45 protein-coding genes and 1 pseudogene (2 of these 46 only partly in view) are annotated in these 57,671 nt (G+C 64.0%); 24 read left to right on the top strand and 22 right to left on the bottom strand.

The features are described from left to right. The 4 genes from DXT88_RS23125 to DXT88_RS23110 form a co-directional block, all read left to right on the top strand. Positions 1 to 565: the 3' portion of a TetR/AcrR family transcriptional regulator gene (locus tag DXT88_RS23125; protein ID WP_265216206.1), read on the top strand. Its footprint begins 44 nt before the window's first position; the window shows 565 of its 609 coding nt (coding positions 45–609); its start codon lies off the left edge, out of view; it ends in the stop codon at positions 563 to 565. A 106-nt stretch (positions 566 to 671) separates the two neighbouring features. Continuing rightward, on the top strand, positions 672 to 1,469 hold the full coding sequence (locus DXT88_RS23120) for an SDR family NAD(P)-dependent oxidoreductase (RefSeq protein WP_265216205.1): 798 nt from the start codon (positions 672 to 674) through the stop codon (positions 1,467 to 1,469). 184 nt (positions 1,470 to 1,653) lie between these two features. After that, entirely contained in the window at positions 1,654 to 2,658 is a 1,005-nt protein-coding gene (locus tag DXT88_RS23115) for an NADP-dependent oxidoreductase (protein WP_265216204.1), read from the top strand. 59 nt (positions 2,659 to 2,717) lie between these two features. Next, on the top strand, positions 2,718 to 3,524 hold the full coding sequence (locus DXT88_RS23110) for an oxidoreductase (protein WP_265216203.1): 807 nt from the start codon (positions 2,718 to 2,720) through the stop codon (positions 3,522 to 3,524). 30 nt (positions 3,525 to 3,554) lie between these two features. Here the strand turns inward: DXT88_RS23110 and DXT88_RS23105 are convergent, their stop codons facing one another. Together DXT88_RS23105 and DXT88_RS23100 are read right to left on the bottom strand one after the other, a co-directional pair. Further along, entirely contained in the window at positions 3,555 to 4,454 is a 900-nt protein-coding gene (locus DXT88_RS23105; RefSeq protein WP_265216202.1) for a polysaccharide deacetylase family protein, read from the bottom strand. Positions 4,455 to 4,545: 91 nt separating this feature from the next. Beyond that, positions 4,546 to 5,793 carry an MFS transporter gene (locus tag DXT88_RS23100; RefSeq protein WP_321161133.1) on the bottom strand — a complete coding sequence of 416 codons (1,248 nt, stop codon included), beginning with the start codon at positions 5,791 to 5,793 and terminating at the stop codon, positions 4,546 to 4,548. 161 nt (positions 5,794 to 5,954) lie between these two features. Between DXT88_RS23100 and DXT88_RS23095 the strand changes: the two genes are divergently transcribed. Together DXT88_RS23095 and DXT88_RS23090 are read left to right on the top strand one after the other, a co-directional pair. Continuing rightward, positions 5,955 to 6,845: a LysR family transcriptional regulator gene (locus DXT88_RS23095; protein WP_265216201.1), complete on the top strand. Its 891-nt coding sequence runs from the start codon at positions 5,955 to 5,957 to the stop codon at positions 6,843 to 6,845. A 223-nt stretch (positions 6,846 to 7,068) separates the two neighbouring features. Beyond that, positions 7,069 to 7,815, top strand: a pseudogene (locus tag DXT88_RS23090) (YoaK family protein); the annotation flags it as partial. A gap of 111 nt (positions 7,816 to 7,926) precedes the next feature. Here the strand turns inward: DXT88_RS23090 and DXT88_RS23085 are convergent. The 4 genes from DXT88_RS23085 to DXT88_RS23070 form a co-directional block, all read right to left on the bottom strand. Further along, a complete protein-coding gene (locus DXT88_RS23085; protein WP_265216200.1) occupies positions 7,927 to 8,598 on the bottom strand; it encodes a DUF1120 domain-containing protein in 672 nt (223 codons plus the stop codon). A gap of 158 nt (positions 8,599 to 8,756) precedes the next feature. Beyond that, on the bottom strand, positions 8,757 to 11,252 hold the full coding sequence (locus tag DXT88_RS23080; RefSeq protein ID WP_265216199.1) for a hypothetical protein: 2,496 nt from the start codon (positions 11,250 to 11,252) through the stop codon (positions 8,757 to 8,759). Position 11,253: 1 nt separating this feature from the next. Next, on the bottom strand, positions 11,254 to 12,429 hold the full coding sequence (locus DXT88_RS23075) for a DUF3142 domain-containing protein (protein ID WP_265216220.1): 1,176 nt from the start codon (positions 12,427 to 12,429) through the stop codon (positions 11,254 to 11,256). A gap of 331 nt (positions 12,430 to 12,760) precedes the next feature. Next, the gene (locus DXT88_RS23070) at positions 12,761 to 13,831 is read right to left on the bottom strand and encodes an SMP-30/gluconolactonase/LRE family protein (protein WP_265216198.1); all 1,071 of its coding nucleotides are present in this window, start codon (positions 13,829 to 13,831) and stop codon (positions 12,761 to 12,763) included. Between the two features lie 438 nt (positions 13,832 to 14,269). On the opposite strand from DXT88_RS23070, the gene DXT88_RS23065 reads away from it, so the two are divergent. Further along, positions 14,270 to 15,025 carry an SDR family oxidoreductase gene (locus DXT88_RS23065; RefSeq protein WP_265216197.1) on the top strand — a complete coding sequence of 252 codons (756 nt, stop codon included), beginning with the start codon at positions 14,270 to 14,272 and terminating at the stop codon, positions 15,023 to 15,025. A 65-nt stretch (positions 15,026 to 15,090) separates the two neighbouring features. Here DXT88_RS23065 and DXT88_RS23060 read toward each other — a convergent pair whose 3' ends face one another. Together DXT88_RS23060 and DXT88_RS23055 are read right to left on the bottom strand one after the other, a co-directional pair. Further along, positions 15,091 to 17,229 carry a TonB-dependent siderophore receptor gene (locus tag DXT88_RS23060; RefSeq protein WP_265216195.1) on the bottom strand — a complete coding sequence of 713 codons (2,139 nt, stop codon included), beginning with the start codon at positions 17,227 to 17,229 and terminating at the stop codon, positions 15,091 to 15,093. 285 nt (positions 17,230 to 17,514) lie between these two features. After that, entirely contained in the window at positions 17,515 to 18,258 is a 744-nt protein-coding gene (locus tag DXT88_RS23055) for an AraC family transcriptional regulator (protein WP_265216194.1), read from the bottom strand. A gap of 326 nt (positions 18,259 to 18,584) precedes the next feature. Between DXT88_RS23055 and DXT88_RS23050 the strand changes: the two genes are divergently transcribed. The 3 genes from DXT88_RS23050 (at position 18,585) to DXT88_RS23040 (ending at position 22,958) form a co-directional block, all read left to right on the top strand. Continuing rightward, positions 18,585 to 20,738, top strand: a complete 2,154-nt coding sequence (locus tag DXT88_RS23050; protein WP_265216192.1) for a TonB-dependent siderophore receptor — start codon at positions 18,585 to 18,587, stop codon at positions 20,736 to 20,738. 15 nt (positions 20,739 to 20,753) lie between these two features. Continuing rightward, a complete protein-coding gene (locus DXT88_RS23045; protein WP_265216191.1) occupies positions 20,754 to 21,896 on the top strand; it encodes a PepSY-associated TM helix domain-containing protein in 1,143 nt (380 codons plus the stop codon). A 171-nt stretch (positions 21,897 to 22,067) separates the two neighbouring features. Then, positions 22,068 to 22,958: an EamA family transporter gene (locus DXT88_RS23040; RefSeq protein WP_456152239.1), complete on the top strand. Its 891-nt coding sequence runs from the start codon at positions 22,068 to 22,070 to the stop codon at positions 22,956 to 22,958. A 47-nt stretch (positions 22,959 to 23,005) separates the two neighbouring features. Here DXT88_RS23040 and DXT88_RS23035 read toward each other — a convergent pair whose 3' ends face one another. Both DXT88_RS23035 and DXT88_RS23030 read right to left on the bottom strand, forming a co-directional pair. After that, positions 23,006 to 24,613 carry an EAL domain-containing protein gene (locus DXT88_RS23035; protein WP_265216189.1) on the bottom strand — a complete coding sequence of 536 codons (1,608 nt, stop codon included), beginning with the start codon at positions 24,611 to 24,613 and terminating at the stop codon, positions 23,006 to 23,008. Between the two features lie 224 nt (positions 24,614 to 24,837). Continuing rightward, on the bottom strand, positions 24,838 to 25,788 hold the full coding sequence (locus tag DXT88_RS23030) for a DMT family transporter (protein ID WP_265216188.1): 951 nt from the start codon (positions 25,786 to 25,788) through the stop codon (positions 24,838 to 24,840). Between the two features lie 147 nt (positions 25,789 to 25,935). Between DXT88_RS23030 and DXT88_RS23025 the strand changes: the two genes are divergently transcribed. Further along, entirely contained in the window at positions 25,936 to 26,841 is a 906-nt protein-coding gene (locus DXT88_RS23025) for a LysR family transcriptional regulator (RefSeq protein ID WP_265216187.1), read from the top strand. A gap of 17 nt (positions 26,842 to 26,858) precedes the next feature. Here DXT88_RS23025 and DXT88_RS23020 read toward each other — a convergent pair whose 3' ends face one another. From DXT88_RS23020 to DXT88_RS23005, 4 genes are all read right to left on the bottom strand, one after another. Continuing rightward, the gene (locus DXT88_RS23020) at positions 26,859 to 27,257 is read right to left on the bottom strand and encodes an OsmC family protein (RefSeq protein WP_265216186.1); all 399 of its coding nucleotides are present in this window, start codon (positions 27,255 to 27,257) and stop codon (positions 26,859 to 26,861) included. 65 nt (positions 27,258 to 27,322) lie between these two features. Next, on the bottom strand, positions 27,323 to 29,584 hold the full coding sequence (locus DXT88_RS23015; protein WP_265216185.1) for a xanthine dehydrogenase family protein molybdopterin-binding subunit: 2,262 nt from the start codon (positions 29,582 to 29,584) through the stop codon (positions 27,323 to 27,325). Continuing rightward, complete coding sequence (locus DXT88_RS23010) at positions 29,581 to 30,600, bottom strand: FAD binding domain-containing protein (RefSeq protein ID WP_265216184.1); 1,020 nt, start codon at positions 30,598 to 30,600, stop codon at positions 29,581 to 29,583. Before DXT88_RS23010 ends, DXT88_RS23015 begins: the two co-directional genes overlap by 4 nt. A 28-nt stretch (positions 30,601 to 30,628) precedes the next feature. Then, positions 30,629 to 31,189 carry a (2Fe-2S)-binding protein gene (locus DXT88_RS23005; protein ID WP_407649395.1) on the bottom strand — a complete coding sequence of 187 codons (561 nt, stop codon included), beginning with the start codon at positions 31,187 to 31,189 and terminating at the stop codon, positions 30,629 to 30,631. Positions 31,190 to 31,615: 426 nt separating this feature from the next. On the opposite strand from DXT88_RS23005, the gene DXT88_RS23000 reads away from it, so the two are divergent. Further along, positions 31,616 to 31,804, top strand: a complete 189-nt coding sequence (locus DXT88_RS23000; protein ID WP_265216183.1) for a hypothetical protein — start codon at positions 31,616 to 31,618, stop codon at positions 31,802 to 31,804. Between the two features lie 7 nt (positions 31,805 to 31,811). Here the strand turns inward: DXT88_RS23000 and DXT88_RS22995 are convergent, their stop codons facing one another. Continuing rightward, entirely contained in the window at positions 31,812 to 32,408 is a 597-nt protein-coding gene (locus tag DXT88_RS22995) for an NADPH-dependent F420 reductase (RefSeq protein WP_016836130.1), read from the bottom strand. A gap of 124 nt (positions 32,409 to 32,532) precedes the next feature. Here DXT88_RS22995 and DXT88_RS22990 point away from each other — a divergent pair, with 124 nt between their 5' ends. The 3 genes from DXT88_RS22990 (at position 32,533) to DXT88_RS22980 (ending at position 38,739) form a co-directional block, all read left to right on the top strand. Beyond that, positions 32,533 to 33,468 carry a LysR family transcriptional regulator gene (locus DXT88_RS22990; RefSeq protein ID WP_265216181.1) on the top strand — a complete coding sequence of 312 codons (936 nt, stop codon included), beginning with the start codon at positions 32,533 to 32,535 and terminating at the stop codon, positions 33,466 to 33,468. A gap of 244 nt (positions 33,469 to 33,712) precedes the next feature. Further along, positions 33,713 to 37,360 carry a response regulator gene (locus DXT88_RS22985; protein WP_265216180.1) on the top strand — a complete coding sequence of 1,216 codons (3,648 nt, stop codon included), beginning with the start codon at positions 33,713 to 33,715 and terminating at the stop codon, positions 37,358 to 37,360. 161 nt (positions 37,361 to 37,521) lie between these two features. Continuing rightward, positions 37,522 to 38,739 carry a serine hydrolase domain-containing protein gene (locus tag DXT88_RS22980; protein WP_265216179.1) on the top strand — a complete coding sequence of 406 codons (1,218 nt, stop codon included), beginning with the start codon at positions 37,522 to 37,524 and terminating at the stop codon, positions 38,737 to 38,739. Between the two features lie 7 nt (positions 38,740 to 38,746). On the opposite strand, the gene DXT88_RS22975 is transcribed toward DXT88_RS22980, so the two are convergent. Then, positions 38,747 to 39,388 carry an HD domain-containing protein gene (locus DXT88_RS22975; RefSeq protein WP_265216178.1) on the bottom strand — a complete coding sequence of 214 codons (642 nt, stop codon included), beginning with the start codon at positions 39,386 to 39,388 and terminating at the stop codon, positions 38,747 to 38,749. Positions 39,389 to 39,956: 568 nt separating this feature from the next. On the opposite strand from DXT88_RS22975, the gene DXT88_RS22970 reads away from it, so the two are divergent. Then, a complete protein-coding gene (locus DXT88_RS22970; RefSeq protein WP_265216177.1) occupies positions 39,957 to 42,191 on the top strand; it encodes an NADP-dependent isocitrate dehydrogenase in 2,235 nt (744 codons plus the stop codon). 187 nt (positions 42,192 to 42,378) lie between these two features. Here DXT88_RS22970 and DXT88_RS22965 read toward each other — a convergent pair whose 3' ends face one another. Continuing rightward, positions 42,379 to 42,801 (bottom strand): DUF4148 domain-containing protein, encoded by a 423-nt coding sequence (locus DXT88_RS22965; protein WP_265216176.1) that lies wholly within the window; start codon positions 42,799 to 42,801, stop codon positions 42,379 to 42,381. A 267-nt stretch (positions 42,802 to 43,068) separates the two neighbouring features. Between DXT88_RS22965 and DXT88_RS22960 the strand changes: the two genes are divergently transcribed. After that, a complete protein-coding gene (locus DXT88_RS22960) occupies positions 43,069 to 43,737 on the top strand; it encodes a hypothetical protein (RefSeq protein ID WP_265216175.1) in 669 nt (222 codons plus the stop codon). Positions 43,738 to 43,742: 5 nt separating this feature from the next. Next, the gene (locus tag DXT88_RS22955; protein ID WP_265216218.1) at positions 43,743 to 44,783 is read left to right on the top strand and encodes an Lnb N-terminal periplasmic domain-containing protein; all 1,041 of its coding nucleotides are present in this window, start codon (positions 43,743 to 43,745) and stop codon (positions 44,781 to 44,783) included. Here the strand turns inward: DXT88_RS22955 and DXT88_RS22950 are convergent, their stop codons facing one another. Continuing rightward, positions 44,784 to 45,758, bottom strand: a complete 975-nt coding sequence (locus DXT88_RS22950) for a LysR family transcriptional regulator (protein WP_265216174.1) — start codon at positions 45,756 to 45,758, stop codon at positions 44,784 to 44,786. It abuts the gene before it with no gap. 98 nt (positions 45,759 to 45,856) lie between these two features. Here DXT88_RS22950 and DXT88_RS22945 point away from each other — a divergent pair, with 98 nt between their 5' ends. From DXT88_RS22945 to DXT88_RS22935, 3 genes are all read left to right on the top strand, one after another. Next, positions 45,857 to 47,116 carry an MFS transporter gene (locus tag DXT88_RS22945; protein ID WP_265216173.1) on the top strand — a complete coding sequence of 420 codons (1,260 nt, stop codon included), beginning with the start codon at positions 45,857 to 45,859 and terminating at the stop codon, positions 47,114 to 47,116. Between the two features lie 191 nt (positions 47,117 to 47,307). Further along, positions 47,308 to 47,955 (top strand): GTP cyclohydrolase II, encoded by a 648-nt coding sequence (gene ribA, locus DXT88_RS22940; protein ID WP_265216172.1) that lies wholly within the window; start codon positions 47,308 to 47,310, stop codon positions 47,953 to 47,955. Positions 47,956 to 47,968: 13 nt separating this feature from the next. Further along, on the top strand, positions 47,969 to 49,120 hold the full coding sequence (locus tag DXT88_RS22935; RefSeq protein WP_265216171.1) for a CobW family GTP-binding protein: 1,152 nt from the start codon (positions 47,969 to 47,971) through the stop codon (positions 49,118 to 49,120). A gap of 158 nt (positions 49,121 to 49,278) precedes the next feature. Here DXT88_RS22935 and DXT88_RS22930 read toward each other — a convergent pair whose 3' ends face one another. The 4 genes from DXT88_RS22930 to DXT88_RS22915 all read right to left on the bottom strand — a co-directional run bounded on the left by DXT88_RS22930 (position 49,279) and on the right by DXT88_RS22915 (position 53,473). Next, a complete protein-coding gene (locus DXT88_RS22930) occupies positions 49,279 to 50,088 on the bottom strand; it encodes a metallophosphoesterase (RefSeq protein ID WP_265216170.1) in 810 nt (269 codons plus the stop codon). A gap of 13 nt (positions 50,089 to 50,101) precedes the next feature. Continuing rightward, a complete protein-coding gene (locus tag DXT88_RS22925; RefSeq protein ID WP_265216169.1) occupies positions 50,102 to 51,034 on the bottom strand; it encodes an AEC family transporter in 933 nt (310 codons plus the stop codon). Positions 51,035 to 51,150: 116 nt separating this feature from the next. Next, positions 51,151 to 52,437 (bottom strand): MFS transporter, encoded by a 1,287-nt coding sequence (locus DXT88_RS22920; RefSeq protein WP_265216168.1) that lies wholly within the window; start codon positions 52,435 to 52,437, stop codon positions 51,151 to 51,153. A 124-nt stretch (positions 52,438 to 52,561) separates the two neighbouring features. Further along, the gene (locus tag DXT88_RS22915) at positions 52,562 to 53,473 is read right to left on the bottom strand and encodes a LysR substrate-binding domain-containing protein (protein ID WP_265216167.1); all 912 of its coding nucleotides are present in this window, start codon (positions 53,471 to 53,473) and stop codon (positions 52,562 to 52,564) included. A gap of 137 nt (positions 53,474 to 53,610) precedes the next feature. Here DXT88_RS22915 and mnmC point away from each other — a divergent pair, with 137 nt between their 5' ends. The 3 genes from mnmC to DXT88_RS22900 form a co-directional block, all read left to right on the top strand. Next, the gene (mnmC, locus tag DXT88_RS22910; RefSeq protein WP_265216166.1) at positions 53,611 to 55,395 is read left to right on the top strand and encodes an FAD-dependent 5-carboxymethylaminomethyl-2-thiouridine(34) oxidoreductase MnmC; all 1,785 of its coding nucleotides are present in this window, start codon (positions 53,611 to 53,613) and stop codon (positions 55,393 to 55,395) included. A gap of 202 nt (positions 55,396 to 55,597) precedes the next feature. Further along, complete coding sequence (locus DXT88_RS22905) at positions 55,598 to 56,806, top strand: low temperature requirement protein A (protein WP_265216165.1); 1,209 nt, start codon at positions 55,598 to 55,600, stop codon at positions 56,804 to 56,806. Between the two features lie 123 nt (positions 56,807 to 56,929). Further along, a protein-coding gene (locus DXT88_RS22900) for an NAD(P)/FAD-dependent oxidoreductase (RefSeq protein WP_265216164.1) crosses the window boundary here: on the top strand, positions 56,930 to 57,671 show its 5' portion. It continues 881 nt past the right edge of the window; 742 of the gene's 1,623 nt are visible here — the first part of the coding sequence; it begins with the start codon at positions 56,930 to 56,932; its stop codon lies beyond the right edge, outside the window.

Genomic DNA, 57,671 nt, shown 5'->3' with positions numbered 1-57,671 from the left:
GAAACGTAAGGAAATCTCGCACGATCGTATCGTGGAGGTGGCGGCGCGCGCCATCCGTCGTAGTGGCTATGCGGGTACCGGCCTGGCTGACATCATGAAGGAAGCCGGCCTGACGCACGGCGGTTTTTACGCGCACTTCAAGTCGCGCGACGCCTTGCTGGCCGAGGCTTGGAGACATGCGGGGGCCGAATCGGCTGCTCTGGCGGCTCGGGTGACCTCCGCTGCGCCGCCAGGGCAGGCAATACAGGCAATGATGCAGGCGTATTTATCGTCCGAGCATATCAGTGCTATTGAGACTGGGTGCCCGGTGTCGGCGCTGGGCTCGGAAATGCCGCGCCAGTCTCCCGAGGTGCGGCGTGCCGCAACGATACATATCAAGGAGATGATCGATTTGATTGCCCGCCAGCTACCGGACTGGGGGCAGCCGCAGGCGCACCAGCAGGCGATGGCGCTGCTGTGCGCCTTGATCGGCACCACCGTGATTGCGCGGGCGGTTGATGACCCTGCGCTGTCCGAGGCGCTGCGCGCGGCCACGATGAAGCACTTCAACCCCGCTACCGATTGAGTTTTCCGGTAGTTTTTTTTTGATCATAAATATGATGATTATCATATTTATGCCTTTTGTTCGCTGGAAATCCAGCACAGCAGTGCTAACTCTTTAAGGATCTACGATGTCAACATCCACACGAAAAATCGCCGTGATCACCGGCGCCTCGTCGGGAATCGGCGCAGTCTATGCCGACCGTTTCGCCAAACGCGGTTACGACCTGGTATTGGTCGCCCGGCGCGCCGACCGGCTGCAAGCGCTGGCAACAACGATTTCCACGACGCATGGTGTCAGCGTCGAGACGCTGGTCGCCGATCTGGCCACGGATGACGGCCAGGCCAGCGTAGCGCAAGTCCTGACGACGAACCCGGCAGTCAGTGTCCTGGTGAACAACGCCGGCATTGCACGGCTCGCGCCCATCGCCGGCGGCGCTCTGGAAGATTCCACGTCGCAAATTGCGCTGAACATCACCGCGCTGACGCGCCTGACGCACGCGGCCTTGCCTGGCATGAAGGCGCGTAACGAAGGCTTGATCATCAATATCTCCTCCGCGCTGGCGCTGCATTCTTTACCGATCAGCTCGGTGTACAGCGGCACAAAAGCATTTGTCCTGAGTTTCAGCCGCGGTCTGCAGCAGGAGCTGGCCGACACGGCGGTCAAGGTGCAGGTCGTACTCCCGGCCGCCACAGCCACGGAGGTCTGGGACCAATCCGGCGTACCGCTCTCTGCCCTGAATCCCGATACGGTCATGCCGACAGAAGCGATGGTCGATGCGGCCCTGGCCGCGCTGGACCAAGGTGAAAGCATCACATTGCCCGCAGTGGCTGACGCGGGTGCCATCGAGCGTTTTGAATCGGCGCGCGCTGCGCTCTTTGCGGGTACCCAAACCGGCAAGGTCGCACCCCGATTGCTGCCGGCCTGAGCTACGCCCATAGCCGCGCCGGGTATCCTGGCAGCGGTTGTCATTGAAGTCATGTTCACGCTGGCGTTGCTGCATGTCGGCCGGCAATCATCACCGACCCGGGGGCGGTGAGGACAGGGTTAACCCCGCGCGGCAGGTCGATGCAAGGACCGTCGCCGTACATAGAAAGAAAAAGAGGGAAAGCATGAAAGCACTCGTTCTGAAAAGCTATGGCGGACTCGACAAGGTCGGCTTCGCCGAAATCCCGCGACCAGTGATCAAACCAGATGAAATCCTTGTTCAGGTGCTCGCTGCCGGGTTGAATCCTATCGACTACATGATCGCGAAGGGCACGTTCAAGCCCATCTTGCCGTTGCGACTGCCCCACACAGTCGGCAGTGACCTGGCAGGGATCGTGATCGAAGCGGGAAGCAAGATAACGCGCTTCAAGCCGGGCGACGCCGTGTTCGCCAGCATCTTTGACCTTCCGGGCGGCAGCCTCGCCGAATTCGCTGCCGTGCCTGAATATGCAGCCGCGCTCAAGCCGGCCAATCTGGACTTTGTACAGGCGGCCTCGATCCCGATGGTTGGCCTTACATCGTGGCAGGCGTTGCATGAGCGCGCGCAACTTAAACCAGGGCAGAAGGTATTCATCCCGGCGGGTTCGGGCGGTATAGGCACTTTCGCTATCCAACTGGCCAAACATTTTGGTGCGACGGTGGGTACCACGACCAGCAGCGTCAATGTGAACCTGGTGCGTAGCCTCGGCGCGGACGAAGTAGTGGACTACAAAAAGCAGGACGTGGAGAACGTGCTGCGGGGCTACGATGCCGTGCTGGGCACCGTCAGGGGCGACGCGCTGGAAAAGTCCCTGGCGATCCTGAAACCCGGCAGCAAGGTAGTTTCGTTGATAGGGCCGCCGGACGCCGCCTTCGCCCGCGCGCGCGGGATGAACTTTCTCATGAAGGTGGTGTTCAGCCTGTTGAGCGCGAAGATCATTCGCCGCGCAAAAAGGCGCGACGCCAGCTATTCCTTCCTGTTCGTCCGCCCAGACGGCGGCCAGCTTGCCGAAATCGGTGATTTGCTTGCGAGCGGGCGAATCCGCCCCGTGATCGATAGGGTGTTTGCGTTTGATCAGGCGAAGGATGGGCTCGTCCATCTTGAACAAGGCCGTGCCAAAGGCAAGGTGGTAGTGCAGATGAAGCAATAGCGCGGCCGCGTGCTTGCGTGCAGCGCAACGGATTTCAAATTAAATCAAAAGGAAAAATGATGGCGACTTCAAAAGTTGTTTTGGTAACCGGTGTCTCATCCGGTATCGGTCGGGCGGCGGCCGAGCAATTTGCACGGCAGGGATGCGAGGTATTCGGCACCGTCCGCAATATCTCCACGGCGGCGCCATTGCCCGGCGTCACCCTGATTGAGATGGATGTCCGCAACGACGACTCAGTGCGCCATGCCATTGCCGAGATCGTGGGCGCCGCCGGACGCATCGATGTACTCGTCAACAACGCCGGGGTGAATATGATCGGCGCGGTGGAGGAGACCAACATGACCGAGGCGATGAGTCTATTCGAGACCAATGTCTTCGGCATCATGCGTACCTTGCAAGCCGTTTTGCCGCACATGCGGAAACAGCGCTCGGGAAGAATCGTGAACGTGAGTTCCGTGCTTGGATTCCTTCCTGCGCCCTACATGGGGCTCTATTCGGCATCGAAGCATGCGATCGAGGGGCTGTCGGAAACACTGGATCACGAAGTACGACAGTTTGGCATTCGTGTCACGCTGGTGGAGCCGGCCTACACCAGAACCAGCCTGGAGACCAATTCACCGCAGGCCAAGTCCACTCTTGCTGCCTACGACCGGGAGCGCAATATTGTGGCCGCCGCGGTTGCCCGCGCTACCAACGAGGCGCCTGAGCCCTATGCCGTTGCCACGACAATCGTTGACGCAGCGCTTGGCAAATGGCGCATGCGCCGCACGCCTGCCGGCCAGGCCTCGCTGTTGGGTACATTACGCCGATTCTTGCCGGCAGGGCCGGTGGACGCCAGCTTGAGAAAACAATTCGGGCTTTCCTGAAATCTGCCTGCGAGAGCGTGATCAATGCGCTCAGTGAGAATTGCCATCCCACATCCAGGCCCACAGCGGCGGCAAATGCAGAGGCCTGGAACGGTCCGTGACCGTGCGCGCCATCACTGCGCGCTGCAATGCCGCGCTGTCGTCGTAGAACGGCTTGGCGGCCACTCTCAGGCCGGTTTCCTGCGCGCTGTCGAGCAGGATCTGCATGTACTCCAGCATATGGCGCGAGGTGTAGCGGTTGAGATCGTGGAACGTGACTTCCACCGGGATCACGCCATCCACGGTCGGCAGTTCGCCGTCGGCGATGCGCTCGCGCACTTCCGACAATTGCCGCAGGATATTCGAACGGCGGCGCAGGCTGAAGTTGTAGCCCCAGATCTTGCCGTCGTTCAGGCTGACATCGGTCATCAGCACATGAAGACCGTGCTGCTGATAGGCGGCGAAGGTGCGCTGATCGAAGTTCCAGAACGGCGGACGCAAAAAAGTCGGTGCGGCGCCGGTGATGGCGGCAATATCGGCACTGCCATCGGTGAGCGACTGTTCCAGCGCCTGCGGGCTCAGGTCGCGATGATTGGTATGTCCCGGAGTACTGGTGTGGAAGCCAAGAATATGTCCTTCCGCATGCTCGCGCCGCATGATCGCGCGACCAAGTTCGCTACCGCCTGCACCGCTGGCGCGCGTCTGGACAAAGAACACCGCCTTGACGCCGGGCACGTGCGGGTTGTTGGCGAGATCGTCCAGAATCGACAGCGTCGGATTGGCAAAGCCAGATGCACTCGGACCGTCGTCGAAGGTCAGCAGGAAACGAATCGGCGCCAGCACATTGAGGCGCTGCTCGGTCAGCGGCGTCAGCGCAATGGGCGGGGCAATGCAGCCGCTCAGGCCAAGCGCCAAGGTGACTGCCGATAAAGTGGAGAAGATGGTTTTCAAGCTGCGGACCGGTCATGTGTTGCAGTGTCGACAAATCCACGGAAGAGCCGCACAGAAGCGGCCCGATTATACCTGAGCGCGTGCCGTCAAATTAAAGGAACGCGGCGGCCGGAAAGCCTTTGCGCCGGGCCAGCCACGCCACTGCCAGCGTCGGCGCCAGCAGCGCCAGCAAGGCCCACGGAAACGATGCCACCCCGACGGTATCGAGCAGCACGCCGCCGACAATTCCGCCGCCGGCAATGGCCAGGTTCCACACCGTCACGATCATCGCCTGTGCGAGGTCAGCCGCGTCGCCGGCATTCTTGGCCGACGCCGTCTGGAACAGGGTTGGCACGCCGCCATACGCCAATCCCCACGCCGCTACGCCGGCATACACCATCGCCGGGGCGCTGCCCCATATTCCCAGTGTCGCTGCAGCGAGGCCGAACAGCACGATGCTGATCAGCACCAGCGTGCGCAGCCGGCGATCAATCAGGGCGCCGGTGACCCAGATCGAGGCCAGTGCGCTCACGCCGAAGATCAGCAGGATCGCACCGACCTTGTCCGCCATGCCGGCCCGCGCAAGGAAAGGCGCGATGTAGGTGTACAGGATGTTGTGCGCCAGCACGAACGCCAGCGTCACAAACAACACGGAACGCACGCCGGGCAGCATGAACACCCCGGCGATCGACAAACGGCTGTCGCTTTTCTGGCCAGGAAAATCCGGCACCCGGGCGATCGTCCAGACGATCAGGATCAGCGTCATCGCGCTCATGATGCCGAAGCTCAGGCGCCAGCCCACGCTCGCGCCGAGAAACGTCGCCGCAGGGATGCCCAGCGACAGCGCAATCGGGATGCCGGCCATCGTGACGGCGATGGCGCGGCCCTGCAAATGTGACGGCGCCATACGCGCCGCATAGCCCGCGATCAGCGCCCACACCACGCCTGCGAACACGCCGGCGAAGAAGCGCGCCGCCAGCGTCAGCGCATAGCTGGTCGATACTGCGGTGATCGTGTTGACGATCACGAAGCCGACGATGGCCGTCATCAGCAAGGGTTTGCGGCGCCAGCTCTGGGTAGTTGCCGTGAGCGGAATGGCGGTAATCATCGAGCCGATCGCATACAGGGTCACGAGCTGCCCGATCAGGGATTCGGACACGCCCAGGTCGGCGCTCATCTGCGGCAGCAAACCAGCCGGCATGGCCTCGGTGAGGACGGTAATGAACGCCGCCATGGCCAGCGCCAGCAAACCTGCAAGCGGAAGTTTGCCGGCGGTTTGGCTGATCGTGCTGTTTGCCGGGTGAGGCCGCGCAGATGCCGGCGCAGGGGTGTCGGGGTTGGAGCAGGTCGAAGAAGTCATTTTGGAGGTCCGGTCGTTGTCGAGTGAAGCAGCGGCAAACGCCATTGCGTGAACAACCAAGATAAGGCTTTCAGCGACTGCGGACAATTGGGCTATAGTTCCAAACACATTGGATCAATATGTCCGCAATTGAAACCGGACACGACGCGCGAAGGAGCGCCATGGATAGCCTCAACTCGCTCAACGCCTTCGTCCAGGCGGCGGAAGCGCGCAGTTTTACCGCCGCCGGGCATCAGCTCGGCGTGTCGTCCTCGGCCGTCGGCAAGTCGATTGCGCGCCTGGAAGAACGGCTCGGCGTGCGACTGTTCCACCGTTCCACGCGTTCGGTGACGCTGACGCCGGAAGGCGCCGCCTTCCTCGAGCGCTGTCGCCGCATCTTCGCCGAAGTCGAAGCGGCCGAGCAGGAATTCGCACACAGCCTGGGCGCGCCGCGCGGCAAGCTGCGCGTGAGCATGCCCATCGTCGGCATGCTGATGATGCCGGCGCTGAGCGCCTTCATGCGCGTGCATCCCGAGATTGAACTGGAACTGGATTTCACCGACAGACTGGTTGACGTCATCGCCGAAGGCTTCGACGCCGTAGTGCGTTCCGGCGACGCGGTCGATTCGCGCCTGGTGGCGCGACCGCTCGGCAAGTTCAGGTTCCGGCTGGCGGCGTCGCCGGCTTACCTCAAACGCGCCGGCGTGCCGCGCACGCCCGACGATCTGCTGCAGCACGCCTGCCTGCATCACCGCTTCGCCACCAACGGCAAGCTGGAGCGCTGGCCCCTGCGCGGCGGCCGAGGCCGCAAGGACCTCACGCTGGACTTGCCGACCACCGCCGTGGTCAACACCATCGAGCCGCTGATCCACATGGCCGAGGCCGGGCTGGGCATTGCTTGCCTGCCGGATTTCTCGATTCGCGAACAGGAGCGCAAAGGCACGCTGGTGAGCGTGCTCGACAACTACATCCATCACTCGGGCACCTTCCGCATGCTGTGGCCGTCCAGTCCCTATCTCTCGCCCAAGTTGCGTGCATTCGTGGATTTCATGGCGGCGCATTTGTTCGCGTGACGGACATATGAAATTCAGGTGAAATTCGCGCCCCTCCGGTCTTCCTGCAGCCGCTTCTTTCCAGGCGTCTTTTTACCGGATCATGCGGCATCGCTGGCGCACAAGAGAACGTAGCCGGCAGCATCAGCGAGGCGGGAGCGCTATACTTTGGGGGCCATACCGGAGACCTGCATGCACGGTGGTCTCCTTCCTGTTCAGCGCTGTATTGCCTCGGAAAACCGCTATGCCCGTCTCCTATCTCCGCAGTCTCGCCGGCAAGAACCGCACCCTGGCCGCCAACCGGCATCTGGCCTTTGTGTTGTCCGCGATTGCGGGCGCGATCAATGCCGGCGGTTTCCTGGTGGTCGGGCAATTCACTTCGCACATGTCCGGCATCCTGTCGATGATGGCCGAGGATGTCGCCATCGGTGCGATCGGCTTGTTGTTGTCGGGCGCGGCCAGCATGCTGTTCTTCATTGCCGGCGCGGCCAGTTCGGCGGTGCTGATCAACTGGGCGCGCAAGCGTCGCCTTGAAGCCGAATACGCCATGCCGCTGATCGCCGAAGCGCTGCTGCTGTTGTGCTTCGCGCTGCTGGGCGGCAACATCACCGGCATCGAGTGGCTGTTCGTGCCGGTCACGGTGCTGTTGCTGTGTTTCATCATGGGCTTGCAGAACGCCATGATCACCAAGCTTTCGCGCGCGGAAATTCGCACCACCCACGTCACCGGCATGGTCACCGACATCGGCATCGAACTGGGCAAGGCGCTTTATTGGAACAGCAACCGCCATCCCGACATGCATGTGCGCGCGGACGTCGCCAAACTTCGCACGCTGACCACGCTGGTGGCGCTGTTCTTCACCGGCGGCGTGGTCGGTGCGCTGGGATTCAGGCACATCGGCTTCATATTCACCTTGCCGCTTGCCGCCACGCTGATCTTCGTCGCGCTGGTGCCGGTGCTGGATGACGTACGGCGCGCGCTGAGTCGGCGGCCGTAACGCAGCAATAGCGCAGCAACGACGACGCGCCATGAAAAAGCCCGCCACCGCGCAATGCAGGGACGGGCTTTGCGCCAACCACAGCGCCTCCTCAAGTCAATTCAATTACAGGTACTGCACTTCAATCGTGGCCGAGCCGTCGAGGTCGATGTTCTGCGTCAGCGGCAGGTTGTCGCCCTTGTCCAGCACGGCGGTCACGCCGAGGTTGCCGGAGATGGTCTTGTACGAACCCGGCACGGTCGCGCCGGTGGCGGCGAACGACTGGCGCGCGCTGCCGTCGGCGTGGAAGCGGCCGTAGGTCGACTTGGCCCAGGTGTTGTTGTTGGCGGCGTCGGCCACCACGTCGGGAGTAGCGCCATCGGCCGTGAACGAACCGACGATGGTGCGCACGCTGTAGGCGCCGATGTTCTTGCCGTCCGCTGCGCCCAGGCCGTAGGCATGCTTGTCGGCCAGGTTGGAGTTGATTGCGGTCATCAGGCCGGGGACGACGGTCGAGGCCTTGTTGTCGATGGCGCGCACGGCGACCTTGGTTGCTGCATCGCAAGTCACGGTGAAGGCGATGGTCTTTTCAGGCAGCGGATTCGCGGCTGTTTTCTTCAGGCCGGCGCCGGAGATGGTGCCGTAGTCGACCACGTTGGTGCCGGTGAAGGCCGGGGTGCAGGCCGACGGACGAATCACGCCCTTGACCTTCAGTTCGGCGGTCTCGGCGGCTTGCGCGGCGAAGGACACCAGCAGAGAAGCAGCCAGGGCGGAGAAGAGGGCGATTTGCTTGCTCATGATCGTTTCCTTAAGTAGTCAGAATGAGTTGAAGTTCGTTTGAATTCGTTTTGCTTCAGCACCTTGTGTTTGCTTAAGCAGTGAAGCCATTCTGACGATTTAAGGATCGGATTTATATGAGAAAACTCTCAAAAACAAAGTTATAAAAATAACAATGATTACAACTTCGCCGCGCGCATATTACGTCGCCGGCGTCGCACCAGCCCGCTGACAACGGCCGCTGCCGCAATCAGCGCCAGCGCCGCGGCGACGATGGCCGCGTTGCGATGCGTCGCCACCCAATGGCGCGTCTTCTTCCACGCCTGCACATACGGGAAGCGGCCCGCCGCCTTGAAATCCGGCTCCGCGCAGTTCTGGCCGAAGTCCGCCGAAAATGGCACGGCTGCACCTTCCTTCACGTAGCGGCGATACGGCACGGGGGCCAGCGCCGCATCGTAGTAGACGAAGCCGGTGCCCTGGCACAGCACCGCGGCGAAAGCCTGCGAGCGCGCCGGCAGTTCGTCGGCCGACTTCATGATGTAGTCGACGGCGATGTTGCGGTAGTGATAGCGCTGGTTGGGTTTGCTCTCGCTGGCGGCATAGCGCTTGCGCTCCTCGTCGGTGACGAAGGGACCGGGCAGGTCGACGGCCGCGCGCTGCCCGGGTGTTTTGGCGAGGGGCGCCTTGCTGGCGTCGTCGCGCGGATCTTCCCGGACTTCCATGCGGCCCATGCCGAACGCCAGCATGCCGCCGAGTCCGGCGTAGTCGGGCGCTTCTTCGTATCCCATGATGTCCATGCCGCGCCGGCGCGCCAGTATTGCCGCCTTGTACCAGGCTTCGGCGCGCGTCACGGCGCGCCATGCATGTTTGGCGTCATTGAGCGCGTCGCCATATTCCTTGGCCGTGGCGCGATAGCGCCAGGCGGCCAGGGTCCGCTTGCCGTCGGTGTAGTAATTCTCGTCGACGTCGACGTAGCGCAAATCCTGGTCGTCGGGAAAATAGGGCAGCGCATCGGCGACGCGTCCCTCGCGCACCAGGCGTCGTGCCAGCAGCCGGCGCAGGTAGTCGGACAGTTGCGCAGGATGCGCGCTCAACCAGTCGTAATAGGACTGGTCGGGGGTGACCGGGAGGATCGGCGGCGGCGCCGGTACCGGTGTTGCCGGGACATGCGCATCGACGTAGGTCTTGAGTTCATCGACCGTCAACACGCGCTCGGCCAGGTACCAGGTGTCGCCGCTGTAATCGCTGTAGAGCGGATGGCCGAGGCTGTCGTTCTTGCCGCGCGCCTGGCTGGCCGTGGTGACCTTGTACAGCTGATCGAAGGCGTCGACGTATTGTCCGCGCGACAGCGTCAGCACGCTCTGTTCTGCCTTGATCAGGCCGAGCGAGGCGGGCTCGACGCTGGCGTCATTTTGCGGGAAATCTTTGGCGGCCTCGGCATAGGCTTGCGCCGCTGCCGCCACGTCGCCCTTGCGCAAGGCCAGCTTGGCGCGCACCCAGCTGGCCAACGCGCTGCGCTGCTTGTCCGCCAGCGTCTGCGCCAGTTCGTACATCCCGCTGCGATAAGCGAGCGCCGCCACGCGATCGGCGTCGGCAATGTTGGCGATGCCGCGTTTTTGCAACGCTGCAACCAGCGACGGCAGCACCGGATTGACCTTGACGTCTTTGCCGCCTCTGCCGGCATCGACGTAACCGTAGCCGCCCCACGAGGCGTCGTATTCGGCCGGCTGGCTGGCGTCGGCGCCGCTCATGTCGCCCACGCGCGCCAGGGCATAGCCGACCAGCAGGCGTTGTGCGATCGGATCGTCAATCAGCTTCTGCGCACGCCCGGCATCGCTCAGCGCCCATTCCGCGATGATGCGCAGCGATTGCACGCCGCTGTTGGAATTGCGCGCGGCCTGTTCGGCGTACAGCCGAACGGCCTGCTTCAGGTCGGCGGCCGGGACGTCGTCGGCGCAGGGCATGGCGTTGACGAAATCGAGATAGCCGCACATGGTCGTGCTGTTGATCGCGCTACCGACCAGAAATACGCGCGCCTGTTCGCCGTAGCTCGCCACCGCCAGTCCCTTGGGATCGGGCGCACCGGAAATCGCGCGCGAACGCGCCAGTGCATACGCCTGGATGGCTTTGGCGCGTTCTTCGCCGGGCTCGTTGCCGGCGGCCGTGATGGCGCCGGCGTGGCTCTGCCCGAGCATGTAGGCAGCCCACACGGCGCGTTTGTCGCCGTCGGTTTTGGGTAAATCAAGCACGGCCTGGAAGCGTTTCCGTGCGCGTGTTCCGGCGTCAGCGGCAGCAAGATAATCCACCGCGCCGGCCGCATACAACCGTACCGCCGGCGGCAGGTCAGGGCCTTGCGCATACGCGGCGTCGCCGTCCTTGAGCGCGCGCACGGCCTTGAGCTGGGCAAGCTGGACGGGCGTCATGAAGGCGGCATCGGCGGCGTCCGGCTTGCCGGACGGATCGGGCGTGCTGTCGCTTTCATTGGCCAGCAATGCGTCGCCGGGTTTGACCAGATGCGCAGCTTCGTAGGCGAAGGAATTGGTTGGCGTCGCCTTGAGCGTGCCGGCGCGATCGTCGAGCACCTGCAGCGGGAAGTCGGGACCGCAGGCGATCACGACGGCAGCGCTGAAAGGGATCGCCAATGCGACCGCGATGCGGAGATGTTTGATGTTCATGTCAGTGTTCCACATGGAGTTGGATGTGTGCTTGCCCGCAATGGACCCAGCCGATGTTGCGCTGGTAGCCGGCGCGCAGCAAACCGTCGCGCGTGCGTCGCAGATATTTGCCTTGGGCGTCGGCCTCCAGGGCGTAGCCGTTGATGCCGTCGGCGGCGTCGCAGGCCGATGCCGCATCGATGCGCACGATCAGCGGCAGCGCGCTGTCGGCGTTGCCGTTATTGCGCAGCATGAGGTCGTGCAGGCCGGCTTGCGCATTGCCGCGGGCTTCCACCGTCACGGCGGAGACTACGGAGACTAGCGGCTGACGCGCCAGCACCGCTTGCCAGGTCGGCAGGCTCCAGTTGCGCACGTCGTCTTCGGTCGGCAGGCGGAACCAGACCACGCCGATCAGGCCCGGCGCCGGATTCTTGTCCAGCTGCGCGAGGAAGGCGCTCACCACCGCCGGTGATGCCGTCAGCTCCTGCGCGGCGTTGCCGGACGCCAGCAGGGGACGTTCGCTTTCGACTGCGCTGATGCGGCCGTTGTCGTCCCAGCTCACGCGCGTGCCGTACGACGGCAATGCAATGCGCCATGAATGCGCGCTCTGTTTTGCATAGGCCTTCAGCCACGCCTGCGCGCGCTCGGCGTCGAACAGGCCCTGGCGTGGATTCATCACCGCATGCACCTGCAACACCGATTCGTCGGTAATCGCCAGCAGCTTGCTCAGTTCGGGACTGTTGAGCCAGGTCGGCAGCGCCGTGATCGACAGCGTGGTGTCGCGGTCCAGGCTTTGCCGCATCCCGGCCAGGAAATTGCGATACGCCGGCAATTGCGAAGTCGGGCAGTCGTAATCGATTTCCACGCCCGCTATCGGCACGCCTTGTTGCCGCCAGCGCGCCAGCAGATCGTTGACGCGCGCATGCGTGGCGGTATCAAGCGATCCGGTCTGGCCGTCCAGCCGCACCACCATCACGATGGCGTGCTGCGTCGTCTTCAGCGCCTGCCAGTCGGGATTGACGATCTTCCACTGGCGCTGCGCATTGAGCTCCGCCGCGAGCACGCGCCAGCCGCCGACCAGCTGATCGCTGGCCTGCATGGCGGCGCCGACGGCAGGACTCCATTGCCGCTGCCAGATGTAAGCCTGCTGCGGCAAGACCTGCGGCGCGCGCTGGCAAGCGGCGAGCAAGCCGCACATTGATAAAAGGAACAGAAGGGAAATCGAACGCAGGCGCCGGGGGCGGGATTGCAAGCCGAATGAGAGGCAGCGCAGCATGTGTGGTGTGGGGCAATACGGGTTGGGAGTCGGATCAACCGGATCAAACCGGATCGTAGGAAGGCATGGCCGCAAGAGACGACACAGGCATTCTAGTTTATCCGTCTGACGCTGCGCTGAGGCGTCGAGGATTTATTCGCGCGAATGGTGACTGGTGACTGGTGAATCGGGGAAGGAAAAAAGAAAGAGGCGCCACCCGATCAATCGATCAGGCGGCGCAGCACAAGCGGCGATAGCTGGCTTGGGTTCAGACCTACACCGCGCCGCGCGTATCGACATACACCGCATACAGCGAATGGCTGCTGGCCATGAACAGGCGGTTCTTCTTTGCTCCGCCGAACACCAGGTTCGGGCAGCGTTCCGGCAGGTGGATGTGGCCGATGGCCTTGCCTTGCGGCGTGAACACGCGCACGCCGTCGAGCTCGGCCGGTTTGGCGTCGAGTGCGCCGTTGCTGCCCCAGCCGCACCACAGGTTGCCGTCGACGTCGACCTTGAAGCCGTCGATCGCGCCCGGACCGGCGGCGTCGACCGCCAGCGTGCGAGAACCGAGTTTGGTCCCGTTATCCGTCAGCTGATAGGCCCAGATCAGGCGGTTCGGCGTGGCGCGCGACTCGACGATGTAGATGACTTTTTCATCGGGCGAGAAGGCCAGGCCGTTGGGGCCGGCCAGTGCGTCGGTGATCAGGCTCAGCTTGCCGCTCTGGCCGTCGATGCGATACACCGCGTGCGGCAGTTCCGAGGCTTGCTTGTCGCCTTCCCATTCGCCGGCGATGCCGAACGGCGGATCGGTGAACCAGATCGAACCGTCCGATTTGCAGATGATGTCGTTGGGCGAGTTGAAGCGCTTGCCGTTGTAATTGTCGGCCAGCACCGTGATGCGGCCGTCGTATTCGGTGCGCGTGATGCGGCGGGTCAGATGCTCGCAGGCGATCAGGCGGCCCTGGCGATCGCGCGCCAGGCCGTTGGTGAAGTTGGCCGGGTTGCGGAATACCGAGGTCGTCCCGGTGACTTCATCCCAGCGCATGATGCGGTTGTTGGGGATGTCGCTGAACAGCAGATAGCGGCCGTCGCCGAACCAGACCGGCCCCTCGACCCAACGGAAACCGGTGGCCAGCTGCTCGACCGTCGAGCTGTACAGCCGGTATTTGAGGAAGCTGTTGTCCAGCACCTGCACGTTGGGATCGGGATAGCGCTGGCTGGCCTTGAAGTCGAAACTCTGGGCTTTGGCGGTCAGGGCAGTGGTGGCCATTGCCAGGCCGCCGAGCAATGTTGTACGACGAGTTATGTTGAAACCAGAGGGTTTTTTCTTGTCTTCTTGATTCATCGTTGTCTCCAGATTGGGGTGGAATTCCGACGCCGCCGACCGGCGGAGCACGTCCGCAGCAGGCGAAGAAATCGGGTTTGGTCCATATAGGCATGCGCTGCGACGGGAAATGCCGGTGCGGCATGTCGCAAAGAGTGGTGAGGCTGTCTCCTGAGGTGGCAGGCTGAGTGGGGTAGCCGGCCTCCTCATACTTATATGTTGTCGTACATCTTATAAGCAGAATTGAGGATTGGCAATGTGATTTTTTTCAGGGGAATGGGCCTCTATTATTGGCGTTTTTCGAATAGTGATAGCAGATCAAGCCTGTTTATACAATCCAGGCCAAGGTCCACAATAGCTTCATCGATTGGCGAACGCGCAAACGCGACACAACACACGCACCTCATCGCCGGCTTACGCGACCCCTTCATCCCCCATTCCATTCATCAGGAGCACATCATGGAACAAGCAAGCACCGCTACAGCACAACAAGTCGCCATCGTCACCGGCGCCTCGCGCGGCATCGGCGCCGAAATCGCCAGACAGCTTGGCAAGCAAGGCTACGCCGTGGTCGTCAACTACGCCGGCAGCGCTGCCGAGGCGCACACCGTGGTCGACGCCATCGTTGCAGGCCAGGGCAAAGCCATTGCCGTACAGGCTGACGTCGCCGACCCGAAGGCCGTCAACGCCTTGTTCGAACAAACCGTCGCCGCCTTCGGTCGCGTCGACGTGTTGATCAACAATGCCGGCATCATGCCGCCGAATCTGCCGATGCTGGCCGATACCGACGACGCCACCTTCGACCGCCTGATCGCGGTCAACCTCAAGGGCAGTTTCAACACGATGCGCGCCGCCGCCGCCCACCTGCAACAAGGCGGCCGCATCGTCAATTTTTCGACCAGCGTGATCGGCCTGGCGCTGCCCGGCTACGCGGTGTACGCCGCCACCAAGGGCGCCATCGAAGTGATGACCAACATCTTCGCCAAGGAATTGCGCGGCAAGCAGATCACCGTCAACGCCGTCGCACCGGGACCGACCGCGACCGCGCTGTTCCTGAACGGCAAGACCCCGGACGTCGTCGAGCGCATGTCCAAGGCTGCGCCGCTGGAACGCCTGGGTACGCCGGAAGACATCGCCAAGGCAGTGACGTATCTGGCTGCGCCGGATGGTTGGGTCAACGGCCAGACGCTGCGCGCCAATGGTGGTCTGGTGTAAAGCCCGGGCGAATCTCAGGAAGAGATTCCGGGCACATCAGCGGAGGGGTTGGCGTCGGATCATGTTCAGAACCTGATGTTCAGGCCGAGCATGGCCGCGCGTGCGTCGCCGGGCGCAATCCAGACGTTGCTGTAGGAACTGGCGTAGTAGCGCTTGTTGAACAGGTTGGCGACATCCAGCGACAAGCGCATGGATGGCGTGAATTGCCAGTAAGCCAGCGCCTTCGCCGTCACGTAAGCCGGCAGCATGAAGCTGCTTCCGGCATCGCCGGTGCGTGCGCCGACATAGCTGGCGCCGCCGCCCACGCCATAGGCGCCGCCGCGCACGTCGACGTCTTCATATACCGCCAGCACGCTGCCCGAGGTGCGCGGCACGTTGATCAGGCGTGCGCCGACCGCCAGCGTGTTGTCCCTGGTCACGGCGGCGTCGGTGTAGGCCAGGTTGCCGGTGACGCGCCAGTGTCGCGCGAACTTGCCGTTGAAATCGAGTTCGACGCCGCGGCTGCGTACTTCGCCGGCGGCGATGCTGTAGGAAGTGTTGGCCGGATCGACCGTCAGCACATTGCGCTTGGTGATGTTGAACACTGCCAGCGTGGCGCCGGCCAGCTGGTCGCTGCTCTCGTATTTAAGGCCGGCTTCGGCGGCGCGCGCGGTCTCCGGGCTGAAGGCATTGCCGCCGGCATCGCTGCCGCTGTTCGGACGGAACGACTTGCCGATGCTGGCGTACAGCGACACCGATGGCGTCGCCAGGTAAGTCAGGCCAAGGCGCGGCGAGCTGGCGCTCTTGTCCTGGCGCGCGCTGGTGCCAAGGCGACGGTTGTCCAGCGTCGAGCGGAAGCTGTCGAAGCGCACGCCCGCCAGCAAGCGCCAGCGTTGCGCCAGGCTGATCTGGTCTTGCAGGAACAGCGCCGTGCTGGTCTGGCGTTCGGCGGTGTCGGTGTTGGCCGGCGGCGTCGGCTGGGGCTGACCGTAGACCGGATTATTGACGTCGATCGCATACGGTGCGCCGGCGCTCGGGTTGATGCGCAGCAGGCGCTGGTCGAGCGTCATGCGGTCGGCTTCGACGCCGGTCAGGATCTCGTGGCCGATGCCGCCGGTATCGAACTTGCCGCCGATCTCCGCCTGCAGCGACGTGTCGTGCCACGAGAAATCGCGATAGCGGCGCTGGCGCCACAGCGTGGCATTGTCGGCGCGCAGCGACGAGGCTTCGGTCGAGTAGCCGTCCAGCGTGCCTTGCTTGTGGAACACGCCGGTGCGCAGATGCCATTGCTCGCTGATCTGGTGCTCCAGCGTGAGCTGATGGTTCTGGTTGTCCATCTTGAGATTGCCGTCGTTCGGCTCGCCGAGGAAGCGCGACGCCGGCAGTGCATCGAGACGGCCGTTGACGGCGACGATGCCGCGATCCATCGGCGCGATCTGGCGCAAGAACTCGGCCTCGTAGTTGAGCGTGGTGTGGTTGCCGAGCAGCCAGGTGAATGCCGGCGCCACGAATTCCCGTTTGCTGCGCACGTTGTCGCGGCTGCCGCCCTTGCTCTCGGCGGCGGCATTGAGGCGGTAGGCCGCGTTGTTGCTGAGCGCGCCGGTCGAGTCGATCGCGCTACGATAAAAGTCATTGCTGCCGATCGACAGGTCGAGAGCGTTGGCGGCCTTGAACTGCGGCTTCTTGGTCACGACGTTGAGCGTGCCGCCGGGCTCGCTGCTGCCGTACAGCGCGGCCGAAGGGCCTTTCAGGAAATCGATGCGCTCCACGTTGGCGACGTCGCGCGGCGGTGAGTAGCCGCGATTGGAGGCGAAGCCGTTCCACAGGATATTCAAGCCGCCGTTTTCATTGCCGGAAAAACCGCGCACCGAATAGTTGTCCCACAGTCCGCCGAAATTGTTCTGGCGCGCGACGCCGCTGACGTATGGCAGCACGTCGTCCAGGCGGGTGGCGTGCAGGTCGTCCATCAATTGGCGCGACACCACCTGCACCGACTGCGGCAGTTCCTGCAAGGGAGTATCGGTGCGCGTGGCGCTGCTGCTGCGTGACTGGCGATATTGTTCCTTGTCGCTGCCTTCGGTGACGGTGATGGTTTGCAGCACCGAGGACGGCGGGTTGGCGGAACCGGCCGGAGCAGTGGCGGAGGCGGATTGCGCTTGCGCGTGACTGGTCTGCGCACAGGCGATCAGGCTCAATACCGCAAAGCGGATGGCGTTATTTTTCATGGAACGATGATTTCCCCGGGAACGATGTTGGTGATTTTTCCGACGTCATGTTCGTGGCCCGTGCGGCTGGCGGCAGCAGCTGGCGCGGTAATACAAGCCTGATCGACGTGACGGAGAGGTTTGTGAATTGTGTCGGTCGCATTGTAATGCAACTAAGTTGCAAATAATAGTTGCGTGCGCACGCTATTTTTGAAAACTCTGATTTTTGAAATCAGACAGACGAATAGATTTGAGAGCCGATGCGAAGTTATGTGCAACGCCCCAGGTTACTGAGTGGCGGGCGACTTATCCCAGCGACGTCAGATAACGTTGCGGCGTGGTGCCCATGGATTTGCGGAACATGGTGATGAACGCCGACTGCGAGGCGTAGCCCAGCGTCTCGGCGACGCGCGCCAGCGGCTCCTTGAGGATCAGGCGGTACACCGCCTCGCTCACGCGCATCTGCTGGCGCCACTGGCCGAAGCTGAGTCCTGTCTCGTCGCGGAAGTGGCGCGCCAGCGTGCGCGTGCTGAGGCCGAATTGTTCGCCCCAGACTTCCAGCGTGTTGTTGTTGCCGGGATCGTGCATCAGCTTTTCGCAGATCTGCCGCAGCCGCGCGTCGGTGGGCAAGGGCAGCAGGCCGCCGTGCGCGGCCGGTGCATCCTGCAAGGCGCGCAGCAACAGCGGCGCGATCAATGCGGCGCGGCTGTCGGGCGCGTATTCGAGCGGGTCGCCCAGCATGCCGACGATCAGCTCATGCAGCAGGCCGGAGACTTCGATCATGCTGCAATCGGCGCTCAGCCACGACACCGCGTCCGGTTCGAAGTAGACGCTGCGCAGCGCCACCGCGCCCACCGCATGCAGCTCGTGATCGACGCCCGGCACGATCCACATGGCGCGCGAGGGCGGCAACAGCCAGCTGCCGGCCGGCGTCAGGATGCGCACCACGCCGCTGGTGGCATAGACCAGTTGGGCTTGCTCGTGGCTGTGCCAGATCTCGCGATAGCCGTCCTGGTAATCGAAGGCCCGGACCACCACGGGACGCGGCATGCGCCGGTAGCCTGAGCCATAAGTGTTACGCCAGATTTTGTCCATTTTGCAAAAAAATGATTAAATATCGTGTAATCAAGCCAGATTATGGCGTATTTGCGCACTTTGTTGGCATTACAAAAATTTTCGGACACCATAAAATATCGTAGTCGACACGGGCAGACGTAGCCGCCGCCAAATTTCCTGATCGACCGATGCGGCAGCTTTCTGCTCACGGACTTCTCTTTCGACCATCTTCGCTGCTCCCGCCTGCTGGCCGGCGCAGCCATGCCGAAACCTTTCCTGCATCGTCGTTAAAACAACATCCACATCGATAGGGAACAGGTATGTCCAGGCAGAACATGGTTTTCGGCTTCTCAGCAATTCAACTTGCGACGATGACGCTGTGCCTCGGCGCGCCGCTGATCAGCCAGGCGCAGAGCGCGGAGCCGGCAGGCGGGCCGGCGTTGCCGGCGGTCACGGTATCGGCCGTGCGCGACGCCGATTCGCCCACCGGTCCGGGCAACGGCTATGTCGCCAAACGCAGCCTGGCCGGCACCAAGACCGATACTCCGCTGGTCGAAACGCCGCAGTCGATTTCGGTCGTCACGCGCGAGCAGATGGATGCGCAGGCGGCGCAGACACTGGATGCGGCATTGCGCTACACGCCGGGCGTGTATTCGCAGGACAACGACCTGCGCTTCGACCAGTTGTCGGCGCGCGGCTTCGACCTGGACTCCTACCTGGATGGCCTCAAACTGGTCAAGACCGCGACCTGGTTCGTCACGCCGCGCATCGACACGTCTCTGCTCGACCGCGTCGAAGTGCTGCACGGTCCGGCATCGGTACTGTACGGCCAGGCCGCGCCGGGCGGCGTGGTCAACATGGTCAGCAAGCGACCGACCGAAGAAGCCTTCCATCGCATCGATTTCCAGGCCGGCAACAATGACCGCTACCAGGTCGGCTTCGACATGGGCGGTCCGGTCGACGCCGACGGCAAGGTGCTGTATCGCGTCACCGGCCTCGGCCGTTACGCCGGCACCCAGACCGACCACGTGCGCGAAGAGCGCTACGCCATCGCGCCCTCGGTCACCATCAAGCCGGGCGCCGACACCACGCTGACCATCCTCACCAGCCTGCAGCACGATCCCGCCGGCGGGCTGTTCAATCCGGTGCCGCTGGCGGCCGCCTCGGGCATCAATCCGAACGGCCGCATCTCGTCGAAGAGCTATTTCGGCGATCCCCAGCGCGACCACATGGAGCGCACCCAGGGCACGCTGGCCTATATCTTCGAACATCGCTTCAGCGACGCGCTGACGGTGCGCCAGAACGTACGCTACCTGCATGACGACATCGACTACTACCAGACCTCGATCACCGGTCCGCTGGCGGCCGACAACCGCACCGTGCCGATCTGGTCCAACATCAACCGCGAGCACCTGACCAACTTTGCGGTCGACAACCAGGCGCAGATCAAATTCAACACCGGCGCGCTGGCGCACACCACGCTGGTCGGCATCGACTACCAGCGCACGCTCGGCGGCGTCAACCGCGGCGGCGCCGTGACCGGCAGCATCAACATCTACAATCCGAATTTCGCCGCGCTGAGCACCGCGCAGATCACCACCTTCGAAGACTATTCGCTGACCCAGGTCGGCGCCTACCTGCAAGACCAGGTCAAGCTCGGCAACTGGTCGCTGCAACTGGGCGGCCGCAAGGACTGGACCACCAGCAACGACGTCCAGCGCACCGGCGCCGTCACCACCGTAGCGCGCCAGAACGACAGCGCCTTCACCTGGCGCGGCGGCCTGACGTATCAGTTCGACTCCGGCCTGGCGCCGTACGTCAGCTACGCCAAATCGTTCCAGCCGACCATCGGCAGCAATACCGGCGCAGCGCCATTCGTGCCGACCACCGGCAAGCAATATGAAGCGGGTGTGAAATTCCAGCCGAAGAACACGGACGCGCTGTTCACGCTGGCGGTCTACGACCTGCGCCAGCAAAACGTGCTGACGCCGGATCCGGTGTTCCCGACGCGCTCGGTCCAGACCGGCGAGATTCGTTCGCGCGGCATCGAATTCGAAGCCCACGCCAACCTCACCGAGAACCTCAAGGCGATCGCCTCGATCAACAAGATGGTGCAGGACATCACCCGGTCGAATACCGCCACCAGGGGCAAGCGTCCGGTGGCGCAACCGGGCCAGATGGCGTCGGCATGGCTGGACTACACCATCCACGGCGGTTCGCTCGACAAGCTCGGCTTCGCCGGCGGCGTGCGCTATGTCGGCAGCAGCTACGGCACGGCCGACAACCTGACGACCGTCGGCGGTCGCACCCTGTTCGATGCGGCGATTCATTACGACTACGACCAGCACTGGAAATTCGCGCTCAACGCGGCCAACCTGTTCAACAAGGAATACCTGGCCTATTGCAGCAACGGCTTCCTGTGCTACTGGGGCGCGACCCGCACCGTGCTGGCCACCGCGCGCTACCAATGGTGATGACGGAGCGCTGAGGTGGGCGGCATTCCGATGACGACCTGGTATCGCGTGCACAAGTGGACCAGCCTGGTCAGCACGGTGTTCCTGCTGTTGCTGTGCCTGACCGGGCTGCCGCTGATTTTCGGCGACGAGATCGACGCCGTCTTCGATCCCGAGGTGGCGATTTCGGCGGTCGCAGCGGGTACGCCCGACGCCAGCCTCGACCGCATCATCGCGGCCGCGCATGCACGCTATCCGGGCCAGCACTTGCGCTTCATGGTATGGGACAAGGAAGAGCCGCGCCGGCTGTCGCTGAACATGGCGGCGAGCGCCGACGCCACAGCGGCGCAAGGCCATGTGCTGATCTACGACACCCGCACGGCGGCGCTGCTCAGCGAGACGCCGGCGCTGCACGGCTTCATGCACGTGATGCTGCAGCTGCACCAGAATCTCTTCATCGGCCTGACGGGCGATTTACTGCTGGGCGTGGTGGGTTTGCTATTCCTGGCGGCGCTGGTGTCGGGCGTGGTGCTGTACGGGCCGTACATGCGCAAGCTGGATTTCGGTGCAGTACGGTTCGCGCGCGGCAGACGCTTGCGCTGGCTCGACCTGCACAACCTGATCGGCGTCGCCGTGCTGGCATGGATGTGCGCGGTCGGACTCACCGGTTTCATCAATACCTTGTCCAAGCCCTTGTTCGGTTTGTGGAGCGCGCAAGAGATGCCGCGCTTATTGGCGCAGGCGGCACAAGCGGCGAAAGACCCGAAAGAACCGCAGTGCTCAAGCACGCTGTCGGTCGACGCTATTGTTGCTGCTGCGCGCCGCGCCTTGCCCGACAAGCGCATCAGCAGCGTGGTGTTTCCCGGCGCGCGCTTCGGCAGCGCGCAGCATTACACCTTATGGACGGTGGGGAACACGCCGCTGACCTCGCGCATGTTCACGCCGATCCTGCTCGACGCCTGCAGCGGCAGGATCGTCTCGACCTCGACGCTGCCGTGGTACCTCAAGGCGCTGGAGCTGTCGCGGCCGCTGCATTTCGGCGACTACGGCGGCCTGCCGCTGAAGATCATCTGGGCGCTGCTCGACCTGCTCGCCATCGCGGTTCTGGTCAGCGGCATCTACCTCTGGATCGCGCGCAACTATCCCGGCATGTTGCGCCCGGCCGACGAAAAATCCTGAGCCGTCGCGCGCATGGCGGATTCGGTCCGCCGCTTGTCCGGCGAAGGCCATGACGGCATCGGCCGCGATGCCGTGATGGCGATCCTTATCGCCGCCAAGCGATAAAATGTCCGGCTGTCACCGCTCATCAAAGCTCAACTCACAGGTCATCAAGCCATGCTCGCTCAACCCATGCGTCCCGCCCACGTCGCGCTCGTCCTGCTGGTCATCCTGGTCTGGGGCGTCAACTTCGCCATCATCAAGGTCGGCCTGAACGGCGTGCCGCCGCTGTTGCTGGGGACCTTGCGCTTCCTGCTGGCGGCGTTCCCGGCGCTGCTGTTCGTGCGCCCGCCGAAGCTGCCGCTGCGTCTTTACCTGGCGTTCGGACTGACCATGTCGGTCGGCCAGTTCGCCTTCCTGTTCAGCGCCATTCACGTCGGCATGCCCTCTGGACTGGCTTCGCTGGTGCTGCAGTCGCAGTCCTTTTTCACCTTGTTGCTGACGGTGCTCTGGCTGCGCGAAAAATGGCAGGCCAACCAGCTGGCCGGCCTCGCGCTGGCCGCTGCCGGGCTGATATTGATCGGCAGCGCGCACGGCGCGAACATGCCGCTCAACGGTTTCCTGCTGACGATTGCAGCGGCGGCCATGTGGGCATGCGGCAATATCGTCAGCCGGGCGGTCGGCCGCCACGGCCCGATCAACCAGGTGGCGTTCGTGGTGTGGGCCAGCCTGGTGCCGCCGCTGCCGCTGTTGCTGCTGTCGTGGCTGATCGAAGGACCGGCCGCCATCGGCTCGGCGCTGCAGCATTTCAGCCTGCAATCGTTTGCCGCGGTGGCCTACATCGCCTGGGCCTCGACATTGTTCGGCTACGCGGTGTGGAATTTCCTGATGTCGCGCTACGCCGTCAACCGCATCGCGCCGTTCACGCTGCTGGTGCCGCTGGTCGGCCTGACTACCGGCTGGCTGGCTTTCGGCGAAGCGCTGCAGGCGGTGCACCTGATCGGCGGCGCCTTGCTGATGGTGGGGCTGATCGTGAACCTGTTCGGAGCGCCGTTGCTGGCGAAGCTCAGATTGAAAACCTGAATTTCAGAGGGGAAAATCGACGGCGTGAATAAAAATTCCGCCGCTGATCACGCGCGGGCAGATGGAGCAACCCGGTCATTCTGCGCCGCCTGCGCCATCACCTCCTGCGCACTTCGGTTCTGCCGGTGATAGGCGATGAAAGCCGTCGCCGGCATCGGCATCGCATACAGCCAGCCCTGCGCGTAATCGACTTTTTGCCGGCGCAGGTAGTCGGCCTGGGCCTCGGTCTCCACGCCTTCGGCAATGATCTTGAGGAATAGCGTGCGCGCCATGCCGATGATGTGTGGCGTGACGCTGCTAATGGCGGAGTCGGTGCCGATGGTGTCGATGAAGGATTTGTCGATCTTGAGCGCGTCCAGCGGCAGGCTCTGCAGGTGCGACAGGCTGGAATAGCCGGTGCCGAAATCGTCGATCACCACGGCGTGGCCGAGCGCGCGGGCATTGCCCAGCGTGAGGCGCGCCGGCAGCACGTTGATGAAGCCGCGTTCGGTGGCTTCCAGCCAGATCTGCTGCGCTTCGACGCCGCTGCGCGCAAGCGCGTGCTGCAGCACGTCGATGACGCGGCCGCTGCGGATGTCGTCGGCGCCGATGTTGATGGCGATGTGCACGCTGCGGTCGTTGATCAACAATTCGCCGAGATCTTCCATGACCTCGTCGATGACCTGGTCGGTGATCGCCATGATCAGGCCGCTGTCTTCGGCCAGCGGAATGAACAGGTCGGGCTGCACCAGGCTGCCGTCCGGACGCAGCCAGCGCACCAGCGCCTCGGCGCCGACGCAGTTGCCGCCGGCCAGCTCGATGATGGGTTGGTAGTGGACGATGAATTCGCGTTTCTTCACGGCGATTTCCAGTTCTCCCAGCGGCGACAGCCGCCGCCGCAGGCTCCACATCACCAGGCCGACCATCAGCACGCTGAGCAGCACGCCAATGGGCACCAGCCGCAGTTCTTCTTCACGCATGCGTTCAAACAGGAAGCTGCGCGGCTCCATCGCCACCGCGACCATGTTGTCGCCGCGCGCGACCGCGATCAGGCGTTCGTCGTCGATGCCGTTGGCCGGATTGGCGACCACGCGGCGCACCACATCAGGGTCAGGCGCATTGAGGTCGCCCAGGATGTGACCGCTGCCGGTGGCGACGGCCAGGCGCATGCCGGGGTCGAGGATCACGTCGGAGAACCGTGACGGCACGGTCAGTACGTTGTGCGAGCGGTATTGCAGCGCCATCATGGCGTTGCCCTGCGTGATCAGCGGCTGCATGCGCAGCGTGACTTCGAGGCCGTCTTCGGTGACGAAGTCGGCCGGCGTCTGTTCGACGCGCTCGTTCACCAGGCCCCAGGAAGTGCATTTGAGCAGGCCGTTTTCGAAGTAGCCGATTTCGTCGACCGTGCGCGTGTTGACGGTGAGGCGGCGCATGCGAGCGATGTGGTCGGACGAGCAGGGCAGCAGGTTGAGCGGTTCGACCGCGTAGAGCGCGGAGCGGATCTCGCGCAACGAGATATTGGCGCGCTGTATGGCGCGCCGGGCGAACAGTTCGAGGCGGGCCTGCTCCTCGTTGACGGCGCGGGTCCAGGCCAGATACATCATGCTGCCCAGCGGGGCGGCGATGGAAACGATGACGAGCACGGTGGCGATGACGATGGCGCGAGAGCGGTCCAAGATGGGCTCCTTCCATGGACGTGACGGGGACGAATGATCCCTGCTGTCTGCCAGTGTAGGCACAAACCACGGAGGTTGTCTGTTTGGCAATGCCGCGTGTTGCTAAACAACCGACTGCGAGGAAAGCCGGGATGATCAGGGCCGCGCCAGGCCGTCGTCCTCGTCATCCCCGATGTGCACGCCCGCGCAGGCCGATCGGTCTTCTTCCCGACCTCTGCTTGAGGTCAGCGCGCGCTGCGCTGGCCCCAGATGACTCCCGCCAGCACCAGCGCACCGGCCAGCGCATGATAGGCGTGCAGCTGTTCGCCCAGCAGCGCCCATGCCGCCAGCGCCACCAGCAACGGCAGCAGGTTGGCGAACAAGGCGCTGCGCGGTGCGCCCAGATGCTTGATGGCGTTCATCCACAGGAACGGTGCGCCGATCGACGCCAGCAGGCCGGCATACAACACCATCGGCAGGTTCTGCGCGGTCAGCGGCGAAGCCGGCGCCGCCAGCCAGAACGGCAACAGGATCAGGCTGCCGAACATGGCCTGTACATACAGCTGCGTCCACGTCGTCAACGGCAGCGACCAGCGTTTCAGCAACACGCCGTAGAGCGCATTGGAGGCCACCGCGATCAGCATCAGCGCGTCGCCGGTGTGCAGGCCGCCGCTGAACAGTTTGCCCGGCGCGCCATGCGTGCTCAGCACGATCAGACCCAGCAGCGACACCAGGCCGCCTGCGATGCGCGCCGTCGACAGCCGCTCGCCCGACAGCATGCTGCTCAGGCATGCCGAAATCAGCGGCATCAGCGCCACCGTCACGCCCATGTTGACGGCCGAGGTGCTGTGCGCCGCCTCATACGCCAGTCCCTGGTACATGGCCATGCCCAGCGCGCCGAGCAGCAGCAGGCGCGCCCAGTTCCAGTCGGCGGCAATCGCCGCGCGCTGCCGCCATGCTGCGCGGCCGAGGAAGGGCGTCATCACCAGCACTGCCAGCACCCAGCGATAGAAAGCGATGGCGGCCGGCTCGATCGCCGTCGACGCGGCCTTGGTGACGATGGTGTTGCCGGACCAGATGCAGACGGCCAGCAAGGGCAGCAGGTAGAACTTGCCGCCGCTCTTTGCAAGTGCGCCGGATGCGGCAGCAGAGGTGTTTTGCGCAGGCGCGGCCAGCGCGGAAGTACGATTCGGCATGATGGCTCCTTGAAGTGTTGCACCATCGTGCGCGTTTTCCATGCATGCATAAAGTGATATTGTTGCAGTTCATCAGTGCAACCGATGCAGCAATAACCCGGCGCCATTCAGTCCGGCATCATTCACTTTTTACGGGAGCAATTCCTCATGCGCGTTCTCGACTTCAACATGGTGCTCGACCTGGAAGCCTTGCTGCGCGAAGGCAGCGTGGTCGGCGCGGCCAAGCGACTGCATTTAAGCGCGCCGGCCATGAGCCGCCGCCTGGCCAACCTGCGCAATGCCGTCGGCGACCCCTTGTTCGTCCCGGCCGGACGCGGCCTGGTGCCGACCCAGCGCGCGCTGGAATTGCGCGACAAGGTGGATGCCCTGGCGCAGGAAATGCGCAAGGTCTTCATGACCGATCAGGTCGATCTGTCGACGGTGGAACGCACGATGGTATTGCGCACCAATGACGGCTTTGCCGGCGCCTGGGCGGCCAGACTGGCACAACGCGTGGCGCAGGAAGCGCCCGGCATTTCACTGCGATTCTTACCGCGCGCCGACAAGCACGTGGCCGGCCTGCGCGACGGCCTCATCGATCTGGAAGTGGGTGCTTTGCATGAAGGTGACGACACCTCGGAAGAGCTGCACACGCAGCTGTTGTTCCGCACGCCGTTCGTCGGCGTGGTGCGCGCCGATCATCCGCTGGCGCGCAAGAAAATCAGTCTCGCCAACTTCACCGCCTGGCCGCACATCTCGGCCTCGCGCCACGGCCACAACAGCGGTCCGATTGACGATGCGCTGGAAGCGCGCGGACTGCAACGCAAGGTCCGGCTGGTGGCGCCGGGATTTCAATCGGCGATGGTGATGGCGGCGTCGTCCGACATGGTCGCCGCTGCGCCGGAACTGTTCGCGCGCTGGGCCATGCAGCATCTGCGGCTGCATATTTTTCGCCTGCCGCTGGCGACGCCGGAAGTGGAAGTGTCGCAAAGCTGGCATCCGCGCCGCCACGCCGACCCGGTGCATAAATGGCTGCGCGGGTTGGTGCGGGAGTTGTGCAGCGATGGCGCCTGATCGCCTGGGCGGATGGTTCAGGCCAGCGTGGTGGTGACTTCCGTCCTGACGCTGGTCATGAGTTTCTGCACCGGGCATTTCTCGGCCACGGCCAGCAATTCCTGACGCTGCGCTTCGCTGAGATCGCCGCTCAGGCTGATGGATGCGGACAGGCGATAGACGCCCTGGCGTTCTTCGCTGTTGTCGCGGTCGATGCTGATCCGGATGTCTTCCACCGGGATGTTCTTGCGCTTGGCGTACCACACCAGCGTCAGCGCCTTGCAGGCGCCGAGCGCGGCGTCGTACAGGTCATGCGGATTGGGACCGGCATCGACGCCGCCTTCTTCCACCGCGCCATCGACCGAAATCACGTGGTTGCGCACGTGGACGATGTGGCGCATGGCGAGCGACTGGTCGCGCTTGATCTGGATGGACATGGACGTTCCTTGCAATGAATTGGGAACGCACAATGTAGCGCAAATTTACTGCGGCGACTTCAGGCTTACGCGCGATAGCGGAACGGCGCCTTCAACAGATCCTCGATCTTCACCGGCAAATCGCGCACGCGCACGCCGGTGGCGTGATACACCGCCGCCGTCACGGCCGGGGCCAGGCCGGCGATGCCGATCTCGCCGATGCCGCGCGCGCCGAGTTCGTCGAGCGCCTTGTCCGGATAGTCGAGGAACACCACGTCCATGTCGGGCGAATCGGCATTGGTCGCCATCACGTAATCGGCGAGGTTATTATTCACCGGCTTGCCGTTGCGCTGGTCGTAGCGGGTTTCTTCAAACAGCGCCATGCCCAGCCCCATCACCACCGCGCCCTCGATCTGGTTGCGCCCGGTGCGCGGATTGATGATGCGGCCGGCGTCGATCACCGTCACCACGCGGCTCACGCGCAGGCGCGCGATGTCCGGTTGCCAGCGCACCTCGACGAAATGCGCGCCGTAGGAGTGGATGGAAATCTTGTCGGCGCCCGGATCGCTGCTGCTGGCGCCGGATTTGCCCTTGCCTTCGACGCCGCTCAATTGCGCCGCGCGCAACACCTCGGCAAACGCCACGCCGCTTTGCGGCGACTGACTGCGGCGGTGGATGCGGCCGCCTGAGAAGCTCAGTTCTTCTGCACGGGTTCCGCGCAAGGGCGAAGACGGATGCTCCGCCGCCACCGCGACCGCCTGCTGCATGGCTGCGCGTGCGGCCTGCAGCACGGCCGGCACCATCGACGCAGTGGCCATTGAACCGCCCGACATCGGTCCCGGCGGCAGCTTGGTGTCGCCGATCGCAACGATGATGTTGGACATCGGAATGCCGGTGGTTTCGGCCACCATCTGCGACACCACGGTATAGGTGCCGGTGCCGAGGTCCTGCACAGCCGACGATACGCGCGCGTTGCCGTCGCTGCCCAGCGTCACCGACGCTTCCGCGCCGACCCGCTTGGCCATCCATGAGCATGCCGCCATGCCCCAGCCGAGGATTTCGCCGTCTTGCTGCATGCTGCCCACGGCCGGATTGCGGCGCTCCCAGCCGAAACGCTCGGCGCCGGTCTGTAAAGCTTCGCGCAGATGGCGGGAAGAAAACGGCGCGTTGATGCTCTGGTCGGCGGCCGGTTCGTTGAGCAGGCGCAGTTGCACCGGATCGATGTTGAGCGCAATCGCCAGCTCGTCCATTGCCGACTCGGTGGCGAACAGGCCGGGCACCGCTCCCGGGCCGCGCATCGAAGTGTTCGGTGCGATGTGGCGTTTGACCGGTGCGCCGGTGACGCGCAGGTTGTCGGTGCCGTACAGATAGGCGGTGGCTTCGCCGCAATGTTCGACGCTGGCGTCGACCTGCGCCACTTGGAACAAATAGTCCTGCTGCAGCGAGGTCAGCTTGCCGCCCGCCGTGGCCGACAGGCGCACGCGTTGCTGGGTATTGGCGCGGTGGCCGACGTTGTGAAACATCATGTCGCGCGACACCACCAGCTTGACCGGGCGGCGCAGGTTGCGCGCCGCCTGCGCCGCCAGCAGGCTGTGTCCCCACGGCCACAGTTTGCCGCCGAAACCGGAGCCCAGGTATTCGGTGATGATGCGCATGTTTTCCGGCGGCACGCCCAGCATCTGGCTCATCACGCCGCGATGGTTGACGATGGCCTGCGAGGTTTCGTACAGCGTGAACGATTGCGCCAGGCTGTCGTACAACGCCACCGAGGCATGCAGTTCGATGGGATTGTGCGTCTCCACCGGCGTGGTGTAGGTCTGGTCGATGCGCACCGCAGCGTTGGCAAATGCCGCATCGGGACTGCCGCGCTCGCTGTCGACTTTGGGTTTGCCCTCGGCGGCAAGCTCCTTGCGCACGTCATGCGCTTCCTTGCGATAGTCGACGCGCACCGCCGCTGCGGCGGCAGTCGCCTGCTCGAAGGTATCGGCCAGCACCAGCGCAACGTACTGACCGTAATAGCGCACCGTCGCGTCTTCCAACGGCGGACGCTTCTCGTCGGTCTTGACGCCGGAGGACGGATTGATGCGGAAGAAGCGGCCGATGTTTTCATGTGTATAAATCATGCGCACGCCGGGCATCCTGGCCGCCGTCGCGGTGTCGATGGCGCGGATGTCGCCGTGTGCGATGGTGGCGCATACCGGCACCGCGATCAGCATGTCGGGATAGCGACGATCGGAGGTATAGCGCGCGCGGCCGGTGACCTTGAGCGGACCGTCGATGCGCGGCAGCGCTGCGCCGACGCCGGTCTGAAGCGAGGGGTTCCGGGGCTGGACGGGAGATGGCATCATGCGCTCCTTTTATTGGCGTCCGGGGCAGCGGCGGTGCGCAAGGCTTGCACCAGGCAGCGCTGGATCAGATCGACCTTGAAGACGTTGTCGCGCAACGGACGCGCATCGCGCACGGCTTCTGCTGCGGCGCGGGCAAATACGTCGACCGTCGGCGCGGCATCCTGCAACACCGCTTCGGCTTCGAAAGAACGCCACGGTTTGGCGCCGACGCCGCCGAGCGCGACGCGCGCCCGCGAAATGCGACCGCCGTCCACGCTCAGTTGCACCGCCGCCGAGGCCAATGCGAATTCATACGAAGCGCGATCGCGCAGCTTGAGATAAGTCGATCCGGCGTTGGCAAGCGGCGGCCGCAGCGCGACATGCGTCACCAGTTCGCCCGGCGCCAGCACGGTCTCGCGCTGCGGCGTGCTGCCCGGCAGCAGATGGAATTCATTGATCGGAACGATGCGCGCACCGTTTGCGCCCTGCACGTGAATGATCGCCTCCAAAGCCGCCAGCGCGACGTTCATGTCGGACGGATTGGACGCGATGCATTGCTCGCTGGTGCCGAGGATCGCCAGGTTGCGGTGGAAGCCCTCCTGCGCCGCGCAGCCGCTGCCGGGCTGGCGCTTGTTACAGGCCGTGGCGGTGTCGCGGAAGTAGACGCAGCGCGTGCGTTGCAGCAGGTTGCCGCCGGTGGTGGCCATATTGCGCAGCTGCGCCGACGCGCCCGACAACAGCGCCTGGCTGAGCATCGGATAACGCTGCACGATCAATGGATGATTGGCGAGGTCGCTGTTGCGCACCAGTGCGCCGATTTTGAGGCCGCCGTCGGCGGTCTGTTCGATCTGGTTCAGCGGCAGGCGATTGATGTCGATGACTTGTTGCGGCTGCTCGACGTCCAGCTTCATGAGATCGACCAGCGTGGTGCCGCCGGCCAGGAAGCGGATCGGCTGCGGCGTTGTTTCCAGCGCGGCCGCGGCAAGGCGCACGGCCTCGTCGGGACTTTGTGCGCGCAGCATCTGGAAGGTGTGCATGGCGACTCCTGGAGGATATGGCGAGTGATCAGCCGGCGTCGCGCACCTGACGGATGGCGGCGACGATGTTGGAATAGGCGCCGCAGCGGCAGATGTTGCCGCTCATGGCTTCCTTGACGTCGGCATCGGCGCGCCCGCACGGCTCGGTCAGCAGCGCCGCCGCCGACATGATCTGGCCCGCCGTGCAATACCCGCATTGCAAACCGTCATGGGCGACGAAGGCGGCCTGCAATGGATGCAGACGATCCGGCGTGCCGAGTCCTTCGATGGTGGTCACGCTGTCGCCCTCGTGCATCGCCACCAGGCTCAGGCAGGAATTCACGCGACGGCCGTTGACATGCACCGTACAAGCGCCGCACTGGCCGTGGTCGCAGCCTTTCTTGGTGCCGGTGAGCTGGAGATTTTCGCGCAGGTAGTCGAGCAGGCTGGTGCGCACGTCGACTGTGGCTTCCTGGGTAATGTCGTTGACGGTCAGGCGCACCGTCACCATTGAGTCGTCCACCGTGCCGCCTGGTGCGGACGCTGCGACCGGGGCCGCCGGCGCGGTTGCCGGCAAGGCGCCCAGCGCGCCGCTGGAACCGGCCCACATCAGGAAGGACCGGCGCGTCAGATGCGGGACGCCGTTCGGGCTCGCAGGCGGATTTGCGTTTTCGACAACGGTTGGGGAGGAGTGAGGTGCGTTGTCGTGGGTATCGCTCCGGCGGTCGATGCCGGGGAAGTCTTCTTGCTCTTGCTGGTTTTCTCTCATGATGGTCTCATCGAAAATTGGCTGGAAGCAGAGGATTGGGCCGCGCGCCGACAACGAAAGTTCAATAAAGAGCCGAGGAAAGAACAGCGGAAAATCGCCACCGGAAAACGATTCCTCAGATCGCAACGATCAAGGAGTTTTCCGACGGCAGGATGGCAGGTTGTCTGACTGCAAGGCGTCCGAAAAGGACGTCTACTAATTAGTTATCGTGAGGATGGATTAATGGGCGCGCAAATCCGACAATGGGCAAGGTCAAGAGCGTGTGAGGTGGTCGAAACCACGCCCGCCTTGCCGGAAATCCCCTACGTTGCGCTTTACCGCGGTGAACGCAAGAGCAACTTCATCTCATCGATCCTGATGTTGGCGCAGGAATGCTGCGAGTTCTCGGACCTGTTCCAGATCGAGGATGAGGCGGCCGGCATCGGCCACGTGCATGCAGGTGCGTCGCCCTTTTGACCGGACATTAACCAAACTTCACCAGGTTCAGCGCCGGCAACGGACCGCCGGGGAATTGCGCTGCCCGGCCTTCGTTTACGCCGCCCAGATCGATGGACGCAAAGCCCAGGCGCGTGATCAGATCGCTGACCGTCTTCTTGGCGTCGGCATCGTCGCCCGACAGGAACAGCACGCGGCGACCGCCTTCGGCTTGCGGATCGCCGGCGAGCACGGCGGCCAGCAAATGATTGAATGACTTGACCACGCGCGCACCGGGTGCAAATTCCGCCACCACTTCGCTGGAAGCGCGGCCGCCCAGGTCAACCGCCTTGAACGTGGCGCCGTCGATGGCGTTGTTGGCGTCGATCAGAATGCGCTTGTTCCATGGACCGGCGTCCTTGAGCGCATCGGGGATGCGGCTCCAGTTCACGGCGACGAAGACCAGGTCGGCTTGCGCCGCTTCCCTGACGCTGACTGCTTTGATATGCGGACCGAGTTCGTCGGTCAACGCCTGCAGTGATTGCGGGCCGCGGCTGTTGGCGATGGACGCGGCGATGCCGTTGCGGGCGAGTTGGCGGGCGATGGCTGTGCCGATGGCGCCGGCGCCGATGATGGCGATGTTCATGATGTTTCCTTTCAAGAGGGTTGAAAAACAAGATTTGCCGAGTTCCACTCTAGGCTTTTCATTCCTCTATCGTTAGTCATGATCGGATAGAATCACTTTCAAGTAATACTTGAAAGTGAAAGTCATGGAAACCCTCGCCAACCTTGAGTCATTCGTCCGCAGCGCCGAGACCGGCAGCTTCTCTTCGGCGGCGCGACGGCTGGCGTTGACGCCGGCGGCGGTGAGCCGCAACGTCGCGCAGCTGGAGCGCAACCTCGGCGTGCGATTGTTTCAGCGCAGCACGCGCGGACTGACGCTGAGCGAAGCCGGCGAGCGTTTCCTGCAGTCGGTGCAGGACGGGCTGGACAGCATCCAGGGCGCGATTGCCGACATCACCGTCAATGCCGGGCAACCGGCCGGCGTGCTCAAACTGAACACATCGCAGGCGTTCGGCGTGGAATATGTGCTGCCGCTGATGCCGGCTTTTCTTGAGCGCTATCCGGCGGTGACGCCCGACTGGTCGCTGGACAACCGTCCCCAGGATCTGATTGCCGGCGGTTTCGATGCGGCCATCGGCGGCGGCTTTGACTTGCCGCTCGGCATGGTGGCGCGTGAACTGGCGCGGTTGCAGATCGTCGCGGTGGCCTCGCCGTCCTTCATGCGCGGCAAGCGCAGGCCCAGGGATCCGGCCGGATTGGGAGCGTTTCCCTGCGTCGCCATGCGCTCGCCGTCAACCAGTCGCGTGCGCACTTTGATCATGCGCAATGGCGCGGGCGCCGAAATGGCCGCCGTACAAAATCCGGTGATCGTGCTCGACGATCCGAGCGCCATGTGCCATGCCGTCCTGCTGGGCATGGGTATCGGCCTGATGGCGGTGCCGCACGCCTTGCCGCATCTGGAGAGCGGCACACTGGTGCAGTTGCTGCCGGGCTGGTACTGTGATGTGGGTCCGCTTTCGCTCTATTTCGCCAGTCAGAAACTGCTGCCGGGCAAGACGCGCGTCTTTGTCGACTTCATCACCACGTCCTTCCGCGAGCACGAACTGGCGCATCGTTTCTCCGCCGCAAATTTACCCAAATGAGTACCCAAATGAGCGCCAAAACGAGTCGCCGGACAAGTTGCCGGAAATCAAGCCGGCTCCGACGGGATTGAATTCGATACGAGGCGTAACTCCCCGGCAACGGGGACGCGTAACTCACCTTGCACGCCAAATTGCCACCTCGAAAGTTCATGGGGCATAATGGCCTTCACACCGGAGCAGAACAAGAACACGGGCGGCGCCATCGCCGTCGGATTCCGGGCCAGTGTTTCCATCAGGAGAATGCATGCGCAGAACGAAGGGAAACCAGCATTACTTTCTGGCGCAATTTCTGCCCCTCGCGGCGCTGGTGCTGGTGGCCGCCGGTTTCCTTCATTACAACCGCATCGGCGCCGAAATGCGGCGGCTGCAACTGGAGCAGCGCGAACGCGTCTCGCTCGGCGTCGCCTCGCTGACCAACGACCTCGACGCACCGCTGCGTCATCTCAGCATCCTCACCGGCGAAGCGCCGGTCGCGCATGCCATCAACGATCCCAATAAGGCCAACCTGGCGCAGATGGCGCAGAATTTTTCCACGCTGATGCTGCGCAATCCCTACTACGACCAGGTGCGCTGGATCGACCAGGACGGCATCGAGAAAGTGCGCGTCAACATGACCAGCAGGGGGCCCGTGCCGGCGTCTGCACCGACGCTGCAAAACAAGAAGGACCGGCCGTATTTCACCGATACGATGGCCTTGCAGCGCGGCGAGATGCTGGTGTCGCCGATGGATCTGAACGTCGAGAACGGCAGGATTGAAGTGCCGCACAAGCCCACAGTGCGGCTCGCCATGGCGGTCGCTTCCGCAGACGGCAAGCCGGGCGGCATCATCATCATCAACGTGCTGATGGCGCCGCTGCTGGATCGCTTTTCCAACCAGGTGGAGCGCGGCGCCAATCGCGCCATGCTGCTCAACGGCGACGGCTACTGGCTGTACAGCACCAATTCGGCTGATGAGTGGGCCTTCATGTTCAAGCGCGAAGAGACCCTCGCCAAGCGCCATCCCAACGTGTGGAAAGCCATCGCCGCGCAGGCCTCCGGCACCATGTCCGAGCAGGGCATCTGGTCATGGCAGCGCGTCGCCCTCGACGCCAGCACCGGCCGTTACGGCCTGCACCAGCAATCGCCCTGGACCGTCGTGCTCTACCTGCCCGAGAAACGCGTGCAGGTCGACAACTACAGCATCCTGTTGCGGCTATGCTTGTTTGTCGGCCTGATTCTGCTGGCGCTGGCCATGCTGAGCTGGCAACTGGCAAGCAACCGCCACCGCCGCGAGGCTGCCGTGCACGACCGCCTCAAGGCTGAAGCCGAACTGAGCGCCAGCGAAAAACGCGTAGCCGACTTGCTGCAGCATCAGGAAACCCGTTCCATTCTGTCCTCGATCGTCGCGTCGTCGGAAGACGCCATCATCGGCACCGGTCTCGACGATGTCATCAACAGCTGGAACCCGGCGGCCGAAAAACTGTTCGGCTACCTGTCGCGTGAAGTGCTCAACCAGTCGGCCTACATCCTGGTGCCGCCGGAGCGCAACAGCGAGGCGCGCCACATCACCGACCAGATCATGGAAGGCAAGACCGTCGCCAATTTCGAAACCGTGCGCTGGCACAAGGACGGCCGCCTGCTCGACATTTCAGTAACGGTCTCGCCCATCCTCGACGGCGACAAGAAGATCGCCGGCATCTCCTACATTGCGCGCGACATCACCAACCACAAGCGCCTGGAGAAAGAACTGAACCAGTACCGCCAGCATCTCGAAGGCCTGGTCGAACAGCAGACCCGCACGCTGCGCGACACCAACAGCAACCTCGAACTGGCCCTGACCAAGTCGGAGTCGGCCACGCGCGCCAAGAGCAGCTTCCTGTCCAACATGAGCCACGAGATCCGCACACCGATGAACGCCGTGCTCGGGCTGACCTACCTGCTTGAAAAAACCGTACTGCAATCCGACCAGCGCGACCTGGTGCGCAAAATCATCGTCGCCGGCCATTCGCTGCTGGGCATCATCAACGACATCCTCGACGTGTCCAAGATCGAGGCCGGCCGGCTGGAGGTCGAGCACGTGCCGTTCCGCCTCAGCACGGTGCTGGAAAATGTCGTCAACGTCACCGCGCCCGGCATCGGCGACAAGGACGTCGAACTGGTGGTCGGCTTCAACGACGTCGGCGTCGAATATTTGTACGGCGACGCGCTGCGGCTGGAACAGATCCTCACCAATCTCACCAGCAACGCCATCAAGTTCACCGCGCACGGCGAGATCAGCATCCATGTCGCCGTCGTCAGCGAAATCGGCGACAGGGTGATGCTGCGCTTCGCCGTCACCGACAGCGGCATCGGCATTCCGCCGGAACGCCAGCAGGACATCTTCCAGGCTTTCACGCAGGAAGACACCTCGACCACGCGCCGCTACGGCGGCACCGGCCTCGGCCTGACCATCTGCCGCCATCTGGTGCAATTGATGAACGGCGAGATCGGCGTCGCCAGCGAGCCGGGCCAGGGCAGCCAGTTCTGGTTCATGCTGCCGTTCCAGGCGCTGCCGCCGGCTGCCGCCCAGTTGCCGGCGGACGGTCCGCTGTGCGTGCTGGTGGCCGACGACAACGCCACCGCGCGCGCCATGCTGTCGGACACCATCAAGTCGATGGGCTGGCAGGTCGACGTGGTGGAGTCGGGCCAGGATGCAGTTTCCAAAACCATGACGCGGCTGCGCCACAATCTTTACTACGACATCTACCTGCTCGACTGGAAGATGCCCGGCATGGACGGGCTGGCGGCGGCCAGGGCGATTCGCGAAGCATCATCGCCGCAAGGACAGCCGCCCATCGTGATCATGGTCACGGCGTATGCGCGCGACGAAGTGGTCAATGCGCCCGACGCCGAACTGGTCGATGCCGTGATCACCAAACCGGTGACGCCATCGACCTTGTACAACACCATCATCCACGTGCGCCAGCATCGCAGCGAAGCCAAGGTCCGCGACGGCAACGAAGCGGCGCCGCAAGCGCCCGCCGGGCGCGACGACCGCATCACCGGCGTGCGCGTGCTGGTGGTCGACGACAGCGAGATCAACCGCGAAGTCGCCAAGCGCATCCTCGAAGCCGACGGCGCCGAAGTGTTCGCCGCCGCCGACGGCCAGGAGGCGGTCGACTGGCTGCGCGAACGTCCGCAGGGCGTCGACCTGGTGTTGATGGACATCCAGATGCCGGTCATGGATGGCTACACTGCTACGCATGAAATCCGCGACACCTTGGGACTGCGCGAGCTGCCGGTGATCGCGCTGACCGCAGGCGCCTTCAAGGCGCAGCAGGAAGCGGCGATGGCGGCCGGCATGAACGGTTTCCTGTCCAAGCCTTACAACGTCGAGCAGATCATCTCGGTGGTGCGCCAGCATATCGCGCATCTGTCGGCGGATGAACTGGAACGACGCCGCAAAGCACCGGCAGAGTATGCGTCGACGACGGTCACGACCGTGTTCCCGAGCGCCGCCGTCGGCATGGCAAGCACAGGATCGGTGGGATCAGCGGGATCAGCGGGCACGGCCAGCTTGCCGGCGCAGGATATGTCCGGCATCGACGTCGCCGTCGGCCTGGAAGCCTGGGGCAGCGCAGACATCTATCGCAAGTTCCTCGGCAAATTCGCCGAGCAATACGGCAAGACCGGCAGCGAGATCCTGGCGCATATCCACGCCGGCGAACTGGCGCAGGCCAAAACCCTGGCCCACAAGCTGCGCGGCAGCGCCGGCACGCTGGCGGTGATCGACGTACAGCGCCTGGCCGGCGAACTGGAAGGGCTGCTGTCGGGCGCGGCGTCGGCTTCCGACTGTACGGTCAAGGCAGCGGAGCTGGACGCCGCCCTGACAAATGCGCGACGCGCCATCGCGAATTACACGAACGCCGCCTGACGTCGTTTTTTGCGGAATTGCTGGCCGGGGTTGCCGCCGTCGCGCGCATCCACGAGGTTTTCCTTCTGCGTTGCGTCGGGCGGCATCGCCTGAGTTGACGGGTACCGGGCAAGTACAATAATGAGTTCAACAAAACAAGCGCTATCCCGCTCCATAAGCCGATGAATCGCACCACCCGCACCATCCGTACCACCGGCGTCACCAGAACCACCCGCATCATCGGCGCCGCCCTGGTCCTGATCGCCTTGTCCTACGCCGCCACCGGCGTGGCGCGCTTGCCGTCGCCGCCGGCGTTGATCGGGCTGGCGCTGGACTGGCAGCCGCCGTCGCGCAGTTGGGAATATTTCGACGGCGCGCCGGTGGCGGCCGCCGCGGTGCCGGCCGTGTTCGAGGAACGCAAGATCGCGCTGGCGCCGGAAGTGGCGTGGCGCGACGGCGGGCGTATCGGCTTTGCCGACTTCCTCCGCGAGACTCACACCAATGCCATGCTGGTGGTGCAGCACGGCCGCCTGGTCTATGAGCACTATCCGCAGGGTGGGCAACGCGCCACGGTGTTCCCGTCGTATTCGGTTGCCAAGTCGATGCTGTCGGACCTGGTTGGCGTGGCGCTGGCCGAGGGCAAGATTGCGGCGCTGTCCGATCCGGTGCGCAAGTACCTGCCGGATTTGCCGGAGAAATTTGCGGCGGTCACCGTCGACGACCTGCTCAACATGCATTCCGGCATCCGCGTCGAAGAGAAGTACGACAGTGCGTTTTCACAGATCGCCTTCATGTACATCACCACCGACCTGAATCGTTTCATGCGCGGGCTGGACAAAACCGCATTTACGCCGGGGCAGGGTTTCGCCTACCGCAGCGTCGATTACCTGCTGCTCGGCATGGTGCTGTCGGCGGCTACCGGCGAGCCGCTCACGCGCTACCTGGAGCGCAAGCTGTGGCAGCCGATGGGCGCGGCCTACGGCGCCGGCTGGAGCGTCGACAACAAGAAGCACAGCGTGGAAAAAAGCTTTTGCTGCGTCAATGCGCGCGCTGTCGATTTCGCCCGCTACGGCTTGCTGCATTTGCGCCAGGGCCGTGCCGGCAATGTCCAGGTGTTGCCTGCGGCGTGGATGCAACGGCCGCCGGAAGTCGGCGCCGCCGATGCCGATTTCGCCTATGGCCGTGGCTGGTGGTTACCGCGCCAGCCCGCCGCCCGCGATGGCGGCAGTGCGCCGCGCGACTACACCGCGATCGGCATCCACGGCCAGTATGTTTACATCGATCCGGTCAGCGACACCGTCATCGTCAAGCTCAGCGACCATGGCAACGAGCAGGACGAGGCGCTGACGGTGGCGGCTTTCCGCAGCATCGTCGCGGCGCTGCCCGCGACTGCCGACTGAGGTCGACTCAGGCAACCCACGCCGAATTGCGGATCACGCTGCAGAAGTTGCCAGGGGTGAACGCCGGCTCCTTGTCGGCGATCACGTCGCCCTTGACGTTGCCGAAGGTGGTGGCGGGTTTGTGGCGGATGCCGTTGTAGAAAGTCTGGATGATGTCTTCCTTGAAATTGCCGCCGCGCGGGTGCGCCAGCACCACCGCTTCGCGTTCGGCATCGCTGTATTCCTCGTACTTCATGCCCAGCACATCCATCTCCACGCCGGCCGTTACCAGCGCCACCACCGGGTGCATGTGCTGCGGGATGCCGGGCGTGGTGTGCAGCGCGATGGCATTCCACACGGTGTCGATGTCGCCTTGCGCGATGCCGCGGCTGTCGAGGAAGTCGCGCGCGGCGTTGGCGCCGTCGACTTCGAAGCGCTCGCAGGCGCTGCTGTGCTTGTGGCTCAGGCCCATGTCGTGGAACATGCAGCCGCAGTACAGCAGTTCCGGGTCGAATCTGAGGCCGCGCCGGCGCCCGGCCAATGCGGCGAAATAGAACACGCGGCTGGAATGATGGAACAGCAGCGGCGACACGGTGTCGCGCACGGCTTCGGTAATTTCGCGGGCCAGCTTGCTGTCGGGAATGGCGACGTCGCCGATGTTGAGGGTCATGATGTATTCCGGTTGAAAAGTCGGGTTGAAAGGTCGGGTTGAATCGGGTGGGGCTTCGAAGATTCCATTCTGGGTGCTGCGCCGCGTCCGCTCAAGCCGGGCCTGGCGTGGATTGCTGCCAATCTGGCGTGCTATACGGACAAGGACGGCGGCGAGGTTTTTGGAGACGGCGGACTGGCTGGAAATAGCGGTGATTTGGCCGGATCTGGACGTCGGTGACGGCTTCGTTCGGATAATGCGGCCCTGAAGATGCATTCCGGCAAGTCCTGCTTCGAAGCCATCAGGCCCGGTCGTCACCGGTTTTCGGCGGTTTCGGGCTAAAATACCGGTTGTTTTTGTGTTGGTGCTCAGGCAGTGGCAGCAGGAACGGCCTCTGCTTCCTTACAGGTTCATGAAAGGAAGTACCAATACAATACGAAGTTGTTGCAACATCAATCCGACGCATTGCGCCGTCGGGCAGGCAAGCCAGGTACTACCCGTATCGTCCGCTTCGCCTTGTCCGGCCCCCTTGATGGTGCGGCAGCCTCCGAGACGGCTCATCAAACACCAACCCCGCAAGGACATCACCGTGACTACTGATAACTCCACCATCATCTATACGCTGACTGATGAGGCGCCGCTGCTGGCGACCTACTCTCTGCTGCCCATCATCAGGACGTTCACCGCGCCGGCCGGCGTCAACGTCGTTGAAAGCGATATCTCGGTGGCCACGCGGATTCTGGCCGAATTCCCGGACCGTCTGACGCCCGAACAACGCGTTCCCGACAACCTCGCCGCGCTGGGCAAGCTGACGCAAGATCCAAGCGCCAACATCATCAAGCTGCCGAACATCAGCGCCTCGGTGCCGCAGCTGCAAGCCGCGATCCGCGAACTGCAATCGCGCGGCTACGCGATCCCGGACCTGCCGGAAGATCCGAAGACCGACGAAGAAAAAGAAATCCTGAAGAGCTACTCCAAAGTGCTCGGCAGCGCCGTCAACCCGGTCCTGCGCGAAGGCAATTCCGACCGCCGCGCGCCGGCATCGATCAAGCGCTTCGCCCGCAAGCACCCGCACAGCATGGGCGAGTGGAGCATGGCATCGCGCTCGCACGTTGCGCACATGACCCACGGCGACTTCTACCACGGCGAAAAATCCATGACCATCGGCGCCGCACGCGACGTCAAGATGGAACTGATCGGCAAGAGCGGCAAGACCACGGTGTTGAAGGCAAAGGTCGCCCTGAAGGCCGGCGAAATCATCGACAGCATGTTCATGAGCAAGAAGGCGCTGTGCGAGTTCTACGAAGAGCAGTTCGAAGACGCACGCAAGACCGGCGTCATGCTGTCGCTGCACGTCAAGGCGACCATGATGAAGGTCTCGCACCCGATCGTGTTCGGCCACGCCGTCAAGATTTTCTACAAGGAAGCATTTGCCAAGCACGGCAAGCTGTTCGATGAACTGGGCGTGAACGTCAACAACGGCCTGGTCAACCTGTACGAAAAAATCGAGACCCTGCCTTCCTCGAAGAAGGAAGAAATCATCCGTGACCTGCACGCCTGTCACGAACACCGTCCATCGCTGGCGATGGTCGACTCGGCCAAGGGCATTTCCAACCTGCATGCACCGAACGACGTGATCGTCGACGCCTCGATGCCGGCCATGATCCGCATCGGCGGCAAGATGTGGGACGCCAACGGCAAGCCGCAAGACACCAAGGCAGTGATTCCGGAAAGCACCTTCGCCCGCATCTACCAGGAAGTCATCAACTTCTGCAAAACCAACGGCAACTTCGATCCGACCACCATGGGCACCGTGCCCAACGTCGGCCTGATGGCGCAAAAGGCGGAAGAGTACGGCTCGCACGACAAGACATTTGAAATCGCCGAAGACGGCGTCGCCAACATCGTCGACCTGGCAACAGGCGAAGTCCTGCTGACGCAAAACGTCGAGCAAGGCGACATCTGGCGCATGTGCCAGGTCAAGGACGAGCCGATCCGCGACTGGGTCAAGCTGGCCGTCACCCGCGCCCGCAACTCCGGCATGCCGGCCGTGTTCTGGCTCGACCCGTACCGTCCGCACGAAGCCGAACTGATCAAGAAGGTCGAGACCTACCTGAAGGATCACGACACCAAGGGCCTGGACATCCAGATCATGTCGCAAGTGCGCGCCATGCGTTACACGCTGGAACGCGTGATCCGCGGTCTCGACACCATCTCGGTGACCGGCAACATCCTGCGCGACTACCTGACCGACCTGTTCCCGATCATGGAACTGGGCACCAGCGCCAAGATGCTGTCGATCGTGCCATTGATGGCCGGCGGCGGCATGTACGAAACCGGCGCAGGCGGTTCGGCGCCGAAGCACGTCAAGCAGTTGGTGGAAGAAAACCATCTGCGCTGGGATTCGCTGGGCGAGTTCCTGGCTCTGGCGGTGTCGCTGGAAGACATGGGCATCAAGACCGGCAACAAGAAGGCGCAAGTGCTGGGCAAGGCGCTCGACGATGCAACCGGCAAGCTGCTGGACAACAACAAGTCGCCATCGCCGAAGACCGGCGAGCTGGACAACCGCGGCAGCCATTTCTACCTGGCCATGTACTGGGCGCAGGAACTGGCAGCGCAAAAGGAAGACGCGGAACTGGCTGCCAAGTTTGCGCCGCTGGCCAAGACGCTGGCCGAGAACGAAGCCAAGATCACCGCCGAACTCAAGGCAGTGCAAGGCAATCCTGTCGACATCGGCGGCTATTTCATGGCCGATCCGAAGAAGGTCAGCGAAGTCATGCGTCCGAGCGCCACGCTCAATGCAGCGCTGGCTTCGGTGAAGTAAACCAGTTCGAAGCAAGCCTGAAATCAGCCCGAAGCAGGGCGGAAGCAAGGCGAAAAAAGCGGATCTGCGCAGTACGGCAGGTCCGCTTTTTCATTTTCGGCGCGCTATTCACGCCGCTGGCATCGCTTGCCGGTTTCGCATCCTGCGCAGCAAAGCCGGCGTTGCCACTAGTGATTACCGAAGGGCATCACGCGCCGGCGTACGTGGCGTCGTCATGCATGTTGTGCGCGTGCTGCAAGTCCTGGCGGACGTCCTGGCGACTCAGGTGCGACGATGCCGGCATGGCGACGGGATAGTTGTCGCCGTCCGCGATCTGGCCTTGCTGCTCGGCCTGGATCAGTTCCTGTTTGACTTCGGCGCGGCTGACGCTGGAAACAAATGGTTGCTCGGCCGGATAGGGGACTTCGGCGTAGGCGCCGGCAGCGGAAGTGAGGGCCAGGACGGCGAAGGCGAGGGATAATTTACGCATGGTGTGTTCTCCAAAAAAAGTCAGGCGACGACCGCAGCCAGCCATGCAGACCGCATGGCTGGAGAGGAAAGCTGAAGAGGGGCTGCGGTCATCGTGGAACACATTCTGCGCCGCGCTGTCGGACAGAAGCATGACGAACATATGACAATCCGGTCATGCGGGCGTCAGGTTTTTCTCAGCGTGTGTTCAGCTTGAAGATGCCGTCCGGCATCATGCGATCCGACGCAGCAGCCCGTGCGGCGTACGGTATCGGCGGCACCGCGGTGTACCATGGCCGCACCGTGTCGCCAGCCAAAAGTGTCAGCCTCGGAGGGCAGGCATCCAAAAAAGGGGGAGTCAACGATGATGGAATTGTTTTATCGGATCAAGCGATCTCATAGTGCTCAGTGCGCATATAGGACTGCCCTGATGCTGGCGGCAGTCATCGCCGTTTCCTCTCTGCCGCACGCCGCGCACGCGGCCGAACCGAGCTGCGATTGCCAGCAGAGCACCGGCACGTGTTCGGCCTCGATTGCGGTCAAGCCGGTGGAGGCGACCACTCTCGGTTCGTATGCGTCCCAACTGCGTTTCACTTCTTCCGCACCGGCTTGCTCGAAGGTCAACTATCACGTCGACGGCACGCCGTATTTCAACGTGCTGGTCAACGGCAATACCGGCGCCGACACCATCTGGGGCCAGAAGCAGATCAGCCGCGCCAACATCACCGAGATCAGTTGCCAGGTATGCAAGCAAGTCGCCATGACACCGGCGCCGGTCGAAAAGAAACCCGAGAACATCGAACTCAAGCCGACGCTGTTTGACGGCCAGTGGGCCGGCGCAGGCAACAACTCCTTCGGCTCGGCGCAACGCTGGACCTTGAGCTTCGCCACCACTGCAGCCGGCAAGGCCGCCATCACCGGCACCATGGAAGGCAACTTTCCGACCGTACCGATCAGCGCCAGCGGCACCGTCAGCGGCGGCACGCTGAGCTGGCTCGACCAGCAGACCACCTGCTCGGCCAAGCTGCTGACCGACGTCTCGCTGGCTTTCGAATGCCACGGGCAGGGCTCGGTGCAGATGGTGATGCGGCGGCAGTGAATCGCATGAACGGCAAGGGCGGCCGCGTCCGCGCATTTTTCTTCATCGCGCTGTGTCTCTTGCTCAGCGTGTCGACCACGCTGGCCGGCGTGTGGGCCGGCTTTGCCCTGTGGTATCAGTTGCAGGCGCCGGCGCAGATCCGTACCGTCGCGGTCGCGGTGCTTGCGCTGGCGGTGCTGGCGGCGTTGCACGGCCTGTGGCGCCGACGCTGGCGGCCGCTGCTCGGGTTTGCCGTGCTGTGCGCCGGCATGCTGGGCTGGTGGAGCACGCTCAAGCCCTCGCATGACCGCGTCTGGGCCGACGACGTTGCGCGTCTTTTGCATGTCGACATCGACGGCAACCACGCGCGCCTGACCAACGTGCGCAACTTCGACTGGCGCAGCGAGACCGACTACACCGTGCGCTGGGAAACCCGCGACTACGATCTCGACCATCTGGTCACGGCCGACCTGGTGCTGTCGTACTGGATGGGGCCGGCGATTGCGCACACGCTGGTGTCGTTCGGTTTCGACGACGGCCGCTACCTGACGTTTTCGGTGGAGATCCGCAAGGAAAAAGGCGAGAGTTTTTCGGCGCTGGGCGGTTTCTTCCGCAAGTTCGAGACCGTGCTGGTGGCCAGCGACGAGCGCGACATCGTGCGCGTGCGCAGCAATGTACGCGGTGAAGACGTGTATTTGTATCGCCTGCAGGTGGCGCCGGCCACCTTGCGCAAGCTGTTTGTCGGCTATGCCGGCGAAGCGGCCAGGCTCGAACGCGAACCGGCCTTCTACAACACCCTGACCAGCAATTGCACGACCATCGTGTTCGACCTGGCGCGCGCGATCAATCCGCAATTGCCGTTCGATTATCGCCTGCTGGCTTCGGGTTACCTGGCGGAATATGCATACGACGTCGGCGGCCTGACGCCGGGATTCGACTACGCCGCGCTGCATGCGCGCGGGCGTATTACCGAACGTGCGCTGGCGGCGGGGAATGACGCGCGCTTTTCGGAATTGATCCGCGTTGGCATTCCCGGTATTCCCGGCACTCCGGCGCCGGCAAAGTAATCACTGCGCCGGCCAGCGTGCCGCGCTGCCCACCGCCGCCGGCATCGCCTCGCGCATGGTGTCGATGAAGTAGCGCAGCCGCGCCGGATAGAAGCGTGCATACGGATAGATGATCGACACCGGCAGCGGCGCTGCTTCCCACCCGGGCAAGAGCGGCACCAGCCGGCCTTGTTCCATGTGTTCCGCCAGCAGCCAGGCCGAACCGAGCATCAGGCCGACGCCTTCCACCGCCGCATTGGTCAGCGCATACAAACTGTCGGAGCTGAGGCGCGGCTGGAAAGCGACCTCGGCGACTTCGCCGGTGGCGGTATTTTTCAGCGTGACGTCGCGCCGATAGAACTGCGGGATCGCCAGCCACGGCATCGCCGCCAGGTCGCGTGGATGGGTCGGGGTCGGATACTGCGCCAGCAAGGCCGGCGCGATCGCCATCATGCGCGGCACTTCGGCCAGGCGGATCGCCACCACGGCAGGGTCGCTGACTTCGCCGACCTGGATCGCGCAGTCGATGCCGTGCGCGATGAAGTCGGCGACGCGGTCGTACAGCAGCCATTCCACCGTGATCGCGGGATGACGCCGCATGAACTCGGCCAGCGGCGCGATCAGCTGCCGTTGTCCGAAGGCGTTCGGCACCACCACGCGCAGCGAGCCCCCGGCCTCGACGCCGGCGCCGCGCACATCGAACTGGAAGGATTCCCAGCCGGCCAGCAGGTCAAGCGCGCGCTCGTAGCAACGCTCGCCGTCTTCGGTCAGCTTCATCGCATGGGTGGAACGTTGCAACAGGCGTACGCCCAGCGAGCGCTCCAGCAACTGCAGGCGGCGGCTGATGGTCGGTTGCGTGGTGCCGAGCTGGCTGGCAGCGGCCGACAGACTGCCGGCCTGGACGATGCGCACGAAGGTCTGGATCAGCTCGATGCGGTCTGCGGCGCTGGAAGAAGGCGGAAGGGCGGCGGGAGCCGAGATGGTCGCTTTGCTCATACGTACAGCGTATAACAATTCTGCGCACCATGCCACTACCGCAGCGCAGCAATGGCGCGCAAACTCCACCCCGTCAAACATTAAAAGGGGTAGCCATCATGTCTTCCATTCAGAATACGCATACGAGTCATGCGACGGCTGCGGCTGCGGCTGCTGCGGCGCCTGCAACCGCGCCCGTCAACGCGCTGCCGGCCTCGCTGATGCTGCTGCTGTCGTCCGGCGCCGGCCTGGCCGTAGCTTCGCTGTATTACTCGCAGCCGATGCTGGGCATCCTCGGCGCCGACATCGGCGCCTCCGACCGCGCCATCGGCATGGTGCCGATGCTGACCCAGCTCGGTTACGCGCTCGGCATCCTGCTGCTGGCGCCGCTGGGCGACCGCTATGATCGCCGCCGCATTATCCTGATCAAGGCTGCCGTGCTGACCGGCGCCTTGCTGCTGGCCGGCGCATCGTCCGGCATCGCCGTCCTGCTGGTCGCCAGCCTGGCGATCGGTTTGTCGGCAACGCTGGCGCAAGACATCGTCCCGGCCGCGGCCACGCTGGCCTCCGAACAGAACCGCGGCAAGGTGGTCGGCACCGTGATGACCGGCTTGCTGCTCGGTATCCTGCTGTCGCGCGTGCTGAGCGGTTTCGTCGCCGAGCATTTCGGCTGGCGCAGCATGTTCGTGGCGGCCTCGGTCAGCATCGCCCTGATCGGCATCGCCGCCTGGCGTGGCCTGCCGCGCTTCAAGGCCACCACGCATCTGCCGTACGGCGCCTTGCTGGGTTCGCTGGGCAAGCTGGTGCAAAAGCATCCGGCGCTGCGCCGCGCTGCATTGGCTCAGGGTTTGCTGTCGGTCGGCTTCAGCGCCTTCTGGTCGACGCTGGCGGTGATGCTGCATGCCGCGCCGTTCCACCTGGGCAGCGCCGCCGCCGGCGCCTTCGGTCTGGCAGGTGCAGCCGGTGCGCTGGCCGCACCGCTGGCCGGCCGCATCTCGGACAAGAAAGGTCCTGAGCTGGTGACCCGTCTGGGCATTGGCCTGGCGATCCTGTCCTTCGTGGCGATGGCGTTTGGTCCAGCCTTCTCGGCCAGCGGTCAGTTGTGGTTGCTGGCGTTGGCCGCGATCGGCTTCGACCTCGGCGTGCAAGCCACGCTGGTGGCGCACCAGACCATCGTCTACAGCATCGAGCCGGGCGCCCGCAGCCGTCTCAACGCCGTGCTGTTCGTCGGCATGTTCGTCGGCATGGCGGCCGGCGCTGCGCTGGGCAGCCTGTTGCTGGCGCAATGGGGCTGGATCGGCGTGGTCGGTCTGGCAACGGTGGCTTCCCTGGGCGCCTTGCTGGTGCGCTTGCTGCCGGGCAAGAATCGCGATCGTTGATTGATCCCATACAGTGGTGAAGCAAGCGCGGCCTTCGGGCCGCGCTTGCGTTTACAGGGTTTGTGACAAAAAACACCCGGCCGGGCTTGAAGAACCGCGTGGCCGGCCTGAAATAATTGGAGCCGCGTTGTAAGATACGCGGCTGTGCCCAATGCGCCCGTTGCGGCGCCAGGCAATTACATAGGTTCATCATGTCGTCACCAGAAAACATCGAAAGCGACGTCGTCATTCCGGAAGAAAACCTGGAATTCGTCAGCTCCTGCGCATTGCCGATGCCGTGGGCCACTTTCCAACTGCACGCTTTCGTCGACCATGTTTCAGGCAAGGAACACCTGGCGTTGTCGCTGGGCGACGTCGGCAACGGCGAACCGGTGCTGGCGCGCGTGCATTCCGAATGCCTGACCGGCGACGCGCTGTTCAGCCAGCGCTGCGATTGCGGCGCGCAACTTGAAGCCGCCCTGCGGCGCATCGCCAAGGAAAAACGCGGCGTGGTGTTTTACCTGCGCCAGGAAGGCCGAGGCATCGGTCTGCTCAACAAGGTGCGTGCCTACCATCTGCAGGACGGCGGCGCCGACACGGTCGAGGCCAACCTGCAACTGGGTTTCCCGGCCGACATGCGGCGCTACACCATGGTGGTGCCGATGGCCGGTCATCTCGGCATCAAGGGCCTGCGCCTGATGACCAATAATCCGCGCAAGGTCAACGCCCTGGTGGAAAACGGCATCGAAGTGCTGGAACGCGTGCCGCTGGTGGAAAATCGCAATCCGTTCAACATCCGCTACCTGCGCACCAAGGCCGCCAAGCTGGGCCATCTGCTGCCGTCGCACGACAATGACTGACGCCGGCCTCGCCATGACACAAGACGCCCCCGCACTGATCCCGATTTCGCTGCTGACCGGTTTCCTCGGCAGCGGCAAGACCACGCTGCTGAACTACCTTGTGGCCCAGCCCGAGCTGAAGGACACGCTGGTCATCATCAACGAATTCGGCGAAATCGGCCTCGACCACCTGCTGGTCGCGCACAGCCAGGATGAAGTCGTGGTCGAGATGAGCAGCGGCTGCCTGTGCTGCACCATCCGCGGCGACCTCAAGAAGACCCTCAAGGACATCACCTGGCGTTTCGCCGAAGGCGGCAAGCGCAAGTTCAACCGCGTCATCATCGAGACCACGGGACTGGCCTCGCCGATCCCGATCCTGCATACCTTGATGACCGACAATTTCATTGCGTCGAAGTACCGGCTCGACGGCGTCATCACCACCGTCGATGCGGTCAACGGCAACGCCACACTGGACAACCATATTGAAGCGGTGCAACAGGCCGCCGTGGCCGACCGCTTGCTGCTGACCAAGAGCGATCTGGCCAATGCGGCCGACCCGGCCGCACTGCAGGATCTGCAGGCGCGCCTGAAGCAGATCAATCCGGGCGCGCAACAACTCCTGTCGCAGCAAGGCCGGGTAGCGCCGCAACAATTGCTCGACGCCGGCCTGTTCCGCGCCGCCGACAAGACGCCCGACGTCGAACGCTGGCTCAGCGAAGAAGCGTATGAACCGCCGCACGACCACGATCATGCACACGGCCATCATCATCACGGTCATGATCACGGTCACAAGCATGGACATGCAGGCCACGGCCACGACATCAACCGCCATGACGATCACATCCGCGCCTTCTGTTTCAGTTTCGACAAACCGATCGAGCCGCATCTGTTCGATGAATGGCTGAGCCTGCTGGTTGGTTTCAAGGGCCAGAACATCCTGCGCATCAAGGGCATCGTCAATCTCGCCGGTGAAGACAAGCCGACCGTGATCCACGGCGTGCAGCACATCTTCCACCCGACCGTGACGCTGCCGGCCTGGCCGTCGGAAGATCGCCGCACGCGCATCGTGTTCATCACCAAGGACATCGAGCGGGCCACCATCGAACGCTCCTTCACGGCATTCATGCAGGCGCAGGCGATTGAGTCGGAGCAACGTCAGACGCCGGGCAAGGCGTCTGCGTGGTAAAAATGCCGCGGTCGCAGCATTGGCCCTCTCGGTAAATTTTCCTGCAGGACACAACAACGCGCCGCATTTTGTGGCGCGTTTTGCATTGCGGCGCGCCCGGTTCCGTGAGGCGCGACGCCGACGATGCGGCGATCACGGCGTCCGGCATTCAGCTTGCGCTAGATCGTGATCACCAGTTGCGGATCGAAGGCCGGGTTCTCCCACTCGATGTCATCGAGCGTCGCCGCCTGTTTCAGGTTGAGCGCATAGCCGCGCGGATTGGTCACGACGCGGCAACCCGCGACCGTGTAATCGAAACTGTCATGCACGTGGCCATGCACCCACAAATCCGCCTGCGCCAGCAACGGCGTGAGGTCGCTGATGAAGCCGGGGTTCAGGGGCGAGCCGGCGAAACGTTCATGGATGGAGTGCGGATGCGGACCATGGTGCGTGATCACCACGGTCTTGCCGTCGAAGGCTTGCGCCAGTTGCTGCTCCAGCCAGGCGCGCGAACCTTGATGCAATTGCAGTGCATCCTGCGGCGTGAACAGCGCGCCGCCCGGCATGGTAATCACGCGATGGTCGAACAGGATGTTGCCGGCCTGTTCCATCGCGGCGTCCGGTGTCAGCGATGGCGTCCCCTCTTGTTGCAGCGCGTAGTCGGTCCACAGGCAGCAGCCGAGGAAGCGTACGCCGCCTTCGATCACCACCGAATTCTCAAGATGGCGCATGCGCTCGCCCGAGGCTTGCGCACGGCGACCGATGTCGTCCACCACTTGCGGATATTGTGCATGATAGGCCTCATGGTTGCCGTGCACGTACAGCACCGGCACCGGCCAGTCGGCGAAGGCGGCAAACGCCGCATCGCCGTTGTGGATGTCGCCCGCGATGATGAGAAGGTCGGCATCGGTCGGTTCGATTGCGCGGTAGTGGGGGAACGACGGCATCATGCGTTCAAGATGCAGGTCGGAAGCGATCTGGATTTTCATGCGGATGGTTTCCTTAGTGCGCGATCCACGCCAGGATCAGCGTGATCGTCAGCAGCGAAGTGGTGGTGGAAATCAGGATGGCGCGCGACATCAGCGCCGCTTCGCGCCGGTACAGCTCGGCCAGCATGAACGGGCCGGTGCCGATCGGCATGGCCGACAACAGCAGCGCGGTGTCGGCCCACATCTTCGGCAGCGGCAGGATCCAATAGGCGAACAGCGCCGTAATAGCCGGATGCAGCAGCAACTTGAAACCGACCAGCAGGCTTACCGAACCGGCCTGTTTATCGTCGATCGGCTGCGCCAGGAACAGGCCCAGCGACACCAGCGCGCAGGGACTGGCGGCCGCGCCGAGCAACTTGAACAACTGCTGCACGCCGGTCGGCAACACATAGCCGCTGGCGGCGACCAGGCTGCCGAGTATCGGTGCGATCAGGATGGGATTGCGGATCAGCGAGTTGCCGGTCTTGAGCAGGCTGCGGCCGATGTGCTTTTCGGCGTGCAGGCAGATTTCCAGCAACACGATGGCGATGGCGAACAGCAGGCAGGCGGTCATCACCATGGCGATCACGGCCGGCGGCATGCCGTCGCGGCCGAAGGCCAGCAAGCACAGCGGGATGCCGATGAAGCCGACGTTGGCGTACGACGTGCCGAGGCTGTCGATGATGATGTCGCCGGCCGCCGCGCCCTGGCGATACTTGATCCAGGCGGTCAGCACGAACACCACCGCAATGCCGATGGCGAACACCGCGATGAAGCGCAGGTTGCTGAAGTCGGCCGGGGTCAGGCGCGCAATCGAATCGAACAGCAGCGCCGGCAGTCCCAGGTAGATGACGAAGCGGTTCAGCTCGCTGGCGGCGTTGACGCTGAGGATATTGCGCTTGCGGCACAGGTAGCCGAGGAAGATCAGTGCAAAAACCGGAAAGACGACATTGAAGATGGCGAGCATGTAGTTGGCGCGAGCGGCTGGGATGACGGGTGCGGACGATTTTAAAGGGTTTTGCCGCACCCGGTTTTTCCACGGCCGCGCATGCACTGCATGCACTGCGTCCTACCTGCCGGTTTTCAGCTGAGCGCCCTCGCCAGCATGCCCGGGTTGTTGTCGGCCGGCTGGTCGTTGATGGCGAAGTGCAGCAGCGCCGCCAGCACGCCGGCCGCCACCGTCGCACCCCACACCATCTTGTACGAGCCGGTCAGGTCGAACATGTAGCCGCCCAGCCAGGCGCCGAGGAAAGAGCCGATCTGGTGGCTCAGGAAGCACACGCCGAACAGCGTGCCGAGGTGGCGCGTGCCGAATACTTTCGCCACCAGTCCGCTGGTCAGCGGCACCGTGCCGAGCCAGGTCAATCCCATCACGGCGGCGAACACCATGACCGAGGCGCTGGTCTTGGGCAGCGCCAGGAAAGCGGCGATGGCGCCGCTGCGGACCAGGTACAGCCAGCCCAATACATACTGCTGGCGGAAGTGCCCGCCCAGCCAGCCGCAACCCCAGCTGCCGGCCATGTTGAACAGGCCGATCAGCGCCAGCGCCGTCGCCCCCAGGCCGAGCGGCATGTGGCACAGCGTCAGGTAGCCGGGCAAGTGGGTGCCGATGAAGGCCAGCTGGAAACCGCAGGTGAAGAAGCCGATGGTCAGCAGGCGATAGCCGCGATGACGGCCGGCCAGGGTCAGCACTTCCTTGAGCGAAGAGGCGGGCGGTTCGGCGGCGGGATGCGTTGCCGGGGAAGATGAAAATGCGGACGATTTCTTGCGACCCCGGTCCAGGATCAGGCCGGCCGGCGCGATCGCCAGCGCGATGGCGGCCAGCACGAACAGCGAGGCCGACACGCCCGCGCTTTCACGCACCGTTTGCGCCAGCGGCACCAGCAACACCTGGCCCAGCGAACCGCCGGCGCTGGCGATGCCCATCGCCATGCTGCGCTGCTGCGGCGTGGCGACGCGGCCGACCGAGGCCAGCACCACGCCGAAGCTGGTGCAACTGATGCCGATGCCGACCAGCAGACCCAGCCCGATGATCAGCAGCAGGCCGGACGGCGCGACCGCCGCCAACGCCAGGCCGGCGGCGAAGGTGACGGCGCCGAACGCCACCACCGGCGTGGCGCCGTAGCGGTCCGAGGCGGCGCCGGCGAACGGCTGCGCGAAGCCCCACACCAGGTTGTGCAGGGCGATGGCGAAGGCGATCACCGTCACCGGCAAGCCGCGGTCGTAGGAAAACGGATTGATGTACAGGCCGAAAGTCTGGCGCGTGCCCATGACGACGCTGAGCACCAGTGCGGCGGCGATGACGACCCACAGCGCGGGATTGCCGGCGCGGGAAAGGTGAGCCGGGGTCGGCTGGCTGGTTGCGGACATGATGGATGCCTCCGTTGCGATCACAGAACCGCACATTAGCAGCGGCGCAACCCGGCGACAAAGGAAAGGATTTTGACGATGAGTGAGTCTGGCTCACTCATGTCTGTCGAGAAGACCTGAGCGGCTAACCGGCGTGTACCGACTCCCGCGCTTCGCCCAGCAGCCAGTTCCTGAAGCCGGCCACGTCGGCGCGTTCGGCGGCGTCTTCGGTGCTGACCAGCCAGTAGGCGGTTTCGGCGTCGACCAAGCCGGTGTGCAGTTCTTTGCTCAGTTCGACCAGCACGCCGCTGGCGAGATCGCGATCGACCAGCGGACGTCGTCCGAGCGCCACGCCGAGACCGCCGATGGCCGCTTCGAAGGCCAGCTGGATGGTGTCGAGATGCAAGCCGCGGCGGGCGTCGACGCCGCTGGTTTCGGTCCGTGCGAGCCAGGTCTGCCAGTCTTCGCTGGCCTGGGTGACATGGATCAGCGTGGCGCGGCGCAGGTCGACCTTGCCATCGCGTCCGCGCAGGCTATCGCGATACGCCGGGCTGCAGACCGGCACCAGTTGCTCGCCGAACAGTTTGCGCCAGGAAGGATCGGCGACTGGCGCGCGGCTCATGCGGATGGCGAAATCGAAGCCGTCGGTCGGCAAGTTGACCTGGCGCGGCGAAGTGTCAACGGTGACGTTGGTGTCCGGCCACAGCGTGCGGAAATCCTGCAGGCGCGGCAGCAGCCAGCGCGACGCCAGCGTCGGCGCGCAGCTCACCGAGATGCTGCGGCCGTGGCGATCGGGCAGGCGTTGCGTGCCGGTGGCGATCAGCTCGAAGGCCCTGGAGATGTAGCGCAGGTAATCGGCGCCGGCCGGGGTCAGCGTCAGGCGGCGCGGCGCGCGGATGAACAATTCCACGCCCAGGGTTTGTTCGAGCGTGACGATGCCGTGGCTGACGGCGCTGGGAGTGACGTTGAGTTCGGCGGCGGCGAGCTTGAAGCTCTGGTGGCGGCCGGCGGCTTCAAAGAAGCGCAGGGAAGAAAGCGGTGGCAGGCGAAGCGGCATGGCAGGTGTTCCCCAACGGCGGTCTGGCGGAGGCGGCGATGGACTGAACCAAGCCGGCGCTGCCGCAACGTGATGGAGGGACAGCGTATCATATTGCTGCTGCGGCCGACGGCCGCTCCCGAACCCTCGATGCCCGCATGACACCTGCCGCTTTTGCTTCCGCCAGTTTCACCGACGCCGCCTTGCGCGGGCATTGGCGCGGTCGGGCGGTTTATACCATTTTGCAGGCCGGCTACAGCGATGCGTTCCTGCAAACATGGGCGGCATTGCGCGAGCAGGGCGACGATGTTGATACGCCGCAGCGCCTGCATTATTTGCTGATCGATGCAGCACTGCCGACGGCGCAGCAATTGCGTGCGATGGCGCCGACCAATGCCTTCGCCGGCGAACTTGCCAATGCCTGGCCGCCGTTGACGCCCGGCTATCATCGGCTGTTGCTGGAGCAGGGCCGCGTGGTGCTGACGCTGATTGTTGGCGAGGTCGCCGCGAGCCTGGCGCAGGTCGACGCGCGGGTTGATCTGTTCCTGTTGCAGGACGACGCCATGTGGAACGCGCCGCAGTTGAAACGACTGGCGCGACTGGCGACCCCGCGCGCGCAATTGCGTCTGGGCGGGGCATGGCGCGCATCATCCGCTGAGTTGGCTGCGGCAGGTTTCACGATGGATGAAGACGACAAGCTGACCGCGCATTTCACGCCGCGCTGGAAGGTGGCCGAGCGCGCCGTTCCGCAAGATCGCCGCGCGCTCGTGATCGGCGCCGGCCTGGCCGGCAGCGCCGCCTGCGAAGCGCTCGCCGCGCGCGGCTGGCAGGTGACGCTGATCGAGCGGCATGCGCACGCCGCGCAGGAGGCCTCCGGCAACCTTGCCGGCGTCCATATGCCGGCGATTTCACGCGACGACAATCCGACCGCGCGCCTGACGCGAGCGGCCTTCCTGTTCGCGCAGCAGGCGTGGAAGCGCGCCGGCGTGTTCGGGATGGATCCCCACGGACAACCCATCGGCAAAACCTGCGGCGTGCTGCAAGTGGCGCGCGATGCCGGACAAGCCGACGCATTCGGGCAGGCTGCGCAGCACTGGGATTATCCGCACGACTACGCACAGTGGTTGCCGGCGCAGGAGGCGAGCGCGCGACTCGGCATGCCGACCGGCAGCGGCTGGTTTTTTCCGCGCGGCGGCTGGCTGCGTCCGGCGGCGGTATGCGAAGCCATGCTGCGCGCTTGCGGCGATCGCTTGCAAAGCCGCTTCGGGAAAGAGGTGAGTTCCTTGCGCCGTGTTGAGGGGCAATGGCAGGCGCTCGATACCAACGGCGCCGTCATCGCCGCCGCGCCGGTGGTCATCCTCGCCAACGGCATGCAGTCGGCCGCACTGGCGCAGGCGGCTGGGTTGCCGCTGCAGACGATACGCGGACAGGTCAGTCATTTGCCGGCGGCGTCGTTGCCGGATCTGCCGTTCGTACTGTGCGGCGACGGCTACCTGACCGGCGCAGTGAACGGACTGGTCAGCGTCGGCGCCAGCTACGATCGCGACAATCATGACACCGCCTTGCGCGCCGACAGCCACGCCGGCAATCTCGACAAGTTGCGGCAGTTGTTGCCGGGCGTGTCGCCCGACATCGATCCGGATGGCTTGAGCGGGCGCGTTGGTTTCCGCTGCGTCTCGGCCGACCGGTTGCCGCTGGTGGGCGCCTTGCCCGATCAGGCGGCGCTCGCGGCGGGCGGTGAAGTCCAGCTGCGCGATGCGCCGCGCTGGCCGCAGCTGTACGGCTTGCTGGCCTACGCCTCGCGCGGACTGATCTGGGCCCCGCTGGCGGCCGAGATCGTGGCGTGCGCGCTGGAGGACGAACCGGCGCCGCTCGGCAAGGACTTGCTGGCCTTGCTGGATCCGGCGCGATTTGCACTCAGGACGCACCGCCGTCCGACTTGATATCCTGGCTTGTTATTCGGCGTTCGCTCGCCGCCGCAGGCGCGAAACCGCAAAACGAAAACGCCGCGAAACAAATTCACCTTCAGCCGTCTGTCAGATATAAGCAACTGTCGCAGGTCGTTACGGCGTTTCGGAAGCCGTGCGTCTTGTCCATGGCGGAGTGCCTGTGCGACGATAGTGCCATGTCATTCAGGGAGGGAACATGAACACGTCATCGGCAAAAAAGCCGCTCACCGGCCTGCTGCGCGTACGCGACGGACACGAGGCGCGCGTCTCCTTCGTGGAGCTGTTCTTCGACCTGATCTACGTCTTTGCGGTGACCCAGCTGTCGCACCGGCTTCTGGAAAACCTCAGCGTCGCCGGCGCCGTCGAAACGCTGGTGCTGTGGTTCGCGGTCTGGCTGGCGTGGCAATACACCTCCTGGGTCACCAACTGGTTCGATCCGGAAACGCTGCAGATACGCGTCCTCTTGTTCGCCATCATGCTGGTTGGCCTGCTGATGGCGGCGGCGATTCCCGAAGCCTTCGACGGGCGCGGCCTGGTGTTCGCCATCGCCTATGCAGCGATCCAGGTCGGGCGCACGCTGTTCGTGCTGTGCTGCCTCGGCAAGGATCACGCGCTGACGCCCAACTTCCGCCGCATGTTCGGCTGGCTGTTCATCTCGGCGGTATTCTGGATCGCCGGCGGCCTGTCGCCGGAACACCGGCTGGCGCTGTGGATCATCGCCGTGGCCTGTGAATATTTCTCGCCGATGATCGGCTTCGCGCTGCCCGGGCTGGGACGTTCGGACACGCGCGAATGGACCATCGAAGGCGGACACCTGGCCGAACGCTGCCAGCTGTTCGTCATCGTTGCGCTGGGCGAAGCCTTGCTGGTCACCGGCGCTACCGTGGCCCACGCGGCGCAATGGGAGGCGCCCGTGATGGTGGCGTTCGTGGTGACCTTCGCCAGCGCGCTGGCGATGTGGTGGCTGTACTTCGACACCAGCAGCAAGGACGGCAGCGACGCCATCGTGCATTCCAGCGATCCGGGCCGCATCGGCGCGTATTTCCATTATGTCCACGTGATCATCGTGGCCGGCGTGATCGTCTCGGCGGTCGGCGCCGAACTGGTGATCGCGCATCCCGACCAGCGCATCGCACCGACCTCGCTGCTGGTGCTGATCGCCGGTCCGGCGCTGTACCTGCTGGGCAACGCAGTCTACAAGAAGGTGGTGTATCGCCGCCTGCCGCTGTCGCATCTGGCCGGACTGGTGCTGCTGGCCTTGCTGGCGGCGTTCGGCTACGTCACCGACCTGCTGATGGTGGGCGGCCTGGCGGCGGCGATCCTGATCCTGACCGCCGCCTGGGAAAGTTGCTCGCGTCGCAAGACCGCGCTGGCGTATCAGGATGAGCATGCCTCGCAGTGGTGACCGATGGCGAGCGGCGGTGACGGCCCGCCGGCCGCGTGGCTGGAGTAAAATGCCGGGCTGCCGCCGGATTTCGCCCCTCTGCCTGTGCGCCCGGCATGGCCTGATTACACGGAAATACTCTGCATGCTGCGACTGACTGAAATACAACTCCCCCTCGACCATCCCGAAGCCGACCTGCGCGCCGCCATCCTTGCGCGCCTCGGCGTTGCCGATGCGGACCTGTTGAGCGTGAGCCTGTTTCGCCGCAGCTACGATGCCCGCAAGAAATCCGCCGTCACGCTGACCTATGCCGTCGACGTCGACGTGCGCGATGAAGCCGCCGTGCTGGCCAGGCACAAGGGCAAGCAAAACATCGTGCCGACACCCGACACCAATTACCATTTCGTCGCCAGGGCTCCGGCCGGACTGAGCAAGCGTCCGATCGTCATCGGCACCGGCCCGTGCGGGATTTTTGCCGGCCTGATCCTGGCCGAGATGGGCTTCAACCCGCTGATCCTGGAACGCGGCAAGACCGTGCGCGAACGCACCAAGGACACCTGGGGCCTGTGGCGCCAGCGCGAACTGAAGCCCGAATCGAACGTGCAATACGGCGAAGGCGGCGCCGGCACCTTCTCCGACGGCAAGCTGTACAGCCAGGTCAAGGACCCCAAGCATTACGGCCGCAAGGTGCTGACCGAGTTCGTCGCCGCCGACGCGCCGCCGGAAATCATGTACGTCAGCAAGCCGCACATCGGCACCTTCCGCCTGGTGAAGATGGTGCAGCTGATGCGCGAAAAAATCGTCGCGCTGGGCGGCGAGTTCCGCTTCGAGCAACGCGTTGACGACCTCGTCATCGAAGACGGCCAGGTGCGTGGCGTGACGCTGG

This window comes from Herbaspirillum lusitanum, assembly GCF_026127345.1.
In the GTDB taxonomy this organism is placed as follows: Bacteria; Pseudomonadota; Gammaproteobacteria; order Burkholderiales; family Burkholderiaceae_D; genus Herbaspirillum; species Herbaspirillum lusitanum.
Note: the sequence above shows the minus strand (reverse complement) of the source record. Positions and strands in the feature narration are given on the sequence as shown.

Bases quoted from the DNA above. Each gene is read 5' to 3' on its own strand.
- DXT88_RS23120 (WP_265216205.1), top strand. From the start codon at position 672: ATGTCAACATCCACACGAAAAATCGCCGTGATCACCGGCGCCTCGTCG.
- DXT88_RS23115 (WP_265216204.1), top strand. From the start codon at position 1,654: ATGAAAGCACTCGTTCTGAAAAGCTATGGCGGACTCGACAAGGTCGGC.
- DXT88_RS23110 (WP_265216203.1), top strand. From the start codon at position 2,718: ATGGCGACTTCAAAAGTTGTTTTGGTAACCGGTGTCTCATCCGGTATC.
- DXT88_RS23100 (WP_321161133.1), bottom strand. From the start codon at position 5,793: ATGACTTCTTCGACCTGCTCCAACCCCGACACCCCTGCGCCGGCATCT.
- DXT88_RS23095 (WP_265216201.1), top strand. From the start codon at position 5,955: ATGGATAGCCTCAACTCGCTCAACGCCTTCGTCCAGGCGGCGGAAGCG.
- DXT88_RS23085 (WP_265216200.1), bottom strand. From the start codon at position 8,598: ATGAGCAAGCAAATCGCCCTCTTCTCCGCCCTGGCTGCTTCTCTGCTG.
- DXT88_RS23080 (WP_265216199.1), bottom strand. From the start codon at position 11,252: ATGAACATCAAACATCTCCGCATCGCGGTCGCATTGGCGATCCCTTTC.
- DXT88_RS23075 (WP_265216220.1), bottom strand. From the start codon at position 12,429: ATGTGCGGCTTGCTCGCCGCTTGCCAGCGCGCGCCGCAGGTCTTGCCG.
- DXT88_RS23070 (WP_265216198.1), bottom strand. From the start codon at position 13,831: ATGAATCAAGAAGACAAGAAAAAACCCTCTGGTTTCAACATAACTCGT.
- DXT88_RS23065 (WP_265216197.1), top strand. From the start codon at position 14,270: ATGGAACAAGCAAGCACCGCTACAGCACAACAAGTCGCCATCGTCACC.
- DXT88_RS23060 (WP_265216195.1), bottom strand. From the start codon at position 17,229: ATGAAAAATAACGCCATCCGCTTTGCGGTATTGAGCCTGATCGCCTGT.
- DXT88_RS23055 (WP_265216194.1), bottom strand. From the start codon at position 18,258: ATGCCGCGTCCCGTGGTGGTCCGGGCCTTCGATTACCAGGACGGCTAT.
- DXT88_RS23050 (WP_265216192.1), top strand. From the start codon at position 18,585: ATGTCCAGGCAGAACATGGTTTTCGGCTTCTCAGCAATTCAACTTGCG.
- DXT88_RS23040 (WP_456152239.1), top strand. From the start codon at position 22,068: ATGCGTCCCGCCCACGTCGCGCTCGTCCTGCTGGTCATCCTGGTCTGG.
- DXT88_RS23030 (WP_265216188.1), bottom strand. From the start codon at position 25,788: ATGCCGAATCGTACTTCCGCGCTGGCCGCGCCTGCGCAAAACACCTCT.
- DXT88_RS23025 (WP_265216187.1), top strand. From the start codon at position 25,936: ATGCGCGTTCTCGACTTCAACATGGTGCTCGACCTGGAAGCCTTGCTG.
- DXT88_RS23020 (WP_265216186.1), bottom strand. From the start codon at position 27,257: ATGTCCATCCAGATCAAGCGCGACCAGTCGCTCGCCATGCGCCACATC.
- DXT88_RS23015 (WP_265216185.1), bottom strand. From the start codon at position 29,584: ATGATGCCATCTCCCGTCCAGCCCCGGAACCCCTCGCTTCAGACCGGC.
- DXT88_RS23010 (WP_265216184.1), bottom strand. From the start codon at position 30,600: ATGCACACCTTCCAGATGCTGCGCGCACAAAGTCCCGACGAGGCCGTG.
- DXT88_RS23005 (WP_407649395.1), bottom strand. From the start codon at position 31,189: ATGTGGGCCGGTTCCAGCGGCGCGCTGGGCGCCTTGCCGGCAACCGCG.
- DXT88_RS22995 (WP_016836130.1), bottom strand. From the start codon at position 32,408: ATGAACATCGCCATCATCGGCGCCGGCGCCATCGGCACAGCCATCGCC.
- DXT88_RS22990 (WP_265216181.1), top strand. From the start codon at position 32,533: ATGGAAACCCTCGCCAACCTTGAGTCATTCGTCCGCAGCGCCGAGACC.
- DXT88_RS22985 (WP_265216180.1), top strand. From the start codon at position 33,713: ATGCGCAGAACGAAGGGAAACCAGCATTACTTTCTGGCGCAATTTCTG.
- DXT88_RS22980 (WP_265216179.1), top strand. From the start codon at position 37,522: ATGAATCGCACCACCCGCACCATCCGTACCACCGGCGTCACCAGAACC.
- DXT88_RS22975 (WP_265216178.1), bottom strand. From the start codon at position 39,388: ATGACCCTCAACATCGGCGACGTCGCCATTCCCGACAGCAAGCTGGCC.
- DXT88_RS22965 (WP_265216176.1), bottom strand. From the start codon at position 42,801: ATGTTCGTCATGCTTCTGTCCGACAGCGCGGCGCAGAATGTGTTCCAC.
- DXT88_RS22960 (WP_265216175.1), top strand. From the start codon at position 43,069: ATGCTGGCGGCAGTCATCGCCGTTTCCTCTCTGCCGCACGCCGCGCAC.
- DXT88_RS22955 (WP_265216218.1), top strand. From the start codon at position 43,743: ATGAACGGCAAGGGCGGCCGCGTCCGCGCATTTTTCTTCATCGCGCTG.
- DXT88_RS22950 (WP_265216174.1), bottom strand. From the start codon at position 45,758: ATGAGCAAAGCGACCATCTCGGCTCCCGCCGCCCTTCCGCCTTCTTCC.
- DXT88_RS22945 (WP_265216173.1), top strand. From the start codon at position 45,857: ATGTCTTCCATTCAGAATACGCATACGAGTCATGCGACGGCTGCGGCT.
- ribA (WP_265216172.1), top strand. From the start codon at position 47,308: ATGTCGTCACCAGAAAACATCGAAAGCGACGTCGTCATTCCGGAAGAA.
- DXT88_RS22935 (WP_265216171.1), top strand. From the start codon at position 47,969: ATGACACAAGACGCCCCCGCACTGATCCCGATTTCGCTGCTGACCGGT.
- DXT88_RS22930 (WP_265216170.1), bottom strand. From the start codon at position 50,088: ATGAAAATCCAGATCGCTTCCGACCTGCATCTTGAACGCATGATGCCG.
- DXT88_RS22925 (WP_265216169.1), bottom strand. From the start codon at position 51,034: ATGCTCGCCATCTTCAATGTCGTCTTTCCGGTTTTTGCACTGATCTTC.
- DXT88_RS22920 (WP_265216168.1), bottom strand. From the start codon at position 52,437: ATGTCCGCAACCAGCCAGCCGACCCCGGCTCACCTTTCCCGCGCCGGC.
- DXT88_RS22915 (WP_265216167.1), bottom strand. From the start codon at position 53,473: ATGCCGCTTCGCCTGCCACCGCTTTCTTCCCTGCGCTTCTTTGAAGCC.
- mnmC (WP_265216166.1), top strand. From the start codon at position 53,611: ATGACACCTGCCGCTTTTGCTTCCGCCAGTTTCACCGACGCCGCCTTG.
- DXT88_RS22905 (WP_265216165.1), top strand. From the start codon at position 55,598: ATGAACACGTCATCGGCAAAAAAGCCGCTCACCGGCCTGCTGCGCGTA.